We start from the raw sequence: 57,016 nt of genomic DNA, 5'->3' as shown, positions 1-57,016 counted from the left end.
CCAGCATGCGCAGGATGTTCCACTTGACCCCGTAGTCATAGGCCACCACGTGGTACTGCAGCTCGCTGGCCGGGATTTCCGGGTGGCTGTCATCCTGCAGATTCCATACGCTGGAGCGCCACTCGTAGGGCTCGCTGCAGCTGACCACCTTGGCCAGGTCCATGCCCTTGAGTCCGGGGAAACTGCGCGCCAGTTCCAGGGCTTGCGCTTCGGTGGCGTCGTCGCCCACCAGGATGCAGCCGTTCTGCGAACCCTTCTCACGGAGGATGCGGGTCAGGCGACGGGTATCGATGCCGGCGATGGCGACGGTACCGTTTTCTTTCAGGTACTCATCCAGTGGCTGCTTGCTGCGCCAGTTGCTGGCGATCAGTGGCAGATCGCGAATGATCAAACCGGCAGCCCAGACCCGATTGGACTCGGCGTCTTGCGGCGTGGTGCCAGTGTTGCCGATGTGCGGATAGGTCAGGGTAACGATTTGCTGGGCATAGGAAGGATCGGTGAGGATTTCCTGATAGCCGGTCATGGCGGTGTTGAAAACCACCTCTCCAATAGTTTGGCCATCGGCACCGATGGCCTCGCCGCGAAAAATGCTGCCATCAGCAAGGGCCAGGATGGCAGGTTTAAGGGCTGGCTTACTCAAGAAAACCTCCGTAGATCAAAGCTTGAAGCAAACGCAGATTGTAAAAAAGCGGGATGACGTACCGACCGTCACCCCGCTTTTTTATATGATTCATTCTGCGCAACTTTTAGTGGACACACTAAAGCGGGAAGCCTACAGGAAAGTGCCTTTTTGGTCCACCGCCAGATGCGATCAACTCCTAGCCAGCACACATGCTTCCGACGAACCGCCTCAGTTGAGGCCCAGTACATCCTGCATGTCGTACAGCGCAGGCACGCGTCCTTTCAGCCATGAGGCCGAACGCACCGCCCCCTTGGCGAAGGTCATACGGCTTGAGGCTTTATGGGTGATTTCCACGCGCTCGCCATCGGCAGCGAACAGCACGGTGTGATCGCCGACCACATCGCCCGCCCTTACCGTGGCAAAACCTATGGTTTCGCGGGCGCGGGCACCGGTCTGGCCTTCACGACCGTAAACCGCGACCTTTTGCAGGTCACGCCCCAGGGCATTGGCCACGACTTCCCCCATGCGCAAGGCAGTGCCTGATGGCGCATCGACCTTATGCCGGTGATGGGCTTCGATAATCTCGATGTCCACCTCGTCACCGAGCACCCGCGCCGCGGTATCCAGCAATTTCAGGCACAGGTTGACACCCACGCTGAAGTTGGCGGCAAACACGATGGGGATCTGCTGGCCAGCATCGGCCAATAGCTGCCTTTCCTCGACACTGAAGCCGGTGGTGCCAATCACCATGGCCTTGCCAGCCTGACGGCAAATTTCCAGGTTTTTCAGGGTCACCGACGGATGGGTGAAGTCGATCAGCACATCGAACCGATCCAGCACTTCACTCAGGCTGCCCGATAGCGTGACGCCGATCTTGCCCAACGCCGCCAACTCGCCAGCATCGGCACCCACCAGACTGCTGTCGGCACGATCGATCGCAGCAGTCAGACTGACGCCCTCAGCCTGCTGCACGGCCTCGATCAGGGTCTTGCCCATGCGCCCAGCGGCGCCCATCACTGCTATTCGTTGCATGCCACCCGCTCCAAGCTATAAGCCTCGAACCGCAAGCCGGAGCACAAGCCCTCTTGCAGCTTGTCGCCTACCGCCTGCGGTTGTTTATTCACACATCGCCGAAGAAGCGCTTCACACCCTCGAACCAGCCACTGGCCTTCGGCGAATGACGGGTATCGCCCTGCAGCGTCTTGCGAAACTCTTCGAGCAGTTCGCGCTGACGCCGATCCAGGCTGACCGGGGTTTCTACCGCCACCCGGCACATCAGGTCGCCGGCACCGCCGCCGCGCACCGGCGCCACGCCTTTACCGCGCAGGCGGAACAGCTTGCCGGTCTGCGTGCCTTCCGGAATTTTCAGCTTGACCCGGCCATCCAGGGTCGGCACTTCCAGCTCGCCGCCCAGCGCCGCATCGGCGAAGCTGATCGGCACCTCGCAGTACAGATGCTTGCCATCACGCTGAAAGATCGAGTGCTCGCGCACATTGACCACCACATAGAGGTCGCCCGCCGGACCACCCATCGCGCCCGCTTCACCTTCGCCGGACAGGCGAATGCGATCGCCGGTATCGACACCAGGCGGAACCTTCACCGACAGGGTCTTGTGCTCTTCCACCCGGCCATGACCATGGCAGGAACCGCACGGATCGGTAATCATCTTGCCGCTGCCATGGCAACGCGGACAGGTCTGCTGCACCGAGAAGAAGCCCTGCTGCATGCGCACCTGACCGATACCGCCGCAGGTGGTGCAGGTTACGGGCGAGGTGCCCTTCTTCGCGCCGGAGCCTTCGCAGACCTTGCAGTTGACCAGGGTCGGCACCCGGATGTTGACCGTAGTACCGCGCACGGCCTCTTCCAGGTCCAGCTCCAGGGTGTAGCGCAAATCGCTGCCGCGCTGAGCGCCGCCACGCTGGCCGCCACGACCGCCAGCACCACCGAAGAAGTCGCTGAACACATCGCCGAAGATATCGGAGAAATTCGCCCCGCCGAAGCCGGGGCCACCCGCGCCGCCCATGCTCGGATCCACGCCCGCATGCCCATACTGGTCATAGGCCGCGCGCTTGCCGGCATCGGACAATACTTCGTAGGCCTCGTTGGCATCCTTGAACATATCTTCCGACGCTTTATCGTCGGGATTGCGGTCCGGGTGATGCTTCATCGCCAGGCGCCGGTAGGCCTTTTTCAGCTCCGCTTCGCTGGCGCCGCGCTCGACACCCAGCACCTCGTAATAATCACGTTTAGCCATAAGTCCTTAACACCCTTAAATCATATCCTCCAGACGCGCCAACGCGGGAGCAAGCTCCCGCGCGACGGATCATGACGGCTGCAGCCTGGGCTGCAACTGCCTGGAGCGGCAGGCAGCGGTCGTGAGGCAACCGCTGCATTTCCCACATCCCTGTGGGTCACAAGCTTGCGCCTGTTTGTGCCTATTTGTTTTCCTTGACCTCTTCAAACTCCGCATCGACCACATCGTCGCCAGCGCCCTGAGCTTCATCAGCGCCCTGGGCAGCAGCACCCGGTTGCGGCTGCTCGGCATACATCTTCTGCGCCAGCGGGGTGGTGGCTTCGGACAGGGCATTGATCTTGGCTTCGATAGCCGCCTTGTCGTCACCCTTGATAGCCACTTCCAGCGCGCTCAGTGCGCTCTCGATGGCGGCCTTCTCGTCCGCGGTGGCCTTATCGCCCGCCTCGGTGAGCATCTTGCGGGTGGCGTGGACCAACTGATCGCCCTGATTACGGGCAGTGGCCAGCTCTTCGAACTTGCGATCTTCCTCGGCGTTGGCCTCGGCATCACGCACCATCTGCTGGATTTCCTCCTCGGTCAGGCCGGAGTTGGCCTTGATCACGATGGACTGCGTCTTACCCGTCGCCTTGTCCTTGGCGCCGACATGCAGAATGCCGTTGGCATCGATATCGAAGGTCACTTCGATCTGCGGTACGCCACGCGGTGCCGGCGGAATCTCGGCCAGATCGAACTTGCCCAGGGACTTGTTCTGCGACGCCTGCTTACGCTCGCCCTGCAGCACGTGAATGGTCACCGCGCCCTGGTTGTCGTCGGCGGTGGAGAACACCTGGGACTTCTTGGTCGGAATCGTGGTGTTCTTCTCGATCAGCGCGGTCATCACCCCGCCCATGGTTTCGATACCCAGGGTCAGCGGCGATACGTCGAGCAGCAGCACGTCCTTGACGTCACCGGCCAGCACTGCGCCCTGGATGGCAGCACCGATGGCCACGGCTTCATCTGGGTTGACGTCTTTGCGCGCTTCCTTGCCGAAGAAATCGGTTACCAGCTTCTGCACCAGTGGCATGCGGGTCTGACCACCGACCAGGATCACGTCATTGATCTTGGCCACGTCGATACCGGCGTCTTTCAAGGCGATGCGGCACGGCTCGATGGTGCGCTGCACCAGGTCTTCAACCAGCGACTCCAGCTTGGCGCGGGAAATCTTCACGTTGAGGTGCTTGGGACCGGTGGCATCCGCGGTGATGTACGGCAGATTGACGTCGGTCTGCTGGCTGGACGACAGCTCGATCTTGGCCTTCTCGGCGGCTTCCTTCAGGCGCTGCATGGCCAGCGGGTCACCCTTGAGGTTCATCCCGCTTTCTTTCTTGAATTCGTCGACCAGGTAATCGATCAGACGGATATCGAAGTCCTCACCGCCGAGGAAGGTGTCGCCGTTGGTGGCCAACACTTCGAACTGGTGCTCGCCATCGACTTCGGCGATCTCGATCACCGAGACGTCGAAGGTACCGCCGCCCAGGTCATAGACGATCACGGTGTGGTCGCCCTTGGCCTTGTCCATGCCGTAGGCCAGCGCCGCGGCGGTGGGCTCGTTGATGATGCGCTTGACGTCCAGACCGGCGATGCGACCGGCATCCTTGGTGGCCTGGCGCTGACTGTCGTTGAAATACGCAGGGACTGTGATCACCGCCTCGGTGACCGGCTCGCCGAGATAGTCTTCGGCGGTCTTCTTCATCTTCTTCAGAATTTCAGCCGAGATCTGCGGCGGCGCCATCTTCTGACCGTTCACTTCGACCCAGGCGTCGCCGTTGTCGGCCTTGACGATCTTGTACGGCACCATCTGGATGTCTTTCTGCACGACATCCTCTTCGAAACGGCGACCGATCAGACGCTTCACCGCGTACAGGGTGTTGTGCGGATTGGTCACAGCCTGACGCTTGGCCGACTGCCCGACGAGGATTTCACCGTCATTGGCATATGCAACGATCGATGGCGTGGTGCGAGTGCCCTCGGCGTTCTCGATGACCTTGACGTTGCCGTTTTCCAGAATGGCGACGCACGAGTTGGTGGTCCCCAGGTCGATACCGATAATTCTGCCCATCATCATTCTCCCGAAACTTTGATATTTCCGCCGCTGCGCTTGGTCAGCCGCGGTAGCACTAAAACGCTTGACTCATAAATGGGGGCTGATCGCCGAATTTCAAGCCTGCTCATCGATGGACGGCGGAGCTTCGGTCGGCGCCTTGCTGACCACCACCATCGCCGGACGCAACAGGCGACCGTTGAGCAGATAACCCTTCTGAAACACCTTGAGCACGCTGTTCGGCTCCAGATTGGCGCTGTCCTGCATGGCCATGGCCTGGTGATGCTCCGGATTGAAGGGCTCGCCCTGCGGGTCGATCGCCTCTAGCTGATAGCGCCTGAGGGTGTCCTGGAACAGCTTGAGGGTCAGCTCCAGCCCCTCGCGCACCGCCTTGATCGACACATCGTCCGGATTCGACAGCTCGAGACCGCGCTCCAGGCTGTCGACGACCGGCAGCAGGTCAGTGGCGAATTTTTCCAGGGCGAACTTGTGCGCCTTCTCAACATCCTGCTCGGCGCGACGACGCACGTTCTGCAGGTCAGCCGCCATGCGCAGCGCCTGATCCTGAGCGGCAGCCAGCTCTTCCTCCAGTACCTGGATGCGAGCGTCCAGCTGCTCGCTCGCTTCCATTTCGGCACCAGGAGCAACCTCTGGCAGCTGGTTGTCGCGGGTCTGTTCGTCAGCCATGCGTATCTCCTCTAAAAATTCGACGCAAGCCTAAACTCGCGCTCTGCCGCCTATATGGGGACAAATTCCGCAGCTTCAAGGGCCGCACAAGGATTGCCAGCCGAGAAATAAACACTGTATAAATATACACACCAAAGATCTGGAGACCTCACCATGCTGGTGCACCTGTCCGTACACAACTACGCCATCGTTGAACACCTCGACCTGGAGCTGGACAGCGGCATGAGCGTCATCAGCGGCGAAACCGGCGCCGGCAAATCGATCATGCTCGACGCCCTCGGCCTGTGCCTCGGCGATCGCGCCGACAGTGGCGTGGTCCGTCCCGGTGCCGACAAGGCGGACATCCTGGCCAGCTTCGACCTTGGCGACATCCCCGAAGCCCGCACCTGGCTGGCTGAACGCGACTTGGACCACGACGGCCCGTGCATCCTCCGTCGGGTGATCACCGCCGAAGGCCGCTCACGCGGCTATATCAATGGCTCGCCCTGCCCCCAGGGCGACCTCAAGGCCCTCGGCGAGCTGCTGATCGATATCCACAGTCAGCACGAACACCAGTCCCTGCTCAAGGCCGAAACCCACCGCCGCCTGCTCGACGAATACGCCGGCAGCCAGGAACTGGCGCGCCAGGTGCAACTGGCGGCACAACGCTGGAAACAGACCAGAAGCGAGCTGCAGCGCCTGTCCAGCCTCGGCGACGAGCAACGTTCCCGCCATCAGCTGCTCAGCTATCAGTTGGAAGAGCTGGACAGCCTGGCCCTGGGTGAAAACGAACTGGAACAACTGGAGCAGGAACACAAGAACCTGACCAATGCCGAAAGCCTGCTCAGCGCCTGCCGCCTGGTGATCGAGCAATGCAGCGAGAATGACGCCGGCAATGTGCTCTCGGCCCTGACCGGCAGCCTCAACCGCCTGGGCGCCTTCCAGGGTCAGCCGAGCGCCTTGAGCGAGGCGACCAACCTGCTGGCCAGCGCCCAGATCCAGGTGGAGGAAGCCGTCGGCGAACTCAATCGTTTTCTCGACCATTTCGACGCCGACCCCGAGCGCCTGCAGCAGATGGAAGAGCGCCTGGACGCTATCTATACCCTGGCACGCAAGCACCGGATTCAGCCCGGCGAGCTGATTGCCATGCAGCAGCAACTGTTCGAAGAGCTGGAAAGCCTCAACGCCGACGACCAGGCGGCCGAACGCCTGAACGATGAACTGGCCGCCTTTGAGCGTCACTACCAGGAAAAGGCCGGCGAGCTCAGCGCCATGCGCCACCGCGCAGCCAGCGAACTGGCCACAGCGGTAGAACTGGAAATGCAGAACCTGGGCATGCCGGGAGGGCGTTTCAGCATCACGCTGAGTGCTAACAACAGCAGCGAACCACAGCCAAACGGTCTCGAACAGCTGGAATTCCTGGTCAGCGCCAACCCCGGCCAACCGCTCAAGACCCTGGCCAAAGTCGCCTCCGGCGGCGAGTTGTCACGCATCAGCCTGGCGATCCAGGTGATCACCGCGCAAACCTCTCGGGTGCCGACCCTGGTGTTCGACGAAGTCGACGTCGGCATTGGCGGCCCTACCGCCGAAGTGGTCGGGCAACTGCTGCGCCGTCTCGGCGAACGCGGCCAGGTACTGACCGTCACTCACCTGCCACAAGTGGCCGCTCAGGGCCATCAGCACCTGTTCGTGCACAAGGTGCGCGGCAGCGATGCCACCCGCACAGCCGTGAGCAAGCTGGATAGCAACCAGCGGGTCGAGGAAATCGCCCGCATGCTGGGCGGCGTCGACCTGACCGAAGAGTCCCTGGCCCATGCCCGGCAGATGGTCGGCAGCGCCCAGGCCTGAGAGGGTGAGCCGCCTGCTGCGACCGCCCCAGGCGCCTTGCCACGAGCGTGCTCGATATTTTTACAACCGCTGACCGATGACTGAAACAACAAAGGCGACCCGAGGGTCGCCTTTGTGCATGACGCACTTGCGCGCTTACTTCTTTTTGCGCACGTAGAGCACCAGGTTGTGATCGACCATCTCGAAGCCGTGCTCGCGCACGATCTCTCTCTGCCGCTTCTCGATTTCAGGATCGTAGAACTCGATCACCTCACCCGAATCGACACAGACCATGTGGTCGTGATGACCGCCATCGGCCAACTCGAACACGGCATGACCACCATCGAAGTTATGCCGCACTACCAACCCCGCCGCCTCGAACTGGGTCAGCACGCGGTACACGGTAGCCAGACCGACGTCTTCGCCCGCCTCCATCAGGGCCTTGTAAACATCCTCTGCACTCATGTGACGCTGTTCGGCGGAATCGAGCATCTGCAGAATTTTGACCCGCGGCAGGGTCACTTTCAGGCCAGCTTTGCGTAGTTCGCTATTTTCAACCATGGTCTGCTTTCTCGCGGAAGCGGCTTCGCAGCTTCCTTTATTGCGGGTATGATCGGGGTTTACGTTGCCCAGCCAAGATAGTGGAAGTCACCCGCCGATGCAAAAAACCAAGTTCCTGCTGACCAGTCTCACCTTCGTGGGACTCCTCGCGCTCGCCGGTTGTTCGTTCCCCGGGGTTTATAAAATCGACGTTCAACAGGGCAATGTCGTTACACAAGACATGATAGATCAGTTGCGCCCCGGAATGACCCGCAGTCAAGTGCGGTTTATCATGGGCAACCCGCTGCTGACCGACACCTTCCATGCCAACCGCTGGGACTACCTGTACAGCATTCAGCCAGGTGGTGGTAAACGCCTGCAAGAACGCGTCAGCGTGATCTTCAATGGCAATGATCAATTGGCTGGCCTGTCGGGCGACTTCATGCCAGGCGTCAGCCGCGATGAGGCGATCCTTGGCCAGGATGGCGCCAGCGTGACGGCGCCGCCAACCACTGTGCAACCGCAAACCGAAGAGAAGCCAGCGCCAGGCTCCCTGCTCGAACAGATCCAGCACGAGGTGGACGATGTGCAGAGCGTGCCGGTACCGACGCCGGAACCGCTGGAGAGCTCGCCGCAGTAATCAGGCAGACACAAAAAGCCCGGAGATTTCCGGGCTTTTTTATGCGCGCCGACTTAACGTCAAACGCCTTCCTCGTCGGCCTTGGCTTTCGCCGCCTTGGCCGCACGCTGTTTGCGCACCTCCTTCGGATCGGCGATCAGCGGCCGATAGATCTCCACCCGCTCGCCATCCTCCAGCACCCGCTCCTGCGGCTTGGCAACCGCCTTGCCGAAGATCCCCAGCGGGCTATTCGCCAGATCCAGCCCGGGGAAATGCACCTGCATGCCTGACTGCTCGACCGCCTGGCGCATCGTAGTACCGTAAGGCAGGCTCAGGCGCAGCAGCTTCTGCTTATCCGCCAAGGCATAGACCACTTCGACCACGATCATCCGGTTATCCATATAGCTGCTTCGCCCTTTGACAGAATGCATCCACCAGCGTGTTGGCCGCCTGATTGAACAACGGCCCAAGCGTGACCCGCACCAGAGGGCCGGCATAGTCGAAGGTCAGATCCAGACTGATCTTGCAGGCCTTGTCGCCCAACGCCTTGAACACCCACCGGCCATGCAGCTGACTGAACGGCCCCTCCTCCAGGGTCAGCTCGATCGACTGCCCCCAGACCAGCGCATTACGGGTAATGAAGCGCTGGCTAACCCCGCCCTTGGCCACGGCCAGACTGGCCCGCATATGGGTTTGGCTGACATCCAGAACCTCACTGGCCGAACACCAGGGCAGGAACTCCGGGTAACGCGCCACGTCATTGACCAGTTCGAACAGGGCCGGGGCCGGGTATGGCAGCAACGCCGAGCGCTGAATATGGGTACTCATGAGCCTGCAACTTCATTCAATAGGGTGACTGTACTCATTTCGTCAACTCTGCAACAAACACGATCAATATGCCTAATGGCGCCACCACACGAATCAACCAGTAGACCAAGCCGAACAACAGCGGATTGTCGATCGCCAGCTCCTCGCGCACGGCTTCGCGCTTGAGCACCCAACCGGCGAACAGCACGAAGGCCAGACCTCCCGCCGGCAGGAGAATGCGACTGGTCAGGTAGTCGATGCTGTCGAAGAAATTTCGCCCACCTTCGGCGCCCCACTGGAACAGGTGAAACCCATCGGCAGCGAAGACGAAGAACTTGGCCTCGGCGCCGACATTGAACGACAACACCGTACCCATGCCCACCAGCCAGCACAACAGCACCAATACGCTGGTAACCAACGTCCTGCCGCGCTGGGTACGCTCGACCAGATAAGCGACTGCCGGCTCCAGCATCGAGATCGACGAGGTCCAGGCAGCGATCAGCACCAGGACGAAAAACAGCGTACCCATGAGCTGACCGAACGCAATGTTGCCGAAGGCCACCGGCAGGGTGACGAACATCAGCCCGGGCCCGGCGCCCGGCTGCATACCGGCGGCAAACACGATAGGAAACAGCGCCAGTCCGGCGGTCAGCGCCACCAGGGTGTCGAGAATGCCAACGGCCAACACAGTGCTGCCGATCGAGGCGCGCTTGGGCATATAGGCGCCATAGACCATGATCGAACCGACGCCGACGCTGAGGGTGAAGAAGGCATGCCCCATGGCCGCCAGCACGCCATCGAGCAACCTGTCGGGCTGGAAATCGAAAAGGAAGTGAAAGCCCTGCATAAAGTGCCCGGTGGTCATGCTGTAACCCAGCAACACCAGCAGCAGAATGAATAGCAGCGGCATCATGATGCGCAAACTGCGCTCCAGGCCTGCCACAACACCACGGGCGATGACGAAGCCGGTCAACAGCATGAACAGCGTGTGCCACAGGAGCAGACGCCAGGGATCGGCCGTCAGCGCACCGAACGCAGCGCCCGCCCCGTCGGCACTGATGCCTGCGAATTGGCCGCCGCCCATGGCGACTATGTAGTCCAGCGACCAGCCGGCGATGACACTGTAAAAGGACAGGATCAGCAGCGCGGCGACCATGCCCATCAGCGCGGCCCACGACCACCTTGGCGAGGCTCCAGACTCCAGCGCCAGCGCCCCCAGCGTATTCACCGGACTCTGCCGGCCGCGGCGTCCGATCAGGGTTTCGGCCAGCATGATCGGCAAGCCGACCAGGAAAATGCACACCAGGTACATGAGGACAAAGGCCCCGCCGCCATATATGCCGGCCATGTAGGGAAACTTCCAGATATTGCCCAGACCCACTGCGGAACCGGTTGCCGCCAGGATAAACACCCAGCGACTGGCCCAGGCGCCGTGGATCGAAACCTTGTCACTCACCATGAATACGCCCGAGATATGTGCAAAAGACGCGCATTGTCCGGGTTTAGCTCAGCTCTCTCAAGATCAGGTTGTCGCCAGCAGGCCAACGACTCCCTATAATGCGCGCCCTATGGCTAAACAAAAGAAACACCCTCAAGGCACCATCGCCCAGAACAAAAAGGCGATGCACGACTATTTCGTCGAATCCAGATTCGAGGCGGGCCTGGTCCTGGCCGGCTGGGAAGTGAAAAGCTTGCGCGCCGGCAAGGCCCAGTTGGTCGACAGCTATGTATTGCTGAAAGACGACGAGGCCTGGTTGATGGGCTGCCACATCACCCCACTGAAGACCGCCAGCACCCACGTGATTGCCGACCCGATCCGCACGCGCAAGCTGCTGCTGAACAAGCGCGAGCTGGAAAAGCTGTTCGGCGCCGTGCAGCAGAAAGGCTACACCTGCGTAGCCTTGTCGGTTTACTGGAAGGCGCATTTGATCAAATGCGAGATTGCCCTGGCCAAGGGCAAGAAGGACTTCGACAAGCGCCACACCGAAAAAGAGCGTGACGCCGACCGTGAAGTGCAACGCGCCATGCGCAGCAAGGGCAAGGACGATTAAAAGCAGCGGCAAGCTTTAAGCTGCAAGCACCAAGCAAGCGCTTTTGGTGCTTTGCCCGGCAACCTGAAACTTTGGCTTGCGGCTTATCAATGCCCCTGACGCCGCTGCGCCCGCGCCACGCGCTGAGCTTGCTGCTGCACTTCGGCGAGCACTTCCTGCACATAGTCGATATGCCGGTTGGACAACTGTCGCGCGTCTTCGGCGCGACCCTCGATGATCGCCTGATAAAGCGCCCTATGCTGATCGATCAGCATGTCGCGGGTCTCGTCGCGCTGGGCGTACATGCCGCCGATATTGGTCACCACGTTGCGCTTGAGCAGGTCGAACAACCCGCGAATGGTGTGCAGCAACACGGCGTTATGACTGGCTTCGGCAATGGCCAGGTGAAAGCTCGCATCGGCCGCCCCCTCTTCGGCGCGGGTCACTTTGCCGCTGCGGCTGTAACAGTCCTGCAGCGCGGCAAAGGCCTCACTCAGGCGCTGGCGATCCAGTTCGGTGGCGCGCTGCGCCGCATAGAACGCGCAAGAACCTTCCAGGGTGTGGCGAAACTCCAGCAGATCGCGCTGAGCTTCCGGGTTGCTCTCCAGCAGCTGCAACAACGGATCGCTGAAGGTGGAACCGAGCGATTCGGCAACATAGTTGCCGCCGCCCTGACGACTGACCAACAGGCCCTTGGCCGCCAGTTTCTGAATCGCCTCACGCAATGACGGGCGCGACACGCCGAAGCGTTCGGCCAGCGCACGTTCGGCCGGCAGCCGCTCACCCGCCCGCAACGTGCCTTCCAGGATCATGGTTTCCAGCTGAACGACGATATCGTCCGACAAACGGCGCTGGCGCACCTGCCCTACTTCCATAACCCGTACCTCACTGGTTTGACCACCTGCAACGCCCTTCTCAGGCACTTGTAGAGCAAGCCTATAGCGGCACTAAAGCCCTTACAAGCCAAGGCTATTCGACCAAAGTAGTAAGCCTGCTAATTGACAGTGGCAAGCATCCACTTTTACTCTGGCCGCGCCACATTGTAAATTGGTATTACCAATTTACCCGAATCTAAAACAATTCCAAGAAGCTCACGAGGTCTCCCATGCCGGTCATCGCCAAACCACTTGCCGCACCGCTGCATCCGCATCCCTCCATGCGCATTGCGCGCCGCTAAGGAGAGACCGACATGTCATCTGGTCTTCTTGCCCTGCTCGCTTTTTCCCCGATCCTGTTGGCGGCCATTCTGCTGGTCGGCCTGCGCTGGCCGGCCAAGCACGCCATGCCGCTGGTCTACCTGGTAACCGCCGCCATCGGCCTGTTCGCCTGGGAGATGAGCTTCAACCGCGTACTCGCCTCGACCCTGCAAGGCCTGCTGATTACCCTGGGGCTGCTGTGGATCATCTTCGGCGCCATCCTGCTGCTCAACACCCTCAAGCACTCCGGCGGCATCACCGCGATTCGCGCCGGCTTCGCCACCATCAGCCCTGACCGGCGAATTCAGGCGATCATCATTGCCTGGCTGTTCGGCTGCTTTATCGAAGGCGCCTCGGGCTTCGGCACGCCGGCGGCGATTGCCGCACCCTTGCTGGTGGCCATCGGTTTCCCCGCCATGGCCGCGGTCATGCTGGGCATGCTGGTGCAGAGCACGCCGGTGTCCTTCGGCGCGGTGGGCACCCCGATCATCGTCGGGGTCAACACCGGCCTGGACTCGGCCACCATCGGCGCCCAGCTCATCGAGCAGGGCTCATCCTGGGCGCAGTTCCTGCAGTTGATCACCAGTGAAGTGGCGATCATTCACGCCACTGTCGGCACCGTGATGCCGCTGATCATGGTGCTGATGCTGACGCGCTTCTTCGGTACCGAAAAAAGCTGGAAAGCCGGCTTCGAAGTCCTGCCGTTCGCGATTTTCGCCGGCCTGGCCTTCACCATCCCCTACGCCCTCACCGGGGTGTTCCTCGGCCCGGAATTTCCGTCGCTGGCCGGCGGCCTGATCGGTCTGGCGATTGTCACCAGCGCAGCGCGCCTGGGCTTTCTCCTGCCGAAAACTACCTGGGACTTCGCCCCGGCGGACAAATGGCCGAGCGAATGGCTGGGCACCATCGAAATGAAGCTGGACCAACTGACCGCCAAGCCCATGAGCTCCCTGCGCGCCTGGCTGCCCTACGTACTGGTCGGTGCCCTGCTGGTGATCAGCCGGGTCGTACCGGAAGTCGGCGCCGCCCTGAAAGCGGTGGTGGTGAACTTCCCCGACCTGCTCGGTGAAACCGGGGTCAGCGCCAACTTCCAGCCGCTGTATTTGCCGGGCGGGATTCTGGTGACGGTGGTCATCGCCACCTTCTTCTTCCACAAGATGAAGCTGCGCGACCTCGGTCTGGCAGTCAAGGAGTCCTCCGGGGTGCTGCTCAGCGCCGGTTTCGTCCTGCTGTTCACCGTGCCGATGGTGCGCATCCTGATCAACTCGGGGGTCAACGGCGCCGACCTGGCGAGCATGCCGATCCTGATGGCGCGCTGGGTAGCCGACAGCGTCGGCGGTATCTATCCGCTGCTGGCACCGAGCATTGGCGCCCTGGGCGCCTTTATCGCCGGCTCCAACACCGTCAGCAACATGATGTTCAGCCAGTTCCAGTTCGGCGTGGCCACTAACCTGGGCATTTCCAGCGCTCTGATCGTTGCGGTACAGGCAATTGGCGCCGCCGCCGGCAATATGGTCGCCATCCACAACGTGGTGGCCGCCTCTGCCACGGTTGGCCTGCTCGGTCGCGAGGGCAGCATCCTGCGCAAAACCATCTGGCCTACGCTGTACTACGTGCTCTTTACCGGCTCGATCGCCCTGATCGCGATCTACCTATTGGGCATTAGCGATCCGCTGCTCGCTGGCTGAGCGACGCTAGCCTAGCCATTCACGACTCCCGTATACCCGGACAGACCGGCCCCGCAGTACTCATGGGGCCGGTTTCTGGGCGAGAACAGCCTGTTCCTGGCAAAGGATGAACCCGATGATCATTTCCGCCTCTACCGACTACCGCGCAGCCGCCCAACGCAAGTTGCCGCCGTTCCTGTTCCACTACCTCGACGGCGGCGCCTACGCCGAACACACCCTGCGGCGCAACGTCGAGGACCTGGCCGACATCGCCCTGCGTCAGCGGGTTCTGCGCAACATGTCCGAGCTGAGTCTGGAAACCCGCCTGTTCAACGAAACCCTATCGATGCCCGTGGCGCTCGCACCGGTCGGTCTGACCGGCATGTACGCGCGCCGCGGCGAAGTGCAGGCGGCCAAGGCAGCTGCAGCCAAGGGCATCCCCTTCACCCTGTCGACGGTGTCGGTGTGCCCGATCGAAGAGGTGGCGCCGGCCATCGACCGGCCGATGTGGTTCCAGCTCTACGTCCTCAAGGATCGCGGCTTCATGAAGAACGCGCTGGAGCGCGCCAAGGCTGCCGGCGTGACCACCCTGGTGTTCACCGTGGACATGCCGGTACCGGGCGCCCGCTACCGCGACGCCCACTCCGGCATGAGCGGGCCGAACGCACCGCTGCGGCGCATGCTGCAGGCCATGACTCACCCGAGCTGGGCCTGGGACGTGGGCCTGCTGGGCAAGCCCCATGACCTGGGCAATATCTCCGCCTACCGCGGCAGCCGCACCGGCCTGGCCGACTACATCGGCTGGCTCGGCGCCAACTTCGACCCGTCGATCTCATGGAAGGATCTGGAGTGGATCCGCGAGTTCTGGGACGGCCCGATGGTGATCAAGGGCATCCTCGATCCGCAGGACGCCAAAGACGCCGTGAGCTTTGGCGCCGACGGCATCGTCGTCTCCAACCACGGCGGCCGCCAGCTCGATGGCGTGCTGTCGAGTGCGCGGGCGCTGCCGGCCATCGCCGACGCGGTCAAGGGCGACCTGGCGATTCTCGCCGACTCGGGCATTCGCACCGGCCTGGATGTGGTGCGCATGATCGCCCTGGGGGCCGACACGGTGCTGCTCGGACGCGCCTTCATCTATGCCCTGGCGGTCGCCGGCGGCGCGGGCGTGAGCAACCTGCTCGACCTGATCGACAAAGAGATGCGCGTGGCCATGGTCCTGACCGGCGCCAAGTCGATCAGCGAAATCAGCGCCGACTCGCTGGTGCGTGAGCTGGGCCGCTAACAGACTGTCAAGCCTGCAAAACATCTGTGTAGGAGCCAGCTTGCTGGCGATGCTTTTAACCTACAAAGATCGCCAGCAAGCTGGCTCCTACAAGTAAAAGATAACCGACAATTTCCGGAGCCTGCATGAGCCTGCCCGTCACCTTCCTCGCCGCCGTCGAGCGCCTGATCCCCCGCGAGCGCCGTTTCGACGACCCGCTGTCGACCCTGGCCTTCGGCACCGATGCCAGCTTCTACCGGCTGATTCCGCAACTGGTGATCCGCGTCGAGTCCGAGCTGGAAGTGGTCGAACTGCTCAAGCTGGCAGGTACTCATCAAGTGCCGGTGACCTTCCGCGCCGCCGGCACCAGCCTGTCCGGCCAGGCGATCAGCGACTCGGTATTGCTGGTGCTGGGCGAAAACTGGAACGGCCGGGAAATCCGTGACCAGGGCCAGCAAATCCGCCTGCAACCGGGGGTGATCGGCGCCCAGGCAAATGCCGTGCTGGCGCCCTTCCAGCGCAAGATCGGCCCCGACCCGGCCTCGATCAATGCCTGCAAGATCGGCGGCATAGTCGCCAACAATGCCAGCGGCATGTGCTGCGGCACCGCGCACAATACCTATCACACCCTGGCCGGCATACGCCTGGTGCTGGCCGGCGGCACGGTGCTGGATAGCGAAGACCCGCTGAGCGTGGCGGCATTCGAAACCAGCCACGTCGAACTGCTCGGGCAACTGGCCGAACTGGGCCGGCAGACCCGCGCCAATAGCGCGCTGGCCGCCAGGATCCGGCATAAATACCGGCTGAAGAACACCACCGGCCTGTCACTCAACGCCCTGGTCGATTTCGACCAGCCGCTGGATATCCTCAGCCACCTGATGGTCGGCTCGGAAGGCACCCTGGGCTTCATCAGTGCGGTGACCTACGACACCGTGCCCGACCACCCGCACAAGGCCAGCGCCCTGCTGGTGTTCCCCGACGTGGAAAACTGCTGCCGCGCGGTCACCGTGCTCAAACAACAGCCGGTGTCCGCCGTCGAACTGCTGGATCGGCGCAGCCTGCGTTCGGTAGAGAACAAGCCGGGCATGCCGGACTGGGTAAAGGGCCTGTCCGCCAGCGCCTGCGCGCTGCTGATCGAGTCGCGCGCCGCCAGTCAGAGTCTGTTGCATGAGCAACTAGCGCTGATCATGGCGTCAATCGCCGAGTTTGCACTGGAAAAACAGGTCGACTTCAGCGAAGACCCGACGGTGTACAACCTGCTGTGGAAGATCCGCAAGGACACCTTCCCCGCCGTCGGCGCGGTGCGCCAGACCGGCACCACGGTGATCATCGAGGACGTCACCTTCCCCATCGAACAGCTCGCCGAAGGGGTCAATCGCCTGCTCGCGCTGTTCGACAAGCATCACTACGACGAGGCGATCATTTTCGGCCATGCCCTGGAAGGCAACCTGCACTTCGTCTTCACCCAGGGCTTCGACGACCCGCTGCAAGTCGCCCGCTACTCGGCCTTCATGGATGACGTGACGCAACTGGTGGCGGTCGAGTTCGGCGGCTCGCTCAAGGCCGAACACGGCACCGGACGCAATATGGCGCCCTTCGTCGAATTGGAGTGGGGCGCGGACGCCTACCAGCTGATGTGGCAGCTCAAGCGCCTGCTCGACCCGCACGGCATCCTCAACCCGGATGTGGTGCTCAGCGCAGACCCCGATATCCACCTGAAAAACCTCAAGCCGTTGCCCGCCGCCGACGAGATCGTCGACAAGTGCATCGAATGTGGCTTCTGCGAGCCGGTCTGCCCGTCCAAGGGGCTGACCCTGAGTCCGCGCCAGCGCATCGTCATCTGGCGCGATATCCAGGCGAAACAGCGCGCCGGTATCGATACCACCGCACTGGAGCGCGACTATCGCTATCAGGGCATCGACACCTGCGCCGCCACCGGCCTGTGCGCCCAGCGCTGCCCGGTAGGAATCAACACCGGCGATCTGGTGCGCAAACTGCGTGCCCGCGATGCCCATAATCAACGCAGCGCCGACTGGCTAGCCAATAACTTCCGGCGTGCCATGCAAGGCACCCGGGTCCTGCTGCACGTGGCCAACGGTGCCCGCCTGCTCATGGGCGCCCCGCTGCTCAGCCGCACCTCTGCCGCCCTGAGCAAGGCCAGCCGGGGTCGCGTGCCGCAGTGGACGCCGGCGATGCCGCAACCGCTGCACCGACTGCAACTGCCCGTAAGCACTGGCGATCAGCGCCCGCGGGTGGTTTACCTCGCCGCCTGCGTATCCCGCGCCATGGGCCCGGCCGCAAGCGATGCCGAGCAGATGCCGCTGCTCGACAAGACCCGCGCGCTCCTGGAGAAAGGCGGCTTCCAGGTGGTGTTCCCGGACAACCTGGACAACCTCTGCTGCGGCCAGCCATTCGCCTCCAAGGGCTATCCCGCGCAAGCCGACAGCAAGCGCCAGGAACTCATAGTCGCGCTGCTCAAGGCCAGCCGCGGCGGCCTCGACCCGATCTACTGCGACACCAGCCCCTGCACCCTGCGCCTGCTGCAGGACGGCCTCGACCCGCGCCTGAAACTGCATGACCCGGTGAAATTCATCCGCGAGCACCTGGTCGATCGCCTGCAATTCCATCCCCAGGACAAACCGGTGGCGGTGCATGTCACCTGCAGCACCCAGCACCTGGGCGAGTCCCAGGGACTGATCGATATCGTGCGGCGCTGCACCCGCGAGGTGGTGGTCCCGGAAGGCATTCACTGCTGCGGCTTCGCCGGCGACAAGGGCTTCACCACCCCGGAACTCAACGCCCATTCGCTGCGCAGCCTGAAGGACGCGGTGCAGATCTGCGAGGAAGGCATCAGCACCAGCCGCACCTGCGAGATCGGCCTGAGCCAGCACGGCGGTATCGATTACCACGGGCTGGTCTATCTGGTGGACCGGGTCACGCGGGCCAGGGCGACCTGAGCACTTGTGGAAAAACGCTCGCCTACTGCGCTCGATTTTTTCACAAGCCCTGAGCACAGCGCGTAACCAGCATGAGCCCCGTCCAGCACAGGCCGCTCGGCGGCGTGGCCCTGAAAAGCCTGAACTCGGGCCCGCCACGAGGGTCATCTGATTGTGAGCCCAGTGAATGGGCTCGCGGTGAGCCGTTCCGAGAACTAACCGATGAGCGGAGGACACTCCGATGAATAGGTTTTCCCTGTTTGGCATTGTCATCGCCGCCGCCCTGGCCTCCCCGGCCTTCGCCGAAGACATCTGCACCATCAATCTGCAGAAACTCGCGGACAACTCGGCGACTCTCACGACCCTGGCCTCTCCCGCCAAGGAACAAGTCGAAGAACACAAGAAAGCCGCCGAAGAGGCACAACGCGCCGGTGACGTGGAAACCTGCGGCGCTCATGCAGAAAAAGCGTTGCAGCTGTTGCAAGGACCTGGCGGGGATGGTGGCGCCGAGACGAATTGAATCGGGACTGGAAAAGAGACTGACAGCGCCGATCGCCAAGCGTGTGTGTCACCGGCGACCCGCCATTCATCGCTTTTCTGCGCTTTTGCGCCACGCCCTCTAGAGTTAAGACTCAATCCCAGAAAGGAGATAGTCATGTATCGTTTAGCTGCTTTCCTGGCCGCCGCCCTGCTCAGCGTACCGCTGTGGGCCGCGCAATGCCCGGCAGACATGGCGAAAATCGACGCCATGCTGCAGAGCAACCCACCTAGTGACCCTGCCGTACTGGCACAAGTGCAAGAACTCCGCGCCAAAGGCGAAGAACTGCACAACGCCGGCGACCACGACCAGTCCGTGCAAGTGCTCGGCGAAGCCCTGCAGTTGCTCGAGGCCAGCGAATAGGCCGCCAGTCAGTCACTGGCCCTGACCCAGCAGGGTCAGGGCCAGCCGGCGCACCTGAGCCAGATCGATAGGTTTGGCCAGACAGGCTTGTGCGCCGCGCTGGCGCGCCTCGCTAAACACGGCTTCATCGGCTGTCGCACTGATGACCAGCACCGGCACCGCGCGCAGACGTGAATCGCGGCGCATGGCATCCAGCACTTGCAGCCCGTCGCCATCGGGCAAATCCAGATCGAGCAACAGCAAGGTCGGCGTGCAGCTCTCCAGTTCGCTCAGTGCCCGTTGCACCGAGCCGACCCCACGCACGTCGGCGAACTCGCGCAGCGCTTCCTGCACCACCCTCACACAGGCCGGGTGATCCTCGACGCACAGCACTTCGGCCTTAGGTTTCGGCGCTAGCGCTTCGACCAGCGGCGTAGCAGCGGCGGCTGTCTCGGGTGCCGCGGCGCCGGGCAAGTCGATCCAGAAACGGCTACCACTGCCGAGGGTGCTGCGAAAACCCATATCGCCACCCATCAAGCCGGCCAGCTCGCGACACAACACCAGGCCGATACCGGTACCGGGAATGCTCGAATTTTCACGCCCCAGCCGCTGAAATGGTTGAAACAGCTGGGCCTGCTGTTCGGGAGTCAAGCCCGCCCCGCTGTCCTCGACCCACAAGCGTACGCAGTCCGGGCGCACCTCATAGCCCAGGCTGATCAGCCCCTGCGGGCTGTTGTACTTGATCGCGTTGGACAGCAGATTGAGTATCACCTGACGCAGGCGGCGCATATCGGCCTGCACATACAAGCCTGCATCGATCTCCGCCAGCACCTGCAACTGCAGGCGCCGCTGCTGGACCTCCGGGAGGACCAGTTCGGCGCAGCCATTGAGCAACGCACCGACTTCCACCGCCTGCAATTGCAGCTGCTGACGGCGACTCTCGATACTCGACAGATCGAGAATGTCATCGACCAACGCCGTCAGGTGGCGACTGGCGTTAACGATTTCGCGGGCATAATCCGCTTCCTGCTGAGCCTCCGGCTTGCCTTGCGTCTCCAGCTCGATCAACTGGCCAAAGCCATAAATGGCGTTCAGCGGCGTGCGCAGCTCATGGCTCATGCTCGACAGAAAACGGCTCTTGGCCTGACTGGCAGACTGGGCTTGCAGGCTGGCTCGGCGCAACTCCTCCTGCACCTGCTTGAGCCGGGTAATGTCGACATGCGTACCGGCGATGCGCAAGGCACCGCCGTTGCTGTCGCGCTCGAGGACCTTGCCGCGGCTGAGCAGCCAAATATATTCGCCGCTGGCATCGGCATAGCGGTACTCCGCCTCGAACTGATCCTCGCCACTGACCGCGAATAACTGACGCAGATGGCGGATGCGCTCCAGGTCATCCGGGTGCACACGCAAGTTGAATTCACTGAAGCTCATGCTCTCGGCTCGCAGGCCAAAACGCTTGACGAAGTGGTCACTGACCTTGATCGCCAGGCTCGGCGCATCCACCTCCCACAGACTCTCCGTGGTGCTTTCCAGCACCAGCTGCAGAATCCGCTGCGCCTCATGCCGCTCGATGTCGCTGGCCTGCAACTGCTCACCGGTCTGCTGCACGGCCTGGGCCATGCTAACCAACTCGGCAATCTGGCTGGACGGTGCGCTGGGATGGTAATCACCCTGGCCGAGCCGGCGCATCATGCCGACGATACCGGCAATCGGCTGAGCCAGCTGATCGCTCAAGCGCCGCGAACGCAGCCACATCCAGGCAAAAAACAGCAGATAGAACAGTGCCAGGCCAACGATCAACAAATAGCCGATCTGCAAGTAACGCTCGGCCAGGCTGTTGGTCTCCCTGAAAATATTCTCTTCATCGACCACCAGCAGCAGGCGCCAACCGGTTTGCGGAATCTCGCTCCAGGCCACCAGCTGCTGGCGCCCACCGAGCATGACCTCCTGCACGCGGCCCTGACCGGACGCCATGGCCTGCAACAGCGGCTGCATGCCTGCATGCGAGCCAAGGTTGAAGTCCGCAGGCTTGAGTACCTCACGGCGCACCGCCTCGGCGTAGGAGTACTCGGTGAGCTCGCGCAGCGCAAAATCCTCCTCACCGGCCTGCGGCAGCGCCATGATGTTGTTGTCACGGCTGACCAACATGGCATAACCCTGCCAAGGCACATCCAACTCGCCGATCTCGCTGAGCATCTGGCCCACGGTGATATCCAGGCCAACCACCCCCTCGAGGAAGTCGCCGCGATACACCGGCGCCACCGCCGACATCATCCAGCCCTGCCCGGCCGGATCGAGATAGACATCGGTCCACACCACTTCGCGCTCGGGATTGTGGCGGGCGTCGGCCAGATAATAGAAGTTGTAATCGGGTATCACCATGTCATGGGGATACTGCTCAGGCGTCATGAAGAACGGATAAATCCGGTTATAGCTGTCCCAGCTATTGAAATAGAGCGCGCTGACCAACGGATTGGCGTCGCGGATCGAACGCATCAGCGGATCGATTTGTGACAAGCGCAAGGCCTTGACGTGATCCTGCTGTGCCGGCGGCGTGCTGTTGGCGTAGAACGACGCGGCACGGCCGTCGTCGCTACGGCTGTAAAACACCCCATTGCTGGTCGAAACATGTCGCTTGAGTTCCAGCGCATCGGGCTGGAAGCCGGTATTTTGTAGCGCATGACTCGCCGCATCGCGAAAAATCCGCACCTGCGCCTCGACCGCGCGCAACCGACCGTCGATCACATGGCCCTCGCGCGTTACCGCCGTGGACAAGTCCTCCAGGGCACTCTGCTGCAAATGACCGATTTGCGCATCGCGAATGGCCGCATTGCTCAGCAAATACACGGTGATCAACACCGTCTCCACCAGGATCAGCGGAATCAAGGCACTCTGCACAAAGGCGCGCCAAATCCACTGGCGCACGGGGTAACGCGATTCTCGCGGCATAATTCAGGTCTCTTCCCAAAGACATTGCACCCACCTCAAGCCGCAATCATAGCTGCACATGACCTGTAGCGTGCGCCGGAAGATTGCCCGGTCGACGCTACGGAACCTTTGCCGTACACTAAGCGTCCAACTGTTCAAGCAACACAGTTTTGGGGCCGATTAGGATTCGACGCCGGTAGCAAAACTTGAGGGGCATGCCGAGTTGGTAACAGAACTCGTAAATAAACTGTTGCAAACCTCCATAATTGCCAATGATGACAATTACGGTGCTCAACTAGCTGCGTAAGCAGCCTAGTCGCACTTCTGGTAGCTTCGGCTCCAGCAATCATTAGGGGATGTCTGTAAACCCGAAATGATTGTCATATAGAACAGAATCGCCGCGTAGTACGTTGTGGACGAAGTGGCTAAAAATTACACAACTCGCCCAAAGCACCCTGCCCGTCGGGCGGCCAAGGGTTAACTCAGTAGACACGGCTAAGCATGTAGAACCAATAGCGGAGAACTGGCGGACGGGGGTTCAAATCCCCCCGGCTCCACCATTTGAAACACACTTAAACCCTTGATTTTCCTAGGAATTTCAGGGGTTTTTGCTTTCTGCTAGCAGTGAATGTCCCAAAAGTGTCACTCTTCCCAAAATATGACGATGAGCATGTAGAGGGGGTGAAATGTTCAATTTGCTAGTAAAAGCAGGTGGGTGGGAGGGACGCCATGACAGCATGCCTAAAGGGAGGATGCTCACCTGGACGGATGAAGCGATTGTCCAGATGTTTAGCCAAGGTCACGCTCCAGATCTACAACGGTTAATAAAGCTACCCGCTCTGTTTGCAGACGAAACAAATCATCACCGAGCCCCGCAGTTCGCACGAGTTGGGTGGATTTCTACTGCGGGTGTCCGAGGCTCCGATATTCAGATCGAATATACGTTTGATCCAGACATCCCTGCGATCCCTCAGGAAATGCTGACTCAAATGGGCCCGCAGCTCCATATCGATCTAAGAAGCCGCGGAATCACTGAGCTTGAACAAACTCACTGGGCTGTTAAAGAGGTAGACCTATTCAAGGTTCTGCTGACCAATCTGAGACCCACAAGACCTTCTCCGACGGCATTCACCTTACCTGACCCACACCGAGTAGATCCGCTTCAGGTATCTGCAATGATGCCGTTCAGCCCACTTTTCACCCGGGTCTATGACGCAATCCAACTGGCTGCTGAAGCGGCAGGAAAAAGGTGCACCAGGGTCGACGTCATCTGGGAAAACCATGCAGTAATCCAAGACGTAATCAGCTTGATTGATCGCTCAGCGTTCGTTGTATGCGACTGCACGGGACAAAATCCAAACGTTTTTTACGAAATTGGCATCGCGCACACTCTCGGGAAAGAGGTCATCCTCATCACCCAAAATCCAGATGACGTTCCCTTCGACCTAAGGCACATCAGGTATCTGACGTACCTAAACAATGGGGAAGGATTAGCAGTCCTTCAGACGAGTCTGGCCGCTCGACTCCGCAACTCAATCCTGCGGTAAACGAATAGTCAGGTCTATTCCCGCCAAAGGACTAAGCCTAACCGCCTCCGCCAGATGCTCAGGGGCCAAATGCGAATAGCGCATGGTCATCGCCAAGCTGGAGTGACCCAGGATCTTTTGCAGGGTCAGGATGTTGCCGCCCTTCTGTATGAAGTGACTGGCGAAGGTGTGCCGTAGAGCATGGCTAGCCTGTCCTTTAGGTAGCTGAATACCGGATCGAACCAGGGCACGTCGAAACGAGCTGATCGATCCAGTAAAAGGCCCGTACCGCTTCCAGTGATCCCTGATGAAACTCTCCAGGGCATCCCCTATTGGCACCGTACGAACCCGGCTTGATTTCGTCTTGCTGTACGTCACCGCCCCATTACGCAGCCTAGCCGGGGTTAAGCCCTCGGCCTCAGACCATCGAGCCCCGGTAGCCAAGCAAAGCATCGTGATCGGCTCAACGTGCGGATTGTCGGAGTGTTTGCGGATAGCTTCCAGCAGGATCGAAATTTGATCGTCTGTCAGCCAGGACAACTCACGCTCTTCAATGCGGAACGGCTTCACCAGCTCTAACGGGTTCTGATAGTCGATCTGGCCCAAGCCCCGCAACTCATTGAACACGGCCCGCAGATAGCCCAATTCATTGTTGAGCGTCTTTGGACTGGTGCCGTTTTCAGAGCGAACGCGCCGGTCATGGGCGTAGACCGAAGCATCGAGCTTGGCAGCCAACGGGTCACGCAGCCGAAGGCAAAGAGCATCTAGCTTGGCCTTTCGACGAGTACCATCTTTAAGCATATGGCCGTGCAAGTCATACCAGAGGGTTACCAGCTCGGAGAGCTTGCGACGGTCAGACGATTTCGGATTCCAGGCCGGATCAACGGCCTTATTGGCGATGATGAACGTCTCATAGCGCAGAGCTTCGGCTTTGGTATCGAAGATCTTGCGGAAGCGCTGGCCACGGATGGGCTGAACGTCAGCAATCCAACGACCATCGGGTTTGCGTTTGACACTCATACCGCCCGACCCCATCTAACATGCCGCTCTTGCAGTAGGTTCTTGATATGGGTGTAGAGGTCGCGCTCGCTCATGTCCTTGGCGGCGTAGTGGTCGCGGATGACCGACCAGCATTCCCACTCCTTGAGCCGGTCAAACGCCTTTTTTGCACCCACCCGCTCCCTTGCCAACAAGCTGACGAAGTTGCCCAGGAATAGTTCGACGTTCTTGCCAGAGAAGCCACGCGAGGTCTTGTAGTAGCGTTTGTATTCGGTGTCATCCAGCAGCGAATCAACCGGCAGATCGACCCGCACGTCATCGCGGATCAGCGTCCAGATCGGTTCAAAGTAGCCCGGACGCGCCAGCAACTTGAATTGACCCAGGCCATAGCGCCACAAGCCGTCCAGATGGGCCGAGAAAGCGGCAAAGGATCGGGTATCAATGGCTTCGCCTGTCTTGAGGTCTATCGAGCCACTGGCGAACTGCTGGATAACCGAATGGTGATAACGCAGCTCTACCCGCCACACGTCCGCCTCGGGGTCGTAGTTGTCCGGGTCGCTTTCGTCGAAGCTGTCGCGGCGTTTCCACACACTTTCCCAATAGTCGAGCTTGTCGGTGGCGCGGGCCTGTTCGGTCTTGTTGTAGATAGCCAGTTGGACGCCACCGGCAGAGCCGAACATCGAGGTTTCACCCCGTCCGTAGACGCTGGATTTAGTCGCCCAGTTGATTTCATTGATGCCGGAAATATCCCGATGGGTGCGCGCCTTGCAGTGCATGCGGGCCACCAGATCGGTAGGAGGTGTCCAGCCCTGGAGGTCAAGCGCCAGATGGACAGCGCATTGGTTGAGTTCGCGGTGTGTCAGGACAGCGGCTGCGTAGTAGTCCATGCGCTCTTGAAGGCGTTCAGGTGACAGCGCGTCGATTGCATGGGGCGATACTTCGATTTTCAGGTGAGGCCCGATGTTGTCGAGCTTGGCGTTGAAGTTTTTCACCAACAGGATGATGCCGAGGTCGGCGTTTTGCAGCTTGTATTGATAGCCGGAGTCTTTGCCGACACGGCCCGAATGCCAGATCTCGCCGGCAAATTCGACCATAGCCCCCGGCGTTTCAAACAGGGCCATGATTTCAGGACGGATCAAGCCCCGATACAACTGGCGCACCGTGTCGACGCCACAGCGAAGCAGGCGAACTGCCGACAGGTCTGTAAAAGAGTAATTGCCCGGATCGACAAACAAACGCCCTTGCTTGTCTTCCACAGCGGTCAAAACGTCCAAGCGTTTATGGTCGATTACCTTTGCCATTTCTTCACCTATTGCCGATTAATGCGGAAACTCATTTCTTGTTTACTGACGTGTTACAGGGACGTCAGCGCGCCGAGGCGCGGCCCGTGAGGCGCGCAGCGGCACCGGCTGCGCCGATACCGCTGCTCACCTCGTCGACCGCTTGAGGGACTAACCCACGCACTGGATCAGGCACCGCTATCCCATCTGCTACCCCGTGGATCGAGGCAGTGAGCAAAACCACCAAATTGGTCGCGCGGAGCCTGGTCGAGGTTGAGCGGAACAGGTGCCCCACCACCGGGACGGCAGATAGATAGGGGACGCGGGTTTGTGACTTGTCGACCTGCTCGGAACGCAGGCCACCGAGCAGCACACCCCCGCCATCGGGCAACTGCACGCGGGTCGAAATCCGTCGGGTATTGGTGATGATGTCGGCGGCGCTGGTGTCATCCGAGACGCTGGAGGCGGACTGATTGACCTGCAGTTCGATGGCCCCCGAGGGCGTGATAAACGGGGTGACGTCGAGGGACACGCCTACATCCTGGCGCACGATGGTTTGAAACGGATCGGAAGCCGGGGTCGCGCCGCTGGTGGTCTGGCCGGTGATGAAGGGCACGTTCTGGCCGACGACGATGGAAGCTGACTCGCGGTTGAGGGTGAGCAGTTGCGGGGTCGAGAGGATACGGTTGTTGCCAGTGACTTTGACCGCCTGCAGGAAGGCCGAGAGCGTAGGCCCGGAGAAAGTCAGGGAGAAACCGAGGTTGGATCGGTCGGAACTGCGCAGGGTGGCGCCGGTGACGTTGACGTGTTCGCTGTCGAGGCTGACGTTAAGGCCGAGGTCTTCGAAGTCGGAATCGGCCAGCTCGACGACCACGGCGGTAATGACCACTTGGCGACGGGGTTTGTCGATTTCGGCGAGGACACTTTGAATCACCTCGAGCTGCTTATCGGTGGCGGTGACGATCACCGCGTTGGAGGTCGGCGACGGCGTGGCCATGGCGGCGCTGGAAGCCTGCTCGGTCTGGTCGGTGCGCGATTGCAGGACGTCGCGAATCGATTGATAGGCAAAGTCCGATTGCAGGTGCTGCAATTGAAAAACGCGCGTGCGCAGCTCGGGTGACTCGGGGATCGGCTGTGAGCTGATCAGGATGCTTCCACCGTTGGCCGCGAAGTGAAAGCCGGCGCTGGTCACGGCGTTGTTAAGCAGGCGCTCCAGATCGGCTTTGTCGGTGTAGGAGGCAAACACGCTGATCGGTGCCGAGCGAATATCGGAGCCGACCACCACCGGTTTGTCGAGGATCTTGGCCGACCACTCGACAAAATCCTGCAAGGTGGCGTCGTAGAGTTCGACCCGTTCGGCAGCCGGTGCCGGGGGTGCCAGCAGGAGGAAGGCGCCGAGCCAGACCATGACATAGAGGCACAACCAATTTTGTTGTCGTGGGGTCATGGGATCACCTGTAGATCGAGAGAAAGTCATCACCGCGAACCAGCAGGGCTTCACGGGGGCCACGGTCTTTCACGTGCACATCGCGGACGCTGAGGTCTGCGCTGCTGAGGCGGGAGCCGTCGGCCTGGAGGAACACATAGAAGGTGTTGCCGGACAGACGGCCATAGCTGGCTATACGCAGCTCGCGGAACTCGTCGGCAAGCTTGTCGGTGGCTGGGCGTTCCACTTGCTGGACGGCGGCGGCAGTCGTTGGCCGGTTGACCAGGGCAATGCCGGCGAACACCGGGACGCTGACAACCAACGCGCAGAAGGCGCCGAGAAAGAAGCCGTTGATCACGCCGAAGCGCTTGAAGAAGATTTTGGTGGTGCGCATGTAGAAGTCTCCATCGCGCGTGGCGGTCGGCAAGGGACGACGCCAGTAACCCGGTGGCAGCATCGAATAGGCGCCCTTGTCGTAGTCCTTGTTGTATTCCTGGGTGGTGTCGTAGAAGTCGTAGAACTCTTCCCCGCGGTAGAACCAGTCTTCGACCTTGGGCGAATTGAACTTGGCGCCATACTTCACAATGGCTTGGTGCATCTTTGGCAGGCGGCCCCTGAAAAAGCCGAGGGTCAGCACGGTCAGCAGGAAGCCGAACGGAAACGGCAGCTTCATCCGATCCCAGCGATTGATGTAAACGACGTGCTCGGCAATCGACTCGCGGATCTGTTTGTCGATGACGTTGACGTTTTGCACGCACAGCCACAGATCCCAGCGGCGTTTACGCAAGAACAGGAAGAACTTGAGCAGGTCGGTACGACCGCCGCTGTTCCAGTCGCGGGAGTTGAGCCAAACCCCGGCTTCGTCGAGAAAGATGCCGCCGAAGTGTTCTTCGTCGTAGGTGTCGTGGCCCATGCCCAGGCCGATCAGGTCTTCGGCTGAGGGCAGGTCAGGGAGCCGAACCAGACGCGAGTAGCGGTTATCGCGCTGGCAGAGCTTGTCCATTTTGACGTCGATGTTTACCGCCACCCGACGACGTTGCTTGAGGTAGGCGAGGATGCGCATAACCACGAGCAGGGTTTTGCCGGCACCCAGCTTGCCGGTGACGATGTACACGGCCATGGCGGATGCTCAGGTATGGATGAACTGTTCGGAGAGCCGGTGTATCCAGTAGAAAACCAGCGATTTGATCTTGGCGATGACCAGCAGGGAGACGCAGTAGCTCAGGTTGGAAGGCAGGAACATGCGGCCGACTTCGAAGTACTGGACAACGCCATGCCCGAGCACTTCACCGAGCAGCCCGACAATGGCTTCTACCAGCACGTTGACGGCAAAGTGAATGGCGGCAACGATCATGAAGAAGATCGCCACCTTCTTGAAAAACTGGGCGATGAAGGCCAGTACCGGGGTGATGATCGGGCCGATGAAGCCGACCAGAAACTTGCCCAGGCGGCCAAACAGGTTGGGGAAGAACTTCTTGAGAAAACCGATGATCCAGCCCATCTAGAAGCCTCCCTTATTGGCTTTGGCATCTTCCAGGCGCAGGCCCGAGTAAAGGATTTTCCAGAAGCCGATGATGGTGATCATCCACACCAGATATTCCAGCAGCGGCTTGAGGCGGGTCAGTTCGCAAACCGGTAGCTTGAGCGTGCTGTGGTACTGGCCGAGGTCGAAGGCGATTTCGTAGTCGCTGCAGCCATAGGCAGACGGCAGCACGTCATTGAGGAAATCCAGGGACGCGACCACCGGGCCGTCTGGATCGAAGATGCCGTTTGTACCGGACACCAGCTTGGGAATGTCATCTTCCAGGGCAATTTTGGCGTCCGCGTCACGCTCTCCGATGATCTGTTCGGTCTGCTCGCCGATCAGGTCGCCGAGTTGTTGGCCGAGACCTTGGGCTTCGCCTTCGATGGCTTCACCGTCGCCATCGCCGGAGCCGTCGTAGTCTTCGCCGAACAGACCATCGAGCAGTTCGCCGAGCTGGTCGCCAATGCCGCCGAGCAGTTCGCCGATACCGCCAAGCAAGGAGTTGGTCTTGTCGATCTTGGCGCCGAGTTCGTCGCCCAGTTGGTCGAGGCCTTCATTGGTAGCACCCTGATCGCCGTCCTGGGCACCGGTGTTGCCGGTAGCGCCCGGGGCTTTGGGGTCGTTGTTTTCGTTGCCGTCAGCATTGCCGCCGTTGACGGGATGATCCGGCGAGGTGGTGGGTATTTGCTGGGTTGGGTTGTTGGGATCGAAGCAAACCTGTTCGCCGTTGGCGTAGCCACAGTTGCGGGTGTCTTTATCGGTTGAGTAGCAACCCCAGGTGCCGTTGAAGGTGCCGCAACCGCTTTCATCCTCGAAGCAGCCTTGTTTACCGTTGAAGGTGCCACAGCCGGATTCCTGATCCTCGAAGCAGTAGGTGGAATCGCCACCGGTCACGCAATTTTCCGGGGCTTCGCCTGGATCGGAAGGCAAAGGTGCGCAGGTGGTGTCGGTGCATTCAGGAGTGCCTGCTGCCGCTTCATCGCCATTAGGCGAGTAGCGGTTTACGCAGATCGAAGTGGATATATCGCAGTTGGATTGCCCATTGGGCGACGAGACGTAGGCACAGCCGTTGCTGTTGACGGTATCCGGGCAGGAGAACAGCTTGAGCGATTCGGTATAGGTGCACTCCTGCGCACTGTAGATATCAGGAGCGGTCGAGCAATCTGGAGGCGGAACCTCACAGCCACCCGTTTCAGTGTTGTAAATTTTACCGCCAGAACAACCGTCGCCTTGGCGCACCATGTGCGTCTGGCCTACCGGACTGCCACTTGAATTTAAACATTGAGCTGAAGTTTTGTTAGTGGTCGTGAATACAAATGCGCCACCGCCAGAAGATTGGATAGATATGCAGAGCGCAGACGGCGACGAAGCGGAACGCTCATAGAAATATGACCACCACGTATAGTCAGCCGCAAAAACAAACTGCCCCCACCCCATAAGGGTGAGGGCAAGTAACAGGCGGATAGTCGTACGCATCTACCCGCCTCCCCGTTACGCGCCAGCAGCCGAGAACACGCGGCCAGCCAGTTTGAACAGAGCCAGAGCGCCACGGATGACGCCGAACAGGATGGCGCCGGCCGCGACCAGTGTGCCGAAGGCGGTGGCCAGATCGACGAACACGTCGAGCATTTCCTGGGGAACGGTGATGGCGGCTTGCGCAGCGCCAGTGGTGGCCATGAGAGCGCCGGTTGCAGTGATAGCAGCGATGTTGCCGCCCCGTGCTTTACCGACACGGGTGTCGTTGCTGCCGTTGGCTTGGCCGATGGACACGGCCAGTTGAGTCTTTTGCATGGTGAGTTTCCTCAGTTGGTTGAAGCATCGATAATTTCTTTCCAGCCAAGCCGGAAAGTGCCCCAGGCGATGCCCAGTCCCAGGGCGCCCACAAACAAACCAGCGATGACGAGGTATTGCTCCCAGGTGAAAGCCATAGCCCGTTACCTCTGGTGGCCGTGGATCAGGCCCAGGGCGGCCAGATAGACCAGACCCTGGATGAACTGCAGGGCCCATAGGTCGCCAAGCGTGACGTTGGCCAAGTAGCTATCAAGCGAGCCCATGGTCGGTTCCCCTTATTCGCTGTCCTGATCTGCCTCGCACAGCACCGGTTGGCTGGCCTCGTAGCAGTCAGGGCAGATGGCGTAATGGGGCGGCGTGCTGATTTCGTTGGCCCAGTCGCAGAACTCGGCGGTCTGGTTGTGCAGTTGGCCCATGGGGGCCAAGCACAGGTCACAGAGGACGCGGTCGTGGATCAGCACGGCTCAGCCCTCCCGGTTAGGACTTGGCCGCGTCAGACGCGGGGCGTGGTGGGGTTTGCGGTTGTTGGCGGTTGGCAGGTTTCTCGCCGACCGCTTCCAGATGCAGGGCGAGATTTTTGCCCTTGTTCTGGCCGCCGCGAGCGACGTCGAAGGTGATGCGCACCTTTTGCAGCGGGTCGAAGTGGGCGCCGGCTGCAAAGATTTCTTCGGCGGCGTCATCGTCCGCCGCCATGCCGATGATGGACAGGCCGTGTTCGGTCTTGCCGTCCGGCTCGTCGCCGTAGAAGACCTTGATGTATTTCTGGCCGTTTTCGCCGTCGAAGCGTTGAGTGCCCAGGAATGCTACTTCCATGATTGAACGTGCCATTGGTATTTCCTCGCTTGGGGTGCGCGTTAGTGCGCGGTTTTGCCTTTCAGCAGGCCGAACGATCCCGAGCAGGTGAACTTTTAAGGTTCGAATCTGCCGGTGTGTTTCGACTTGCCGGGTTTAAAGCCGGGACTTGCGTTGAATGCTTAGTGGGTGAACACCAAGGGCCATGCCCTTGTCATCCCGTTTCGCCACCTGCGCCCGCGTCTGGTAAACCAGACCCGGACACAGGCGGCGATCGCCTGTCGGGTGGTTCAGGTGGAATGGCGCAGGCTTCGGCCACTCGGCTGATGGAGGCGTCCAAGGCGTTGTCGAGCAGGGCAACGCCCTCCTGTACACCCTGGAGAGCCAACACGGACGCAAACACCCCGCCGAGGACGAACGGAATCGACCAATGCCAGAGCAGGGCCAATAAATAGCGACCAACGCGGAAAGAGACGGTCATTGGCTCACCCCGCCAGCTCGAACAGATCCCAGCGCGGGACGTAGGGCGTGGGCTTGCCGGTGTCCTGCACAACGCTCCAATATTTCGGCGGTCGGTCGGGTTGCATGTGTTTCGCGCAGGTAAAGGCCGGTGTGATTTGCCACTGGGAAAGCAACGGCATCCAGACACCAGCGACGAGGCCCATTTTTAGGGTGCGCACGGGTCGGGCAGATGCGCGGCGGCATTGGTCGCAGGGTGTGGACGGGCAAGGCGCGGGCTTGGCCATTTCGGCTTTGGACCAGCAGACAGAGCAGGAGCAATCCGGGGCATGGGGTTGGCGGAGGTACTTGTCCATCGTCAGTTATCACCATGCGGCGCTTGCCGAGCTTTACGGTGGGAATCGTCCCGAGCGCAGCCCAGCGATGAGCGTCGTGGTGCGTGACGCCGTGACGGTCTGCCCAGGCTGGAATGGACTCAAGAGCCATGCCGCACCTCCTGCTTTGTCGCTTCCTGGGCGAAGCTCGCTTCCAGGCGAATGACGATTTCGGCATTCAGAGAGCGGCGGGCATCTTTGGCGGCGTGCTCGACCTGAGCGCGGAGAGCGGCAGGCATGCGCAGCTTGAATTGCTGGTCTGCCCGACTCATAGCGTCCACTCCTGTTCAACGAGCTGGCGTGTCAGGAGTGCGACATTAACCATCACGCGCTTACCTACCTTGAGGCTTGGCAGGTAGCCACGTTCAAGCCATGTACGGACGACAATAGGTTCCTCACCCATGCCGATCCAGTCGGCGAACGCCTGCCAAGGCATTAAAGGTGGGCAACCGATTAGCTTTTGAGGGTCCAGTCCTTCCGTATCCATCTGCTTTAATCCACTATGCTCAGCACTACTGGGCTACGCCTCAACCGTTTGCAGCAAGGCTTAACGTAATCTACATCTGTAATATACGTCAGATGTGGTTCTTTTTGTATATTACGAATGTAAATTACTAGACGATTATGGAATCAATAGACGACCGCGTTAGATCGCTTATCGATAAGACCGGGCTAGATGAGCTGGTGAAGAAGACGGAGATCGGGGGAACCCGGTGGAGGACCGTTCGATATGACAAGCGGACTCGGATCAGTACCCAAGAGGTCGAAGCGCTGACCCTGATCTATCCGCAATATGCCCTATGGCTCGCAAGCGGCCAGATTGCACCGGAGTGCGGCCAGACCAGCCCTGAATACGAAGAAGCCAACCGAAACTTGAGCCAACCCAACGCGGGATAGCGATCACCCAGATAGTAGCTAGGCGCTGGTATGCCCGAGCACATGGAGCCAAGTGCGGTTAGAAAAGACACCGAGTGAAACTCGGTTTCGAGAAAACGAGATCAAGTAAAGGACAATTTATGAAAGACAAATTTCCTGGGCATTTCTCTAAACCAGCGGATAACGCAGCGCTCTGGACCAATTGTATTTTTATTTTTGACACCAACATTCTACTGAATTTATATAGGTATTCCGACGAAACAAGATCCTTGTTTGTAAATACACTTGAAACATTAATAGACAAGATATGGATACCTCATCGAGTAGCTGCAGAGTATCTAGAAAACAGACTCGGCGTCATACACGAACAACAAGAGGAATATGAGAAAACAATTACAGAAATAAGCAAGCTTAAAAGTAAGCTAGAGAACTCTAGGCAGCACCCGTTTGTTTCAGAAAAAACAATGAAGAGTGTTGCGCTCAGCCTGGACAAGGTAAAAACCGAACTTACCGAAAACAAAGAAACCCATACCGCCAGAATAAGTGCCGATGAAATACAGGAATCCATTGCAAGAATATTTGACGGAAGAGTTGGCGACGAATCGACAAACTCCAAGCTAGAAGAAATAATAAAAGACGGCATTGAGCGATATAAGCAAAAAATACCTCCAGGCTATTCAGACATAAAAAAGCAAAGCGATGAAGACACCATAACCTCAAGATGCAGACCATATGGCGACTTGATAATTTGGAAAGACATACTTCAAAAGGCAAAAAAAGAGAGTGCCTCAGTTGTATTCATCACGGATGACGGGAAGGAAGACTGGTGGCTACGCTTCAAGGGTAAGACGATCGGCCCACGACCAGAGCTAATCAAGGAATTCAAAAATGAGGTAGGAACTGATTTCCACATGTATCTCCCTGAGCGGTTCTTATCGCTGGCGAGCAAAAGCGTTAAGGAAAAACCATCCAAAGAAATACTTGATGAAATCAGGGATATTAGACAAAAGGATAGGGATCTAGAGCAAGAACTGCAAATAAGAAACACCAAATTTGATACAGATAATTTTAATCGCTCAGCACATAATAAGTTCGTATCCAAAAGATACTTGCAACTACACTCAAACTCAAGGCGAGACAATGTTGAGGAAAAATGGGGGTATGCTAACATCGGCCATCTTGAGAGAGAGCTAACAAATGTAGACAACGTCTTAAATGACCTCACACTTAAAAAAGAGCACTTGCGGCATTTGGCAAATAGAATAAATTCCGATGCCATTTCGACCCCTAATAAAAAAGAAAACATCCAAGAAATTGCAATGGAATTAAACGAAGTAGAGCGCAAAATTACGATAGCTACGATGAAGCAGGAAGAGATTTTTAACACATTACAAGTAATATACAAAAACAGAATTGGCGACAATGATACAGAATAAAACAAACAACCCAACCTAAGACTGGTCATCATAAGAAGACAAAGCGTTAGGCGTGATCTTGAAAAGGGGACTGAAAAGGGGACAGATTTATTATCTAACAAGCTCCTAATCAGACAAGCGACAGACGTGCTCTAGTCTACTAGCCAGAAGCTGAAACCAAGGAGGGTCACAATGTCACTAATACTCAGCCGCCATTCTGGCGAAAGCATTTTCCTACACCTGGCCCCTGGCGCCGATGTCGAGAAGCTGTTGAAGCAGCTCGCCACTACCGGCATAGAAATCAGGCTAGGCGAGATCACGGGATCACGGGCCAAAATCCACATCGATGCACCCGGCGACATTTCCATAGCCCGGGAAGAGGTGCTGTGGGAATAGTATCGAAAAAATTTCGCAAACACTGCGACAAATAGCCGGGGTTAGGCACTGGTACGCCCGCAATGGAAGGCGAATTTGATAGAGGGGCTTAAGCTTTCTTAAGAGCAGGCCCAAGCTTGCTCTCAATAAATTGATTTGGCTTCCAACCTTTAAGTAGTTTATCCAAGAAGAGCCCATCAAACGCCCCTATTGCAAGGCCTGCAGTCGTAGCAACACCCGCTGTAGCGAATGAATCAAGAACGACCCCTAAGCCAGTAAAAATAGCGAAACGAGTTGTTTTCCCTGGCAGCCGGTCAACGATCGTTTCCTTAGTTACTTCCTTGTGGTATTCAGCCAATAAATCCGCATCAAACGGCCTGCCATGTAACCATTTTTTAAACTTACATGACGATTCAATAACAGGCAGCAACTCCAGAACCGAAACCTTCCCAGAGTTAACTGCTTCACGAACAGATTTAGCACCAGGAAATAAAGCCGACTGAAATCTGTTCAACTCCAATTGACTTCTCATGCGATGCTGCACAACAAAATTAATACGAGCCGAAATCAGCCTTGAATTCAACAACGACGTATGAAGCTCAGAAGAGCTTACTGAAGCAAAGTACAAATCGCACTCAACGTTAAATATATTACTCAAGATATACGCCGGATTAATTGCCGAGTGCTTGGGCGAGACAAATTGATGATACTGACGATTCACAGCCAGCCAATCCAAGTCACTTTCAACAACGAACCGATCACCAACCTTACGTGCAAAAAAACTAGCAGCAGAAAAGTCAACCCCCGGAACCAAGTTACCTAGCACTGATCTAGCTGCCACAGACATATACTGGTCATTTAAAAAAACGTCTCGAACTCCATCAGCAATCACTTGATCATGCTGATGAACATGAAAAACCTTCTCCAATCGGCTTGCTGCACGACGCCCGCGCCCGGATTTTCCATGAACCTCAATACAAGACGTTCTCAAAACATCAGGAAACTGATGATTTGAAGAAGTAAAAAATACTGGAGAATGTAAAGGCGGACCACTTCCGGGAGAGTCCGTCATTATTCCATTCCATGACTCAACATACGTAACTTTTAGATAACCACCACTAATTAATTCAAATAAAACCTCATCCCCGAACTTCACAAGCAATTCTAGCAGTGAAGATCGATCAACCATTACATGGGTAGAGCCGTAGAAAAGCAGTGCTTCGATGATTGCACCCACATCAACTGCAGTCTGGCCAGGGTGGGTTGAGTTACGCCGAAAAAGAATGGACTCAAACATGACTATACCCCCATGTAAAATATTAGAGCTTCTAGGGTTTGAATTGAGGAACCCGCAGAATTAGTAGCAATTTGCCATAGCAATTCACCTGTAGCTAGACTCAGTGCCTCAAAACTGTCACAGACACAGCAAGGCAAAGTCGACCAATGCGAGAGCGTGCAAATCATAACAGGCTGATTTACTTACAAAAGCAGACGATAGCGGTGCAATACGGAACCAGCGACACGGGTTCAAATCCCCCCGGCTCCACCAATTACGAGGTTAAGTCTTTGATTTTGAAGACTTAATTTGAAAGGGGTTCAAACCGAGTCTGGAAATTTCTCAGGAAATTCCACTGACGACGAGGTTGAACCCCATGCAACACCTAGCCCACTACCTATATCGCGACAAAAACAACCAGCTGACCTTTAGGCTGATCCTGCCCAGCCTGCTCCAGCAGCGCTTTCCTTACGCGTCTCGTGAAATTCGCTGGTCACTCGACGGCATTGCAGTTGATGAAGCCCGCGACCTCGCCCTCGATCTAGCTGAACGCATCCGCCGACTACGCTTTCGCCTGGGCGAAATCAAGACCACTGAAGGCCTCCAGCAAGAACTGGCGCGCATCCGCGACTCGATTGCCCCCCTAAGCAAAAAGCCCGAAGTCCAACTCGCGCCTGCACCTGCACCTGCACCTGCACCTGCACCTGCACCTGCACCTGCACCTGCACCTGCACCTGCACCTGCACCTAAAAGCTCGCAGATCGTCTGCCCCGTTCAAGACCTGAGTCTGGCTATTGGGCGCATGCGCTATGAGCAGTTGCGTCAGACGCCTACGTTCCTCCTGCGCGAACAGCACCAGTTCACCCTGCAAGTGCCCCTCCCTGACCTACTAGGCGCCGCCTATCCCCTGTTGCTGAAAACCCAAGTGTTCGAGCTGCACACGCTGAATCCGGAGGAAGCCCAGCAACGCGCCGTGTTCGTACTGCAAGGCCTGGCAGAATTGACCCAGTTGCTGGAGCAGCACCTACAGCGCAGCGAATGGCTCCCTCTGTACCAAGCCAGCTTTCATCTGGAGGCTCTGCGACGCTATCTGCTCCCCGAGCACGGTTTGCATTTCCGGCACAACCCGCGCTGGCTGGCTCTACGCCCACTCGATCTGCGTGAGCGGGACCATGAGTTTCTGCGCAAACTCGACAATCCTGCAGGGACCAGTAACGCCCCTCACAGCTTGCATCCGGCAACCGGAACACCCCACCTGTTCAGCGTGGACATGCCCGCGCTGCTGCGCAGTCAGTATCCTCAACTGCCTGACCGCCTGGCGTTCGAGTTGCATACGCATGATCTGCACGAATCCATCCTGAAATCTGGCTTCGTCTTGGAGCGTTTCGACTGGCTATGCGGGCTCATTCTTCAAGGCCAGCAGTTCGGTAGCGGTATACCAAGCCTTAACGAGTTGCGGATTCACGTCGAAGCCATAAGAGCGCGCCTACGCCCGGACGGAGACGTACCGCTTCCGCCAGGCCAAACGCCACCAACGACTCCCACGCCTGGCAGTGATGACGGCTGGACGCTGCCGACCACCAACCAGGATGCAAGTCCGGCTAATCCATTGGGTGCTTTGTTCTCCGGAGGTCAGCAGCCGCGTAGCGAGCAATCACCGGAAGCACGCATGACGATTCAGCAGCTTCTGGAGCGTTACAGACGCGACCAGGAGCTGACGGGGCAATGGTCACACCAAGGAACGCGGTTCCTGAATTGTGCTCGCCTCGAAGTCGTCTGTGAGTTGCTGGGGCCATTGCGCCCCCTTCACTCCGTAACGACCGAAGACTTTCGGAATTTGCGAACGGTTCTGATGATGTATCCACGCAACCGGCGGCAACTCAGTGAACTCAATAGCACCCCGATCCACGTCCTAATTGAGCAAGGCGGCTACGAGGCCATCCACGCTAAGACAGCGAAGAAGTATTTCGACCTGGCGAAGTCGATGTTTCGCTTTGCTTTTGAGAACGAGTGGATCGCCCGCGATATAGCTGGGCCAGTACGTTTAAAGGAAAAGGCCCGCAAGCGCAGTACCCGCGTGCGACGCGCCTATACGCAGAGCGAGCTCAAGCAGATGCTCAACGGCCCGGTGTACACCACCGAAAAAGTGCCGCGCTGGCGGATGGACAACTTCAAATTCTGGTTGCCATTACTCGGCCTGTTCACCGGCTCCAGGCTGAACGAGCTGTGCCAACTGACCCTCGAAGATATCTATCAAACACCGGAAGGTGCCTGGGTAATCAGTCATAACCTGAACCATCCCCACAAATTGCTGAAAAACAGCAGCAGTGTTCGCGATATTCCGCTGCATTCTGTGTTGTTGGAGAAGGGGTTTCTCGCGTTTGTTGCGCAACGCCGAGCGGTTGCGGCATCCAGCAAAGAGCTGCTATTTCCGGAGATGCGTGCTGATATCCGACGCGCCCACAGCCACATCGCTTCACGCTGGTTTTGCGGTGACCCGCAGCGAGCAGGTTACTTGCAGCAGTGCGGTTTTCCTCGGCTGAACGGCCTGAGTTTTCACTCATTGCGGCATACGTTTATCAACCAGCTGCGTCAGACCGGCGTGGATCAACCCCGTATCCAGGCTCTCACCGGGCACAGCAACGAATCCACGACAGCGGAGTACGGCAATGACTACAGCATTGAGCTGAAACAACAAACCATGGAAATGCTGCGCTTCAATATCGATCTCAGTCACATTGATTTTGAGCGTTTTCAGCAGCTGCAGAAGAAAGGGCATCGCCCAGGACGGCCGAGCCGCGCTGCAGAGCCAAGTCGCGCTCTTCGCACATCGATCGCGACTGAAGCGAACGATACCGGGACACTAATCGAGTGGCTCAAGCATCAACAGTCAGAGCTTCCGCTGACCTAGCGCTCCCTTTCGATAACTGTGTCGACGACCTCACAGGCAAATCGAAACTTCGAGTTCCCCGTGAGAAGAACAAGACCTAGTACGGCCTCAAACAAAAAAACAACAAACACTTGACTTCCCTACAACTTACAGGGACCGGGGTTTATAGGGAAGTCAATATATACAACTAAAAATAAAATTTAACAATATTCTTGACAGAACGAAAACCAGCAATATATTCGAGCACAAGTTTAGATTAACTAGGCCCGCCCATTAAACGCGTCTCCCAGGGGCTTGACTGCGGAGAACTTTGGAATATTAATGCAATGCACAAATACCCTAACACTTAACCTGCCGCAGTACTTCGGAGTTAACCCGACCCTTGTAGCAAAAGCGCTACAAAATTTGCTCAACTGTCCGACACAATTGAATACCGTACTCGGCAATTCAACTGTCTATCCTGATAATCCCACCACTCGTTCACTCACGCTTCAACAAGCAGCTGAAAGAATGGTCCGTGATTTTTCGGCCAAAGGCACCTGGTCCCACGGAACCGCATACAAAAACCAATCCCAGCTCACTCAGATCATTTCTTTTCTAGGAACGGATCGCCCCGTTGACTCGCTCAACATAGCTGACCTCACCGCACTCCAAGAGTCGCTTAACTACAAGAAGAAAAACACACAGACACTAGTCTCGCTGGACGAAATTCACCTTCAGCCAATAGAGCTGGATGAGCTTGTCTGTGGAGAAACAGCTCATCGTTATTTCAATCTATTTAAGCGATTCATTAACTATTGCGTGAAGTCTAAATTCATAGCGAGCTTGCCACTTCATGAAGTTACGCTACCACGCCAATCAGCCATGCAGTCTAGCTACAAGACACTCTCCCCACTCGAGCTCGAGGGCGTCTTCCACAGCCGCGTTTACACCACTGAGGGCACGGCAAAATTTAGATGGACACCGTTTAGTTACTGCTTCTGGCTCCCTCTGCTAGCCGTATTTACGGGTGCCCGCCCAGGAGAGCTTTGCCAGCTCTACGCCGGAGACATATATAGAAACGCCGACATTCCGGTCATGCGCATTACAAATGAAGGACCAGAGCAACGACTTAAGACACCGTTTAGTGGCCGAGAAATTCCGATTCACCCAAAACTGATTGAGATCGGGTTCCTTGATTTTGTAGCGATGCGGCTAAAAGAAGGCGGGCGATATCGTCCACTTTTCCCGGAACTGCCTTACGATAAAAAACATGGATTTGCACGCACTGCATCCCGCTGGTTCAGTGGTCAAGGTGCTAACGATCATGGCTATCTACCAGAGTGCGGCTTTTACAAAGGTGAAGGCGCTTGCCTGTATAGCTTTCGCCATACGTTCGTCGACATGCTGCGCAACAAGCTTGGCGTACAAGAAATGATGATCAAGAAATTGGTTGGTCACGGTACACGGCATGACACGACCATAAACTACGGCACAGGATTCTCGTTGGCACAACGGCAAGAAATAATTGAACAGGTAAATATCGATGTCGATATATCCCACATTGCTTGGGAAAACTATCAACGCCTGCAGCAGCGTAAGCCGCATTGTCATAAAGAAAAACGCAAAGCACTTACCTTGCGAACTCGCTAATCGGCTCGCCTCGTTCAGTACCTACTTGGACGAGGCGGCTTGCGCTAATCCTGCCACACTATTGATAGCATTTCCTCGCCACCCAGTCAGTGGATGATGTGGGTTTCCATAAGCACTTGATTGAGAAATACCTATTACTTCCCTCCCCCGTCAATCAACACCCACGGGCCTTTAATAGGCTCGTCATCATGGTTTCCCAAATAGCCTTTTTCTGGCTCTGCGCCTGGAGAGATGGAGATGAGCAAGGGGGCCAGAATGCGCCTGATTGTTTCCATTTTATCTTTGGGAATCAGCACCAACTCTGCATCCAGACTGAATTGCCCCAGATTTCCTAGAGATATTGAATCGTCAAAAGAAGGTGAGTTCAGGCAAGGTTCGATCAGTCCGTTTCTGGCCTGGAGTCGCCAGTAGCATCGGGCTGGAGTCGGCCAATAGTAGACTGTGGCCAACGTGTGCTTCCTGCTCGTTCGCAGCTGTCCCCAAGCGGCGATATGGGCATTCGGCGAATAATGACTTAGGTTGACCTACACTAGGGGCGTACAGACTGCCTTGTTGGTCAAGTAGGGCAAAATGCCAGTAATAGCCTAGACGTAGGAAGGCGATTGCCATAAATTCCAAGGCCAAAGCTGCCATGGACGTCGAGATGGAACCTAATGACTCTGGCGGAGTCGCTGCCAAGCACGGCTTCATCTTCCAGGATTGTGTTGCTGCCTATTACGTCACTCAGATGCTGCGTGACAAAAAAATTAAAAGTATCCGATGTGAAGTCACAGACGACATTGATGTTGTCTGTGACGACTTCGTCGAATTCGTGCAGGTGAAAACGACCACGAAGGTCCACTGGGCAAGAAACGATCTTTTAGTCCTCAGCAAAGGTGCCGACAAAAAGAAGATTCCAGGCAGTTCGATCATGCATAAATCCATGCAGAGCGAACCGTCACTTACCGTGCAGAGAAGATTCCGGATCGTCACAGAGCATCCGGTCAACGTCACTCTTGAGTACCTGCACATCAACCATGACGAGCGCGCCGGAAAACCTGGGCGCGAAGATCTGATCGACTACCTAAACGGTAGAACCAGCAACTATATTGCCCCCAGTGGAGTGAACGTAGCGACCTGGGTAGATGCTACTCACTGGGAAGTGTTCCGAACCATGCGCGAGATCGAACTGCTGGGCATCAGCAACATTCGAAGGGCGGCGTATGATCTTCACGGTGTGATATTGAGTACCGAGTCCTCGGCAGAAGATATTTGGCGAGGGATTCTGGATACCGTTACCCGAAAAGGGGCCATGTCCCGCAGAATCCACTCCGTCGACAGCAAATCCTACCTTCGCGCAGATTTGAATATGTGGTTCGAAGGTCTGGTCGAGGAGGATCAGAAGCGGGCAGGTCGTAAGGTCTACGTCAAACGCCAGCTACCTCACATTCTGGTTCCGTTTCGCAATCCACTGGCCACCTCGTGCACCAAGCGCAATGGCCGTGTCCTGCACCAGCAGTACAGCCTCACGCGCTACCGCTACAAACACATCGTCGACAACGTGTGCAAATGGCTGGATGAGGTCTTCCTTCGCCCCAGTGAACTCGCAGACATCCACAAGTTGTCGCTTGTCGAGCAAGGCCAGCGCTTGAAGAAAACTGTGTTCGCATCCTTGGCAGACGTTCGTTCATTCTTAGGGCGAGTGCTTCTTCATGCCACGATACGGCAGATGCATGCTAGCCAGCCCATTCCGTGCTTGCTTTACCTCGAAGGCCAGGACGAAGCAAAGATCCTTGAGAACGTCCATATCGTTCGTCGAGACCCGGAAGGGGATCAGCTATGGGTTGGCTTCAGTGAGCTCGTGACTGCTGCCAATATCACCACGCGCCTGCCTGAGATCCGCGAGGAACTCTACGAGGAGATCCTCGAGTGTTTCAGTAACGCACGGGGGAAAATTCTCGATATCAAGGATGACAGCTACCTGCTAAGTCATGACATCGACGTCATACTCGACGAAAGCAACCCATTCGATGCACACCTGGATCGATTCAGATTTGTGGTGTTCGTCGGATACGACTCTTCGCTGCTGACCGATCCTGAAACTCCTGGGCATGAAGATCATCTGGAGCGGGAAACCACGGCTCTGTTCGAAACATTTGCCGACGATCTGAAACACAATCCGACGTTCGCAGAGCTCATGATCGATGTGTTCATCTATCCCGCGCCAAGTCTGGAGATTTTGACCCAGTTAGTGGATGCGCAGGTCAGGAAGGCCGTATGAAAGACATTTACGAAGTAGCCAAGGGGAGCTTGGATGGTGATGGGTTCTCAGCGTTCCGATATCTGTCAGCGGTCAATTCCCTCTTGTCCAACCCAGTATCTTCCTCCCTTGGCAGAGACCTTACGATTAGGGCGCTTGATGCCCGTGAAAAGTTTATCGACCATGCCGTCATTTTGCGCAACATGGTCAGGAAGGCTGGGCTATTCCCTTACCTGAAGAAAGAGTTTTCTGATCTCTCCCAGGGGGATTGGATCGCTCTGGATGTGTACCGAACGCCGTTCTCTGAAGACTACGTCTTCCACTCAATGCAGTTTCGAATTTTTGACTTACTCAAGGCTGGCCGCAACGTCGTGCTTAGTGCTCCAACCAGCATGGGTAAGAGCGCTATCGTCGACTCGCTGTTGGGGCTCGGACACTTCAAACGTGTTGTTCTAGTGGTACCTACCGTTGCGTTAGCTGACGAGACGCGCAGGCGTCTTCAAGCACGCTTTGGTGAGGTCTACCAGATTATCCACCACAGCTCGCAAGAGTGCCGTAGTGAGCGGGTCGTGTATGTCCTGACCCAAGAGCGGGTCAACGAGCGAGACGACATCAAGGCCATCGATCTTTTTGTTATCGACGAGTTTTACAAGCTGGCTTTTCAGCAGCTCAAAAATGGCACCACGGACTTCAAGGACGAGCGGGTCATTGAGCTGAATATTGCCCTTAGCAAGCTGCTGAAGGTGTCCAAACAGTTCTATCTCACCGGACCCTTCGTAAACAGCATTCGGGGCTTGACGGAGCTAGGGCATGACCACACGTTCATCTCCGCTGATTTCAACACCGTGGCCGTCGATGTACAGACGTTCGGTGTAAATCCCGATGACGATGAGGGCAAGCTGGAAATGTTGGCGACTATCGCACCGCAGTGCAAAGGAGCCACAATCGTCTACTGCAAGTCATCTAGGATAGCTGGGAAGGTTGCCCGCGAACTCGTCCGGCTTGGGTACGGCCAACCATTCCAGAGTGAGCACATTGATTGGGTTGCCGAGGAATTTGACCCTGAATGGGATTACACCTATGCCCTCAGGAATGGTATTGGTCTGCATTTCGGCGGCCTCCCTCGTGCTCTCCAGCAGTACACCGCTGATCGGTTCAATGCCGGCGACCTGCGCTTTCTACTGTGCACTTCCACCATTATCGAGGGGGTGAACACGATTGCGAAAAATGTCGTCATCTACGACAACCGAAACGGAACACGCGCAATCGACAAGTTCACTCATGGCAATATCAAAGGCCGTGCAGGCCGGATGGGCATCCATTTCGTAGGCAAGGTGTTTTGCCTTGAAGATGTTCCGCAAGACAACCTGAATCAGGAAGTCGATGTGCCTCTGGGGCTTCAGGGTGTGGATACTCCTCTGAACCTGCTCGCAAGCGCGCAGCCCGATCACTTGACTGAATATTCCCAGGGAAGGTTCGAAGCCGCATTTTCCCAGGATCGGTTTTCTATCGATTTGGTCAAGAAGCACTCATACTTCCGGATGGAGCAGTTCGAGCAGTTGTACAGCATGGTCGAGATGCTCAGTGCGGACGAGTTCGAGTCGCTCGTGTTTCACTGGTCGCCAGCAACTGGCTTTCTGAAAACCTTGGCCAGTATCAGCAGCCAACTCGTGCCCAAAGCGTTTAACGCAAATGGGCTGCAGACAAAATACCCAGATACTATCCTGGCCAAGCTGACGAGCTATCAAAAAGCAGAGAGTTACTCGGCGTATCTGAAGAGCCAGATGGATTATACAAAGCAGCGGATTGAGGGCGGTGAGAAACTGAACCTTTCTACCGCGCTCAACAATGATCTGAAGCTGGTGAGCAATACCTTCGGTTACACCATCCCCAAGGTGCTGGGGCTGCTGGAAGACGTAGTTCGTTTGCATACCATCAAAAGGAGCGTGCGCGGTACGATTGACTACAGCCACGTCAGAATGACTTTTGAGAACCTCCATCTTCCAGCAGGGGTGAACGCGCTTGAGGAGATAGGTATCCCCATCCAGACGCTGCACCGAATGTCGTCGCTGCTGGACTTCCCAGAAGGGGCTGGGGTAGATGAGCTGACTGACTATCTTCGGCAGAACGAGCGGGCCTGGGAGTTTATGGGGGACGTCGACCAGAGCTTCGTCAGGCGAGCGCTGGGAACGGTGTGACGGCAGCCGCATTCCTCGCTTAAGCTACCGCTACAGTAACCGTCCGCTTTTGGCCGAAACTCGTCTTGGTACAGATCAGTGATCAAGCTCTGTGCTCCGAGCTACTCGGCGAGGTCCGACGCTAGACCGATGACCTAGACATGCACGTTATTCAATCTACGTAATCAGTACCTATATTGAGCAGTCGCTGGTCGACGCGCCTCTTTCAGTACTCACCAGGACGCGGCGGCTCAATCTGACCCTGCCGCTCTATTAATGGCCTTTCATCGCCACTCAATAAAATGTCCGTACTTAGTATTGGCGGAACACCCAAAACTCTAGATCGCCCCACGTCGCCCTTCAGAGTTTTCAACTGACTCGACAGTTGTGTCCCAATTGACTGGCTGTCTAAGCTGATACCGCAACACGATTGCAACTGCTCATCAACCCAGCAGTCGAATCCCGGTAGCGGACACGACACACTGCCAAAATGTGCCCGAACAGTAGCGTCGAGCCCTGACTGGATTTGTTCAGCCAAGTGCTGCATGACCTGATTGCTCTCAATGCCATAATTCACATGCACGAACATCTCCATCACCCCGCCGCGGGTGAAGCGAATTGCGGGCGTGATCTCCTGCTCCTGCAACCACTTAAGGTCACGCTCGGTCACTCCGACCAGGTGAAGCCAACTATCAGTCGATGTGAGCGACAATTCCACATTACAGCCTTGGCTATTCAGCACCTGCAGGTTTGGCCAGCTGGGCAGGATTTGATCGCGACGAGTTAACTCTCCCAACGGAGGCTGTCCAGGTATGCCGAAAGTAACCTTCCACCGGGTAAATCCACGACTCAGTCCCGACAACATGTCCATCAGCAGATGCCAGTTTTCATTTTCTCGCACCGAATGCACACTATGACGCAGTGATGCTGCATCCCCCAAGCGAGAGGCACGCTTCAAGTACGGGGTGGGTATTAATTCCGAACCCTGTCCTCCAGCTACGACCTTGATAGCGCCGCTATGGACCTGAGCTCCGCCATCACTGCGAGCATCTCGCTCCTCTCCTCCTTCATCTGCTGAATTTCGTTGCCCATCAGCAAACGCATTTCTTGGAGCAACACTTGGTTTTCCAACGCCAATGAGGTCATTGCTTGAAGGAGGGGATACATCGCCTGCGCCAATTCCTCGCTCGTTGACACTTTTGCTTGGCGCATCGCGTCTAGCTTCACTGACAGCGCCAATGCCAGCGTCTCCGTCCGACTCTCCAGCGCCTGCTGAGCAATCTGCTCGGCCTGCTTTAATTTGCTCATTTTTCCACCACTCCAGTCCCTGTTGTTCTTTTTCTGTTGGCTGATATCCGGCCACCGCGATCTCACGTAGCGACAGCTCGAACCACATTCTTTTTCGGAAATCATTAGAGCCCGTTACAGCCATGTTTTTTATCCCGCGCTGCTTAGCGCGCTCCGCAATCGCTTCGTGAACAAGCTGATGGCCCGAGCAGGCGAGATAAACCTTCGGCCGCTCTACAAAAGCAATACGCCTCGGCTTGTTGCGCCAAACCCAGTTAGTGCGCTGCTCATCGACTGGTTTAGCAATAAACTTCGCCAGCACAGGTTTTCCGGTCGCAGGGGTTGTTATTGGCAGAGCCTCTTCACCAGAATCAGCGTGTAATTCACCACCCACAGATTCTCGAGCCTGCGCGAAAGGCTTCACCAGGTGAAGGTGCTGCGAAGCCGCAAAGTTGAGTTGCTTCGCGAGCGCTGGCCACGAATACCCTTTTCCCAGATCGCTGCCTTTCATTGGCAAACCCTGCTCATATTGAAATGAGATACCGGACACGCGCCCCGTGGTCGCAATACTGGGAATGGGAGTAACCCCAGCATCAAGCAATCGATGCCAGAAGGTAGGGAACGATGGCTTACCAGAAAGCGCGGCAGCGACCAACTCTTGCAACAGCATGCGCTCGGAGGGCGTCCCCGTCCGGATAGTCATATTCAGCTCATTGCCGGTTGGCGACTTCTTCAATACCGGCTCACCTCCAGGCCGACCAATAGTTACCTGGTACAAACCGTACTTCACTTCAAGTCGAGCCGCCGCGGACTCCCATAGACGGAAGTCGTGGCGGGGATTCCAGATCCGGCCACCTCGTTCGACGACAGAAAACGTGATGTGTACGTGCAGGTGCGCTTTATCACCGTGCGCGACATAAAGAACCTGTCGCTCACCTGGTGCGACTTCGGACATGGCTTCTTTGGCCAAGGCGATGGCTTGCTCTGCTGTGAGCTGATCAGCTGCATGCTCGGCATTACCCGGGAAAAAGCTCATCACCGAATGAACGAAATAGTCCTCCGGCGGCTTTTTTCCACGGCGCTCTTGAGTAGTGAAACTCCAAAGCGCTGCGGCCCACTGCTTCGCATAGCTCGCAGGGCTATCACCCGGCAACATCGGCAAAGCATTCAGGGATTCGTGCTGCAGCACTCGCTCACTGGAATTGCCTTTTCGGGAAAGGAGATACCTAACCAAGTTGCGCAAATGCCGCTTTGAGCGATGCTTTCGAACTTTAAAAATCATCTGTCACAGCTCGTAGCGCACGCAATTCAGCTGCGATTTCACGCAACGCAGTGTCATCCACCCACATTCCAGTGTTCGCCCAGTACGTAAGCTGATTGAGATTGTTACCGATACGGGACAACTGACTGATCGACTCAGCATCCCACGTCGATCGGGGCGGGATAATTTCGCGATCCAGCGCAGCTCGAATGAGCCAATCAGCAACACTGAGCTGAAGATCATTCGCTTTAGCGAAGATGAATTTCTTATCGTCGGGGGTTATTCGGAGGCATAGCCTCGCTGTTTTTCTATCCATGATGAGCACCTTTTTATTATTTTTATGTCAATGCTATTGACGCTTTAAACACGCCTTTCTTTTTCAAACGCAGTGCCGAAAAAGCGAGTCGCGTTGGGAGGAACGGAGTGACGTACAACGCCTTTGCTCGCAAATTCGCCCTTCGATAGAAAGTATCCCACAGGAAAATCCGACAAAAACGTCGCCGAGGAAACTCGGTCGTTATGGATGGAAAGTCGGTATTACCAGTGGTTTTTGCCGACGAACGGTCAATTACTCATAACGAGAGTCCCGCCCAATTCGGCCTTTTCTTTCCAAATTTGGATCACTAGATTCCGTTTGTGGCCTCGCGTTTCCGATTTCGGATCAGCGAAGCCGAACTGCGCTCGCCTAGCCGAAATGGGCTCTTGCGTACCGCAATCGGAAAGTAGATTCCTGTTTGGGCGGCGGCTCTCCGACACTAGAAGTCGAGACCGCTACCCCGTTAGAGACACTTGGGACTGAAAAATCATGGATCAAATCTTTGAGAATCACTTCTGCACTCACTACCCCGAAATTTTTCCATCCAGTGGAAATGAGACCGCACCCTATTTTGGCCTCGAGTGCAGAAACGGCTGGTTCGAGTTGCTCGATGCAACTTGCACGCTCATTCAGAAGCACCAGCAGGACCAACACTGCGCTCCGTTAGTAGCAGCGCAGGTCAAAGAAAAATTCGGTACGCTCCGTTTTTACTACAGAGGTGGTGATGACTACATCGGCCGCCTGATTGACCTGGCAGAATACCTATCGGAATCCATCTGCGATGTATGTGGAAAGCCTGGGCGGACGCTAGAGCGAAATAAATGGTTGCGTACACGGTGCCCTTCCCATGCAGTAGAGCCTGGCCATCCAACGGCAACAGTATCTGCCCCCACAGAATCGCCATCACAATTCGCTGACGTTATTGCGGCAGCACTGCATCTATTTGATCTTGATGCAGCCGCAGCTGCTCGATGGCTTACAAACGCCAACAGCGCGCTATCTCAATCGCCACTCGCCGAAGCTATTTCGGCAGGCAACTACCAGCAAGTCGTCACGTTGATTGGGCAAATTGAGCATGGCGTAGGTCGATAGCCTCACCCTTACCCCAACAGCTCAAGGTCATGGGTTCATCTGCGAAGAATAGGACGGGGGAGGTATAGGAAGAGCACAGCAAAGTGGAAACATTGGCCGTGTCACACCGGGCTATAGCTCTAACCCCTGAGCCAAGAAATCCACCAGAGCTAGCGGGCTTTTGCTCTCAACAACCAGATGAAGCAGGTCGCGCTTACTGCGTGGCAGAAGTTTCGCACAGCGCTTTGCCGTTGCCCTAACAGCTGCGTCGGTTCTGTGTATCCGAGCGGCAAGGAGCAGTGCGATGGTAGCGTCGGTAAGAGTCATGTGCGGGCCCAGATGATGGCATAGCAGTTTACAGGCACATTGCAAAACTGGCAGCGCCAAGCTCACGGGGATATGCCTGCATTTGAGCCATCGAACAAATAGAACCGTTCTCAACGAAACAGTTGTCGTGGACGAGGACTTCAAAAATCAGCCGTCGTCGGGTTCGCGTTCACTGGTGAAAAATGAGGCTATGTCCGAATGGCACTTACTTAAGCTTTGTAGGATGCCCCTATGCCAAGGGTGCCAGCGGCAATGTCGCCAGCGAAGACGTGCTCTATCTACTCGATGGCCTGGGCATCGAAACCGGTATCGATATGCACAAGTTGGTTACCGCCGGCCAGCGCATCAGCGCCGTACTGGGCCGGGAAACCGGCTCGCGCGTTGCGCGAGCGCTGAGCAGCGCTGCAGGCCAACAAGCTATACCGACCGATCACGGTACGCTCCCGACCAAATAACTCAGCCATCTGCTCCTGCCTCAACCAGACCGCCCCCTTGGAGGCGCACTGACGTCGCCCCATCGTTGTGACGGCTGATGGACGCATGCCAGGGCTTGCTCGGTTCTTCATCGGCCCCCTGAGAGCAATCGCCGGGCTGGCAGGACTGCCCCTCTGGTCTTACGGTCAAGAGTCCAGCCGAGTGGATAGACCGCCCTGCCCCCTGCGAGGTAAGAGCAAGGAGCACTCACTTACACCTCAGGGCACCACTCCAAAAATTAACATAACAACTGTTGCGCAAATTAAAACCCACTGCTAGGCTCCGAGTCACATCGGTGAATAGTCCCGGGAGAAAGCACCATGCACGACTCTCTGCGCAAAGCGTTCCAAGAAGATGGAGCAGTCCTGATCAAAGGTCTTCTGAATGAAGAGCAACTGGGCCGATGTCGAGCGGCCTACGACTGGTCGGTGGAGAACCATGGCCCTCATGCCACCCGCATGTTCGATGGGACGATGCAGCAATCGCACGTCGACAACGCCAATCCGCTTGCGAAGGAACGCCTGGAGGAGCTGGTTGCCTCCCTGCCCTTCGGCCAGCTGTTCGCCGAGCTATGGGGCTCGAAACAAGTCTGGTACTTCGCCGAGGAAGTGTTTCTCAAGGCCGGCGGTCACGGGGCTCGCACACTCTGGCACCAAGACACCTCCTACCTGCCCTGGGCCGGCCAGCACTGGGGTAACGCCTGGATCAGCTTCGAATCCGTGCCCAAGCAAAACGCGCTGGAGATCATTCGTGGCTCGCACCGCGGCCCTCGCTTTGACGGGACCACCTTTCGCGATCCGAACGACCCGACCCAGCCCCTGCATGGCGGCGGTGCCCTGCCCCGACTGCCCGATATCGAGGCCGAGCGCAAGCTGAGCCCCGACGCCTACGACATCCTGTCCTGGGCCACCGAACCCGGCGATGTGGTAGTGCTCCATCCCGGCTCGCTGCATGGCGGTGCCCCTGTCGACCAGAGCTTCCCGGATCGCCACACCTTTGTATTCCGCTTCTTCGGCGATGACGCCACCTTCCATCCGCTGCCGGAGCACAGCGACTCGGGCTATCCGAGGGAAGGCGTTCTGTTTACCGAGGCGCTATCGAACCTGAAACCGGGCGTTCCCTTCCGCCACCCCACCTTCCGCCAACTCGTGTGACTGGAGATCCGACGATGAATGCCCAAACCCCGAAGCGACAGCTGATCAATCCGCCCCACACCCAGGTGTTCTACGACAATTTCCACTTTTCCCAGGCGACACGCGTAGGGGACATGATCTGGGTGTCCGGTCAGGTCGGAATCGACGCCAGCATGACCCCGGGCAAAGATATCGAGGAGCAGGCGCACCTCGCGTTCCAGGCCCTGAAAACCATCCTCGAAGCGGCTGGCGCGAGCCTGGCCGACGTCGTCGAGCTGATGACCTTCCATACCGAACTTCAAGCCGACATGCAGGCCTTCGCACGGGTCAAGGACCAGTATTTTCCCGACCGCTACCCATCCTGGACCGCAGTGGGTACCACAGAATTGGCCCTGCCTGGCTTGCGCGTAGAAATTCGTGCAGTCGCGGTCGCAGGTTGCGGCGCAGCCTGATACACCTTAAGCCACAGCGCCTCATGCGCCCCGATACATCACCAGCAAGGAACCACCCATGGCCACCCTGATCGTGAGCTACCCCCTGGCCGAAGGCTCGACCTTCGACCGGGAATACTATCTGTCCACCCACATCCCGCTTGCCCAGGCCGCCTGGGGTGAGTTCGGGCTGCAATCAGCCGAAATCCTCTTTCCAGCTGCGGGTCTGCAGCCCCTCGCTGGCCTGGTCATTCTGCGTTTCAAGGATCAGGCCAGTATCGATGCAGCGCTCAACTCACCTGCGACCGCCAAGGTCATCGGCGACGTGGCGAACTTCACCAACATCGCTCCGCAGATCTTCCGCGCCAGCGACTGACCAATCGCGCGGCTGCCGCAGAAGCGTTGCGACGCCCAGGCCCGCCCCGATCAGGGCGGGCTCGATGCCTCGCCAGCCGAGACGTCATCCACCGCGAAGCGGCGAGGATGCTTTCCTCAGACAATTTCCCTATGCTGGCGACGGTGGCAGCGCCTGCCTGCCACGTATCAACGACTCAACTCGGCCCCTATCTGCCTATGTCCGACTCACAACTCCACGCCTCCCCGACCAGTAACCGTAAAGCGCGAAAGAGCGAGGCGGAACCCGCGGCGCGCCGTGGACGTCCGGTGGGGGATCACAATGCGAAGCGGGCCGAGCTGCTCTCTGCCGCCATCACGGTGATCGCGCACGAGGGATATGCCGGTGCCTCGATGCGCAAGGTGGCACAACAGGCCGGCTGCACCACAGGTGCCGTGACCTACTACTTTGCCAACAAAGAGGAAATGGTCACTGCCGTAGCCCAAAGCCTGTTCGATGAGATAGACACCCTGCTGGAGATCAACCAGGAGCGGATCGACATCAAAGCAATCGTTGGCCAGTGGCTTGACTCCATGGGCGGCGATGAGCCGCACGGCTGGCTCGCCTGGCTGCAATTGCTGGCCCACGCACGCCATGAGCCCGCCTTCGCCAGCGTCATCAAGCAGCGCTATGCACGCTTCCGCCAGGTGTTCACCTCGGTGCTGGAAAAAGGACAAAGCCAGGGCCTGATTCGAACCGATATCGCCGCAGACCTGCTCGCCGACCAGGTCAGCGCCATCAGCGATGGCTGGATGATGATGATGCCGATCGAGCCTGAGCGATTCAGCGCCGAACGCGGTCAGGCCCTGCTCAACGCCCTTATCACCATGATCGCGCCACCCAAACCTGCACCCGCACGAAAGCCATCCGCCACGAAGGCCTCGGCCAAGTAACACACAACCGGCGCTACCCACCCAAGAGACCAGGGAGAGCCCCGGTCTCTTGCTGTGAACCCTGCACAGCCCCCCCCTAAAAACCACAACGCCCCCGCCCCATGAGCCGACGACTCGTGAAGATCGCGCACGAACCCCGATCGGATCTACGGCAGATTCAGGCCCGTCCCACCGCGCTGAAGCAATGGACAGATAACGCTTTGCATGATTGGGAGGAGTGCTGTATTTTGCATAACAGATGAAATAATAAATAAAGCATCTGTCGGAGGCCGAGGTGGGAGCAGAAAGCAAAACGCAGTCGCCGTCCCTGAACATCAAGACACTGCTGGCTCTTGCGCTGGCAGTCATTTCGGCCCAGGCGGTCGCTCAGGAAGTCGTGCGGGTGCATAACTGGGCCGACTACATCGACCCGGCCGTCGTGCAGGACTTCGAGCGCGAGACCGGTATTCAGGTCGACTACTCCACCTATACGACCGCTGCCCAGCTGGAGGCCGATCTGGACTCGGGCGAACGCTTCGACGTGATTGTCCCCTCCGATCTTCAGCTCGATCGCTTGATCAAAGAAAACCGACTTGCCCCGCTCGATTTCCGCGAGCTGCCGAATCGCAAAGAGGTCAGTCGCGAACTGCTGCTCAGACTCAATTCCAGAATCAATGCGGACCTATACGCCATCCCGTACATGTGGGGCACGGTCGGCCTGGTCGTCCATGAGCGAGAGGCATCACATGCACTGCAGGCCCCTGTACCCAATAGCTGGAGCGTGTTGTTCGACCCGTCCAATGTCGACAAGCTGAGGTCCTGCGGTGTGATGCTGCAGAACGAGCCGGAACACAGCCTGTTCCTGTATTTGACCTACAAAGGCAAGAGCCTGAAAACCAGCAGTGCTCGCAGCATCAACAAGGCCGTTCAAGAGATCCGCAGCCTGAAGCTGGCGGACAGCCCCCAGCCATTCACCGCCTTCGTCTCGCAGCTTTCCAACGGCAAGGTATGTGCCGCAATGGCCTGGAACGGGCTCGCTTCGTTGGCCAATGAGAGCGGCGAGCTGCGCTTTACCATTCCGCAAGAGGGCAGCCTGCAGTTCATCGACAGCCTGGCCATTCCCGGCAATGCCGGCAACGTACCGGCGGCGTACCGCTTCATCGATTACCTGTTGAGGCCGGAAAACGCAGTGCGTAATGCCAGGGCAAGCCACTTCCTGCCCAGCCTGGACCTGGTTCGGGAGAGCAATCGACGCCTGCTGCCGGAGCTGGCCGTGCCAACCCAGAATGAGCGGCGACGCCTGTACCTTGGGCAGCCGCTGTCCAATGACGAGCGGCGAACCATCGAAGCGGCGTGGGCCGAGCCGGACGCCGACAGCCAAGACTGAGCCGCGGGCCGAGACTGGCGGTGATCCTGGCATCGCGTCCAGGGCTGTAGCTGCCAGCGCCGCCTATGCAGTTTCCCCAGGCCGAGCAAGCCCGGCGGAGGCCGCTTCCTCAGGTTCGGGGTGAGCGCTGCCATCGGCTCAGAAGCATGCCGGCACCTTCACCCTACTGCCGCCCATCGCGCCGCCTGGAGCCTAACCCCGTCTGCGCTAACTGCCCGCATCGACGCGCAGCAACCTGAGTACTCGAGCCCTGCCCTTGCCCCTCACGAACGCCGCTCGTTTTCTCTTGGCGGCGGTTCGATTTCGATGTATTTTCGTAACGAACGTTTTGTTAATTACAAAAACCAGCATGACAGAGGCGAAGATGATTTCAGACAACGATGAATTGTCGCCCCCCGAGCGCCAGCGGCGCTTGCTGCTGCAAGCCATCGGTGGCGCGACCTTGATCGGTGGCCTGGCGCTCAGCGGGCGGGCTATCGGGCAGACGGCGACACGCCCCGACGCTGATGTGCTGGACGTCGCGATCATCGGTGCCGGCCTGGCCGGCCTGACCGCGGCGCGGGACCTGCAACGCGCCGGCTGCGAGGATTTCGTCGTGCTGGAGGCGCGGGATCGAGTCGGTGGGCGCACCTATAATCACGACCTGGGCAAGGGTGTCGTATCGGAAGCCGGCGGCCAGTGGATCGGCCCCGGGCAGACTGCCATCTTCGACCTGGCACGCGAACTCGGGGTCGACACCTTCCCGACCTATTACCAAGGCAAGAACGTCTACCTGGCAGGCACAGCCAAATACGCAGAGGACGTGACTCAAGCCGCCCACAGCCCACTCATCGAGAAGCTGAATAAACTCTCCCGTGGCGTACCCAGCAAGGCACCATGGACTGCAACGGATGCCGCGACGCTCGACAAGCTCTCAGTCGGCCAGTGGCTGGCGCAACAGGGCATTAGCAACGAAGAAAAACTCAGCTTCGATACGTCCATAGGGCTGACCACCGGCACCCCACCCTCGAATCTGGGGCTGCTGCACTACTTGTCGCTGATCAACTCCTCCGACTGCGACATGGTGAAGCTCGAGGGCTTCAAGGGCGGGGCCCAGGAGACCCGTTTTATCGGCGGTGCCCAGGCACTCAGTCTCAAGATGGCTGAGGCCTTGGGCGACAAGGTCAAGCTGGCGTGTCCCGTGCGCAAGATCGTCGGCTGGGACCGGGATGTCGTCGAACTGCATACCGATCAGGGCATCATCCACGCCCGCCAGGTCATCGCCGCCCTGCACCCGGCCCTGTGCAACCAGATCAGCTTCGAGCCGCCGCTACCCGAAGGTCGTACGCAGTTGCAACGACTCTGGCCGTCCCACGCCCCCATGCGCAAGACGGTGCACGTCTATGAGCGTCCGTTCTGGCGCGACCATGGCCTGAACGGCCAGGTCACCCAAGCCAGCGGTCCGTTGATCCTGTCCTACGACAACTCACCTCCGGATGGCAGCGTCGGCGTCCTCAGCGCCTTCGTCCGAGCCAGTCAACTGCCCCAGGATGCCAAGCGCGCAGAGACCATCCTCACAAAGATCTATGCCCAAGCGCTAGGCGACGAGGCACTTCATCCCAGCCAGTTTCACGACCATGACTGGGGCAAGGTCGATCCCTGGACGCTGACCTGCGTCGCATCCATACCGCCCGGCTTCCTGACCCAATGGGGTCAGCACCTGAAACCTTCGGTTGGCCGGCTGATCTGGTCTGGCACCGAAACAGCCGAAATCTGGGCCAGCTCAATGGACGGCGCGGTTCGCTCCGGCCACAGGGCGGCACTGGAAGCCCTCCAGGCGTTGCTGCAACGTCGGAGGAGCGCCTGATGAAACGAGCATGGGTAATAGGTGCGGTCGTGACGACGGCCACCCTGGCGGTATCAAGCGCGATATATGGCCCGGAGATAGTGGCGGGATACCGCTTCATGGAAGCCCTCGACCAGCATTATGCGGACTACCAGGCCGATGGCGGTGCCTGGCCGCAACTGCAGGACAGCTGCGCCCTCTGCCATGGCGAAAGAGGCCAGTCCAACAACGCTCAGTATGCATCCCTGGCCGGCCTGCCCGCTGCGTACATCGAGGCCCAGCTGCACGCCTTCGCCGATGGTCGCCGACAAAGTCCGCAGATGAGTCCGCTCGCCGCGAGCCTGACCGACCAGCAGATCCAGTCCCTGGCGGCCTACTTCGCCCGCCAGACGGCGCAAAGGACCGAGGTGCCCGCCCGCGACGCCGCCCTCACGCAAAGCGGGCAAGCCACAGTCGCCGCCAAGGGCTGTACCACCTGCCATGGCGAAGGCTTGGCCGGCGGCCCCCTCGGCCCACGCCTCGCCGGCCAGGGCGAAGGCTATCTGATAGATCAGCTCAACGCCTTCAAGCATGGCCAGCGCAGGGACCCGACCCAGGCCATGAACGCCATAGCCAGCACGCTATCGGCGGAGGAAATCAGGGCCACGGCACACTTCCTGGCCGGCCAAGCGCCAGCTTCCCCACAGGCCAACCAGTAGCCTGCTGTCATGAGGTGGGCATGGACGCCCACTCTGCATCCCCGCTTTGCAGCTAAGGAAACTCTGAAGAAGACTTCCTGATTTTGGCAAAATACCCGGATTCCACCCGCTGAGTTTTCCGATGAAGCAGATGACCTTCGCCGACGCCGAGTACGCAGGCAAGCGCAAGCAGACC

At 58.1% G+C, this 57,016-nt stretch carries 53 protein-coding genes, 1 other RNA gene and 1 pseudogene (1 of these 55 cut by a window edge); 26 read left to right on the top strand and 29 right to left on the bottom strand.

What is annotated here, in order from left to right; all coding sequences use genetic code 11:
• The 5 genes from carA to grpE all read right to left on the bottom strand — a co-directional run.
• Positions 1-640, bottom strand: partial view of a glutamine-hydrolyzing carbamoyl-phosphate synthase small subunit gene (gene carA / locus G9C89_RS20600; RefSeq protein WP_172151682.1) — the 5' portion only. The gene continues 509 nt to the left of window position 1, outside the view; only the first 640 of its 1,149 coding nucleotides appear in the window; it begins with the start codon at positions 638-640; the stop codon falls past the left edge of the window.
• Between the two features lie 210 nt (positions 641-850).
• Complete coding sequence (gene dapB / locus G9C89_RS20595; protein ID WP_172151672.1) at positions 851-1,654, bottom strand: 4-hydroxy-tetrahydrodipicolinate reductase; 804 nt, start codon at positions 1,652-1,654, stop codon at positions 851-853.
• An 88-nt stretch (positions 1,655-1,742) separates the two neighbouring features.
• A complete protein-coding gene (gene dnaJ / locus G9C89_RS20590; protein ID WP_172151670.1) occupies positions 1,743-2,876 on the bottom strand; it encodes a molecular chaperone DnaJ in 1,134 nt (377 codons plus the stop codon).
• A gap of 181 nt (positions 2,877-3,057) precedes the next feature.
• On the bottom strand, positions 3,058-4,974 hold the full coding sequence (dnaK, locus tag G9C89_RS20585) for a molecular chaperone DnaK (RefSeq protein WP_172151667.1): 1,917 nt from the start codon (positions 4,972-4,974) through the stop codon (positions 3,058-3,060).
• Between the two features lie 99 nt (positions 4,975-5,073).
• Complete coding sequence (gene grpE / locus G9C89_RS20580) at positions 5,074-5,643, bottom strand: nucleotide exchange factor GrpE (protein WP_172151665.1); 570 nt, start codon at positions 5,641-5,643, stop codon at positions 5,074-5,076.
• A 153-nt stretch (positions 5,644-5,796) separates the two neighbouring features.
• On the opposite strand from grpE, the gene recN reads away from it, so the two are divergent.
• A complete protein-coding gene (gene recN, locus G9C89_RS20575) occupies positions 5,797-7,470 on the top strand; it encodes a DNA repair protein RecN (RefSeq protein ID WP_172151663.1) in 1,674 nt (557 codons plus the stop codon).
• Between the two features lie 135 nt (positions 7,471-7,605).
• Here recN and fur read toward each other — a convergent pair whose 3' ends face one another.
• Positions 7,606-8,010, bottom strand: a complete 405-nt coding sequence (fur, locus tag G9C89_RS20570) for a ferric iron uptake transcriptional regulator (protein WP_172151661.1) — start codon at positions 8,008-8,010, stop codon at positions 7,606-7,608.
• Positions 8,011-8,107: 97 nt separating this feature from the next.
• Between fur and G9C89_RS20565 the strand changes: the two genes are divergently transcribed.
• Entirely contained in the window at positions 8,108-8,629 is a 522-nt protein-coding gene (locus G9C89_RS20565) for an outer membrane protein assembly factor BamE (protein WP_172151659.1), read from the top strand.
• 59 nt (positions 8,630-8,688) lie between these two features.
• Here G9C89_RS20565 and G9C89_RS20560 read toward each other — a convergent pair whose 3' ends face one another.
• From G9C89_RS20560 to G9C89_RS20550, 3 genes are read right to left on the bottom strand one after another with little or no spacing between them, the layout of a single operon-like run.
• Positions 8,689-9,009, bottom strand: a complete 321-nt coding sequence (locus tag G9C89_RS20560) for an RnfH family protein (RefSeq protein ID WP_172151657.1) — start codon at positions 9,007-9,009, stop codon at positions 8,689-8,691.
• Positions 9,002-9,436: a type II toxin-antitoxin system RatA family toxin gene (locus G9C89_RS20555; RefSeq protein WP_172151655.1), complete on the bottom strand. Its 435-nt coding sequence runs from the start codon at positions 9,434-9,436 to the stop codon at positions 9,002-9,004. The genes G9C89_RS20560 and G9C89_RS20555 overlap by 8 nt, the downstream gene beginning before the upstream one ends.
• Positions 9,437-9,470: 34 nt before the next feature.
• Positions 9,471-10,874, bottom strand: a complete 1,404-nt coding sequence (locus G9C89_RS20550; protein ID WP_172151653.1) for a sodium-dependent transporter — start codon at positions 10,872-10,874, stop codon at positions 9,471-9,473.
• Positions 10,875-10,983: 109 nt separating this feature from the next.
• Here G9C89_RS20550 and smpB point away from each other — a divergent pair, with 109 nt between their 5' ends.
• Complete coding sequence (gene smpB / locus G9C89_RS20545; RefSeq protein WP_172151651.1) at positions 10,984-11,466, top strand: SsrA-binding protein SmpB; 483 nt, start codon at positions 10,984-10,986, stop codon at positions 11,464-11,466.
• Positions 11,467-11,552: 86 nt separating this feature from the next.
• Here the strand turns inward: smpB and G9C89_RS20540 are convergent, their stop codons facing one another.
• Complete coding sequence (locus tag G9C89_RS20540; RefSeq protein WP_172151641.1) at positions 11,553-12,320, bottom strand: FCD domain-containing protein; 768 nt, start codon at positions 12,318-12,320, stop codon at positions 11,553-11,555.
• 314 nt (positions 12,321-12,634) lie between these two features.
• Here G9C89_RS20540 and G9C89_RS20535 point away from each other — a divergent pair, with 314 nt between their 5' ends.
• From G9C89_RS20535 to G9C89_RS20515, 5 genes are all read left to right on the top strand, one after another.
• Positions 12,635-14,329: an L-lactate permease gene (locus G9C89_RS20535; RefSeq protein ID WP_172151639.1), complete on the top strand. Its 1,695-nt coding sequence runs from the start codon at positions 12,635-12,637 to the stop codon at positions 14,327-14,329.
• 115 nt (positions 14,330-14,444) lie between these two features.
• Entirely contained in the window at positions 14,445-15,590 is a 1,146-nt protein-coding gene (gene lldD / locus G9C89_RS20530; RefSeq protein ID WP_172151637.1) for an FMN-dependent L-lactate dehydrogenase LldD, read from the top strand.
• Positions 15,591-15,715: 125 nt separating this feature from the next.
• Positions 15,716-18,526, top strand: coding sequence for an FAD-binding and (Fe-S)-binding domain-containing protein (locus tag G9C89_RS20525; protein ID WP_172151626.1), 2,811 nt, complete (start codon positions 15,716-15,718; stop codon positions 18,524-18,526).
• 220 nt (positions 18,527-18,746) lie between these two features.
• Entirely contained in the window at positions 18,747-19,025 is a 279-nt protein-coding gene (locus tag G9C89_RS20520; RefSeq protein ID WP_172151624.1) for a hypothetical protein, read from the top strand.
• A 135-nt stretch (positions 19,026-19,160) separates the two neighbouring features.
• Positions 19,161-19,406 (top strand): hypothetical protein, encoded by a 246-nt coding sequence (locus G9C89_RS20515; RefSeq protein WP_172151622.1) that lies wholly within the window; start codon positions 19,161-19,163, stop codon positions 19,404-19,406.
• A gap of 12 nt (positions 19,407-19,418) precedes the next feature.
• On the opposite strand, the gene G9C89_RS20510 is transcribed toward G9C89_RS20515, so the two are convergent.
• Positions 19,419-22,334: an ATP-binding protein gene (locus G9C89_RS20510; RefSeq protein ID WP_172151620.1), complete on the bottom strand. Its 2,916-nt coding sequence runs from the start codon at positions 22,332-22,334 to the stop codon at positions 19,419-19,421.
• 151 nt (positions 22,335-22,485) lie between these two features.
• Between G9C89_RS20510 and ssrA the strand changes: the two genes are divergently transcribed.
• Positions 22,486-22,873, top strand: a transfer-messenger RNA (tmRNA) gene (gene ssrA, locus G9C89_RS20505).
• Positions 22,874-22,999: 126 nt separating this feature from the next.
• Positions 23,000-23,860: a hypothetical protein gene (locus G9C89_RS20500; RefSeq protein ID WP_172151618.1), complete on the top strand. Its 861-nt coding sequence runs from the start codon at positions 23,000-23,002 to the stop codon at positions 23,858-23,860.
• Here G9C89_RS20500 and G9C89_RS20495 read toward each other — a convergent pair.
• The 13 genes from G9C89_RS20495 to G9C89_RS20440 all read right to left on the bottom strand — a co-directional run bounded on the left by G9C89_RS20495 (position 23,846) and on the right by G9C89_RS20440 (position 32,972).
• Positions 23,846-24,859 carry a phage integrase gene (locus tag G9C89_RS20495; protein ID WP_172151616.1) on the bottom strand — a complete coding sequence of 338 codons (1,014 nt, stop codon included), beginning with the start codon at positions 24,857-24,859 and terminating at the stop codon, positions 23,846-23,848. The genes G9C89_RS20500 and G9C89_RS20495 overlap by 15 nt on opposite strands.
• A complete protein-coding gene (locus G9C89_RS20490; protein ID WP_172151614.1) occupies positions 24,856-26,139 on the bottom strand; it encodes a hypothetical protein in 1,284 nt (427 codons plus the stop codon). Before G9C89_RS20490 ends, G9C89_RS20495 begins: the two co-directional genes overlap by 4 nt.
• A 64-nt stretch (positions 26,140-26,203) precedes the next feature.
• Positions 26,204-27,565 (bottom strand): secretin N-terminal domain-containing protein, encoded by a 1,362-nt coding sequence (locus G9C89_RS20485; RefSeq protein ID WP_256674345.1) that lies wholly within the window; start codon positions 27,563-27,565, stop codon positions 26,204-26,206.
• A gap of 4 nt (positions 27,566-27,569) precedes the next feature.
• Positions 27,570-28,664, bottom strand: coding sequence for a zonular occludens toxin domain-containing protein (locus tag G9C89_RS20480; protein WP_172151612.1), 1,095 nt, complete (start codon positions 28,662-28,664; stop codon positions 27,570-27,572).
• A gap of 9 nt (positions 28,665-28,673) precedes the next feature.
• A complete protein-coding gene (locus G9C89_RS20475) occupies positions 28,674-29,045 on the bottom strand; it encodes a hypothetical protein (RefSeq protein WP_172151610.1) in 372 nt (123 codons plus the stop codon).
• Entirely contained in the window at positions 29,046-30,545 is a 1,500-nt protein-coding gene (locus tag G9C89_RS20470) for a hypothetical protein (protein ID WP_172151608.1), read from the bottom strand.
• A 15-nt stretch (positions 30,546-30,560) separates the two neighbouring features.
• Positions 30,561-30,860, bottom strand: a complete 300-nt coding sequence (locus tag G9C89_RS20465) for a hypothetical protein (protein ID WP_172151606.1) — start codon at positions 30,858-30,860, stop codon at positions 30,561-30,563.
• Between the two features lie 11 nt (positions 30,861-30,871).
• A complete protein-coding gene (locus G9C89_RS25305; protein WP_256674344.1) occupies positions 30,872-30,997 on the bottom strand; it encodes a hypothetical protein in 126 nt (41 codons plus the stop codon).
• A 138-nt stretch (positions 30,998-31,135) separates the two neighbouring features.
• Entirely contained in the window at positions 31,136-31,321 is a 186-nt protein-coding gene (locus G9C89_RS20460) for a hypothetical protein (protein WP_172151604.1), read from the bottom strand.
• 16 nt (positions 31,322-31,337) lie between these two features.
• The gene (locus G9C89_RS20455; RefSeq protein WP_172151602.1) at positions 31,338-31,688 is read right to left on the bottom strand and encodes a hypothetical protein; all 351 of its coding nucleotides are present in this window, start codon (positions 31,686-31,688) and stop codon (positions 31,338-31,340) included.
• A 449-nt stretch (positions 31,689-32,137) separates the two neighbouring features.
• On the bottom strand, positions 32,138-32,467 hold the full coding sequence (gene pflM, locus G9C89_RS20450) for a lysogeny maintenance protein PflM (protein WP_172151600.1): 330 nt from the start codon (positions 32,465-32,467) through the stop codon (positions 32,138-32,140).
• 119 nt (positions 32,468-32,586) lie between these two features.
• Positions 32,587-32,757: an Arc family DNA-binding protein gene (locus G9C89_RS20445; RefSeq protein ID WP_172151598.1), complete on the bottom strand. Its 171-nt coding sequence runs from the start codon at positions 32,755-32,757 to the stop codon at positions 32,587-32,589.
• Positions 32,754-32,972, bottom strand: a complete 219-nt coding sequence (locus G9C89_RS20440; RefSeq protein ID WP_172151596.1) for a DNA-binding protein — start codon at positions 32,970-32,972, stop codon at positions 32,754-32,756. The genes G9C89_RS20445 and G9C89_RS20440 overlap by 4 nt, the downstream gene beginning before the upstream one ends.
• Before the next feature lie 137 nt (positions 32,973-33,109).
• Between G9C89_RS20440 and G9C89_RS25295 the strand changes: the two genes are divergently transcribed.
• The 3 genes from G9C89_RS25295 (at position 33,110) to G9C89_RS20430 (ending at position 35,172) form a co-directional block, all read left to right on the top strand.
• Positions 33,110-33,382 (top strand): hypothetical protein, encoded by a 273-nt coding sequence (locus G9C89_RS25295; protein WP_256674343.1) that lies wholly within the window; start codon positions 33,110-33,112, stop codon positions 33,380-33,382.
• Between the two features lie 119 nt (positions 33,383-33,501).
• Positions 33,502-34,797, top strand: a complete 1,296-nt coding sequence (locus tag G9C89_RS20435) for a PIN domain-containing protein (protein WP_172151594.1) — start codon at positions 33,502-33,504, stop codon at positions 34,795-34,797.
• 171 nt (positions 34,798-34,968) lie between these two features.
• Positions 34,969-35,172, top strand: coding sequence for a carbon storage regulator (locus G9C89_RS20430; RefSeq protein ID WP_172151592.1), 204 nt, complete (start codon positions 34,969-34,971; stop codon positions 35,170-35,172).
• An 88-nt stretch (positions 35,173-35,260) separates the two neighbouring features.
• Here G9C89_RS20430 and G9C89_RS20425 read toward each other — a convergent pair whose 3' ends face one another.
• Positions 35,261-36,448 carry a hypothetical protein gene (locus tag G9C89_RS20425; RefSeq protein ID WP_172151590.1) on the bottom strand — a complete coding sequence of 396 codons (1,188 nt, stop codon included), beginning with the start codon at positions 36,446-36,448 and terminating at the stop codon, positions 35,261-35,263.
• A gap of 355 nt (positions 36,449-36,803) precedes the next feature.
• On the opposite strand from G9C89_RS20425, the gene G9C89_RS20420 reads away from it, so the two are divergent.
• Together G9C89_RS20420 and G9C89_RS20415 are read left to right on the top strand one after the other, a co-directional pair.
• Positions 36,804-39,338, top strand: a complete 2,535-nt coding sequence (locus G9C89_RS20420) for a site-specific integrase (protein ID WP_172151588.1) — start codon at positions 36,804-36,806, stop codon at positions 39,336-39,338.
• Positions 39,339-39,638: 300 nt separating this feature from the next.
• On the top strand, positions 39,639-40,949 hold the full coding sequence (locus G9C89_RS20415) for a site-specific integrase (protein ID WP_172151586.1): 1,311 nt from the start codon (positions 39,639-39,641) through the stop codon (positions 40,947-40,949).
• 134 nt (positions 40,950-41,083) lie between these two features.
• On the opposite strand, the gene G9C89_RS20410 is transcribed toward G9C89_RS20415, so the two are convergent.
• Positions 41,084-41,398 (bottom strand): hypothetical protein, encoded by a 315-nt coding sequence (locus tag G9C89_RS20410; RefSeq protein ID WP_172151584.1) that lies wholly within the window; start codon positions 41,396-41,398, stop codon positions 41,084-41,086.
• A gap of 182 nt (positions 41,399-41,580) precedes the next feature.
• Here G9C89_RS20410 and G9C89_RS20405 point away from each other — a divergent pair, with 182 nt between their 5' ends.
• The gene (locus tag G9C89_RS20405) at positions 41,581-43,209 is read left to right on the top strand and encodes a HamA C-terminal domain-containing protein (protein ID WP_315852835.1); all 1,629 of its coding nucleotides are present in this window, start codon (positions 41,581-41,583) and stop codon (positions 43,207-43,209) included.
• A complete protein-coding gene (locus G9C89_RS20400; RefSeq protein ID WP_172151582.1) occupies positions 43,206-45,386 on the top strand; it encodes a DEAD/DEAH box helicase in 2,181 nt (726 codons plus the stop codon). Before G9C89_RS20405 ends, G9C89_RS20400 begins: the two co-directional genes overlap by 4 nt.
• A gap of 205 nt (positions 45,387-45,591) precedes the next feature.
• Here the strand turns inward: G9C89_RS20400 and G9C89_RS20395 are convergent, their stop codons facing one another.
• Both G9C89_RS20395 and G9C89_RS20390 read right to left on the bottom strand, forming a co-directional pair.
• Entirely contained in the window at positions 45,592-47,934 is a 2,343-nt protein-coding gene (locus tag G9C89_RS20395; RefSeq protein ID WP_172151580.1) for a relaxase/mobilization nuclease domain-containing protein, read from the bottom strand.
• Positions 47,924-48,229, bottom strand: a complete 306-nt coding sequence (locus G9C89_RS20390; protein WP_172151578.1) for a plasmid mobilization protein — start codon at positions 48,227-48,229, stop codon at positions 47,924-47,926. Before G9C89_RS20390 ends, G9C89_RS20395 begins: the two co-directional genes overlap by 11 nt.
• A gap of 489 nt (positions 48,230-48,718) precedes the next feature.
• Between G9C89_RS20390 and G9C89_RS20385 the strand changes: the two genes are divergently transcribed.
• Positions 48,719-49,321: an antitoxin Xre/MbcA/ParS toxin-binding domain-containing protein gene (locus tag G9C89_RS20385; RefSeq protein ID WP_172151576.1), complete on the top strand. Its 603-nt coding sequence runs from the start codon at positions 48,719-48,721 to the stop codon at positions 49,319-49,321.
• 111 nt (positions 49,322-49,432) lie between these two features.
• On the opposite strand, the gene G9C89_RS25290 is transcribed toward G9C89_RS20385, so the two are convergent.
• Positions 49,433-49,627, bottom strand: a complete 195-nt coding sequence (locus G9C89_RS25290; protein WP_256674342.1) for a DUF7740 domain-containing protein — start codon at positions 49,625-49,627, stop codon at positions 49,433-49,435.
• Between the two features lie 221 nt (positions 49,628-49,848).
• Between G9C89_RS25290 and G9C89_RS25045 the strand changes: the two are divergent.
• From G9C89_RS25045 to G9C89_RS20345, 8 genes and pseudogenes are all read left to right on the top strand, one after another.
• Positions 49,849-50,082: pseudogene (locus G9C89_RS25045) on the top strand (hypothetical protein); the annotation flags it as partial.
• Between the two features lie 339 nt (positions 50,083-50,421).
• Positions 50,422-51,255, top strand: coding sequence for a phytanoyl-CoA dioxygenase family protein (locus G9C89_RS20375; RefSeq protein ID WP_172151574.1), 834 nt, complete (start codon positions 50,422-50,424; stop codon positions 51,253-51,255).
• 14 nt (positions 51,256-51,269) lie between these two features.
• A complete protein-coding gene (locus G9C89_RS20370) occupies positions 51,270-51,686 on the top strand; it encodes a RidA family protein (RefSeq protein ID WP_172151572.1) in 417 nt (138 codons plus the stop codon).
• A 58-nt stretch (positions 51,687-51,744) separates the two neighbouring features.
• Positions 51,745-52,041, top strand: a complete 297-nt coding sequence (locus tag G9C89_RS20365) for an EthD family reductase (protein WP_172151570.1) — start codon at positions 51,745-51,747, stop codon at positions 52,039-52,041.
• A gap of 197 nt (positions 52,042-52,238) precedes the next feature.
• A complete protein-coding gene (locus G9C89_RS20360; protein ID WP_172151568.1) occupies positions 52,239-52,952 on the top strand; it encodes a TetR/AcrR family transcriptional regulator in 714 nt (237 codons plus the stop codon).
• A 274-nt stretch (positions 52,953-53,226) separates the two neighbouring features.
• A complete protein-coding gene (locus G9C89_RS20355; RefSeq protein ID WP_172151566.1) occupies positions 53,227-54,318 on the top strand; it encodes an extracellular solute-binding protein in 1,092 nt (363 codons plus the stop codon).
• A 364-nt stretch (positions 54,319-54,682) separates the two neighbouring features.
• On the top strand, positions 54,683-56,164 hold the full coding sequence (locus G9C89_RS20350) for a flavin monoamine oxidase family protein (RefSeq protein ID WP_172151564.1): 1,482 nt from the start codon (positions 54,683-54,685) through the stop codon (positions 56,162-56,164).
• Complete coding sequence (locus tag G9C89_RS20345; protein ID WP_172151562.1) at positions 56,164-56,841, top strand: c-type cytochrome; 678 nt, start codon at positions 56,164-56,166, stop codon at positions 56,839-56,841. Before G9C89_RS20350 ends, G9C89_RS20345 begins: the two co-directional genes overlap by 1 nt.
• Positions 56,842-57,016 lie beyond the last annotated feature (175 nt).

Origin of the sequence: Pseudomonas tumuqii (genome assembly GCF_013184545.1) — a bacterium.
Taxonomy (GTDB): Bacteria; Pseudomonadota; Gammaproteobacteria; order Pseudomonadales; family Pseudomonadaceae; genus Aquipseudomonas; species Aquipseudomonas tumuqii.
Note: the sequence above shows the minus strand (reverse complement) of the source record. Positions and strands in the feature narration are given on the sequence as shown.

What these genes read in the sequence shown, in the direction of transcription:
- dapB (WP_172151672.1), bottom strand. Translation starts at nt 1,654, where the DNA reads ATGCAACGAATAGCAGTGATGGGCGCCGCTGGGCGCATGGGCAAGACC.
- dnaJ (WP_172151670.1), bottom strand. Translation starts at nt 2,876, where the DNA reads ATGGCTAAACGTGATTATTACGAGGTGCTGGGTGTCGAGCGCGGCGCC.
- dnaK (WP_172151667.1), bottom strand. Translation starts at nt 4,974, where the DNA reads ATGGGCAGAATTATCGGTATCGACCTGGGGACCACCAACTCGTGCGTC.
- grpE (WP_172151665.1), bottom strand. Translation starts at nt 5,643, where the DNA reads ATGGCTGACGAACAGACCCGCGACAACCAGCTGCCAGAGGTTGCTCCT.
- recN (WP_172151663.1), top strand. Translation starts at nt 5,797, where the DNA reads ATGCTGGTGCACCTGTCCGTACACAACTACGCCATCGTTGAACACCTC.
- fur (WP_172151661.1), bottom strand. Translation starts at nt 8,010, where the DNA reads ATGGTTGAAAATAGCGAACTACGCAAAGCTGGCCTGAAAGTGACCCTG.
- G9C89_RS20565 (WP_172151659.1), top strand. Translation starts at nt 8,108, where the DNA reads ATGCAAAAAACCAAGTTCCTGCTGACCAGTCTCACCTTCGTGGGACTC.
- G9C89_RS20560 (WP_172151657.1), bottom strand. Translation starts at nt 9,009, where the DNA reads ATGGATAACCGGATGATCGTGGTCGAAGTGGTCTATGCCTTGGCGGAT.
- G9C89_RS20555 (WP_172151655.1), bottom strand. Translation starts at nt 9,436, where the DNA reads ATGAGTACCCATATTCAGCGCTCGGCGTTGCTGCCATACCCGGCCCCG.
- G9C89_RS20550 (WP_172151653.1), bottom strand. Translation starts at nt 10,874, where the DNA reads ATGGTGAGTGACAAGGTTTCGATCCACGGCGCCTGGGCCAGTCGCTGG.
- smpB (WP_172151651.1), top strand. Translation starts at nt 10,984, where the DNA reads ATGGCTAAACAAAAGAAACACCCTCAAGGCACCATCGCCCAGAACAAA.
- G9C89_RS20540 (WP_172151641.1), bottom strand. Translation starts at nt 12,320, where the DNA reads ATGGAAGTAGGGCAGGTGCGCCAGCGCCGTTTGTCGGACGATATCGTC.
- G9C89_RS20535 (WP_172151639.1), top strand. Translation starts at nt 12,635, where the DNA reads ATGTCATCTGGTCTTCTTGCCCTGCTCGCTTTTTCCCCGATCCTGTTG.
- lldD (WP_172151637.1), top strand. Translation starts at nt 14,445, where the DNA reads ATGATCATTTCCGCCTCTACCGACTACCGCGCAGCCGCCCAACGCAAG.
- G9C89_RS20525 (WP_172151626.1), top strand. Translation starts at nt 15,716, where the DNA reads ATGAGCCTGCCCGTCACCTTCCTCGCCGCCGTCGAGCGCCTGATCCCC.
- G9C89_RS20520 (WP_172151624.1), top strand. Translation starts at nt 18,747, where the DNA reads ATGAATAGGTTTTCCCTGTTTGGCATTGTCATCGCCGCCGCCCTGGCC.
- G9C89_RS20515 (WP_172151622.1), top strand. Translation starts at nt 19,161, where the DNA reads ATGTATCGTTTAGCTGCTTTCCTGGCCGCCGCCCTGCTCAGCGTACCG.
- G9C89_RS20510 (WP_172151620.1), bottom strand. Translation starts at nt 22,334, where the DNA reads ATGCCGCGAGAATCGCGTTACCCCGTGCGCCAGTGGATTTGGCGCGCC.
- G9C89_RS20500 (WP_172151618.1), top strand. Translation starts at nt 23,000, where the DNA reads ATGTTCAATTTGCTAGTAAAAGCAGGTGGGTGGGAGGGACGCCATGAC.
- G9C89_RS20495 (WP_172151616.1), bottom strand. Translation starts at nt 24,859, where the DNA reads ATGAGTGTCAAACGCAAACCCGATGGTCGTTGGATTGCTGACGTTCAG.
- G9C89_RS20490 (WP_172151614.1), bottom strand. Translation starts at nt 26,139, where the DNA reads ATGGCAAAGGTAATCGACCATAAACGCTTGGACGTTTTGACCGCTGTG.
- G9C89_RS20485 (WP_256674345.1), bottom strand. Translation starts at nt 27,565, where the DNA reads ATGACCCCACGACAACAAAATTGGTTGTGCCTCTATGTCATGGTCTGG.
- G9C89_RS20480 (WP_172151612.1), bottom strand. Translation starts at nt 28,664, where the DNA reads ATGGCCGTGTACATCGTCACCGGCAAGCTGGGTGCCGGCAAAACCCTG.
- G9C89_RS20475 (WP_172151610.1), bottom strand. Translation starts at nt 29,045, where the DNA reads ATGGGCTGGATCATCGGTTTTCTCAAGAAGTTCTTCCCCAACCTGTTT.
- G9C89_RS20470 (WP_172151608.1), bottom strand. Translation starts at nt 30,545, where the DNA reads ATGCGTACGACTATCCGCCTGTTACTTGCCCTCACCCTTATGGGGTGG.
- G9C89_RS20465 (WP_172151606.1), bottom strand. Translation starts at nt 30,860, where the DNA reads ATGCAAAAGACTCAACTGGCCGTGTCCATCGGCCAAGCCAACGGCAGC.
- G9C89_RS25305 (WP_256674344.1), bottom strand. Translation starts at nt 30,997, where the DNA reads ATGGCTTTCACCTGGGAGCAATACCTCGTCATCGCTGGTTTGTTTGTG.
- G9C89_RS20455 (WP_172151602.1), bottom strand. Translation starts at nt 31,688, where the DNA reads ATGGCACGTTCAATCATGGAAGTAGCATTCCTGGGCACTCAACGCTTC.
- pflM (WP_172151600.1), bottom strand. Translation starts at nt 32,467, where the DNA reads ATGGACAAGTACCTCCGCCAACCCCATGCCCCGGATTGCTCCTGCTCT.
- G9C89_RS20445 (WP_172151598.1), bottom strand. Translation starts at nt 32,757, where the DNA reads ATGAGTCGGGCAGACCAGCAATTCAAGCTGCGCATGCCTGCCGCTCTC.
- G9C89_RS20440 (WP_172151596.1), bottom strand. Translation starts at nt 32,972, where the DNA reads ATGGATACGGAAGGACTGGACCCTCAAAAGCTAATCGGTTGCCCACCT.
- G9C89_RS25295 (WP_256674343.1), top strand. Translation starts at nt 33,110, where the DNA reads ATGGAATCAATAGACGACCGCGTTAGATCGCTTATCGATAAGACCGGG.
- G9C89_RS20435 (WP_172151594.1), top strand. Translation starts at nt 33,502, where the DNA reads ATGAAAGACAAATTTCCTGGGCATTTCTCTAAACCAGCGGATAACGCA.
- G9C89_RS20430 (WP_172151592.1), top strand. Translation starts at nt 34,969, where the DNA reads ATGTCACTAATACTCAGCCGCCATTCTGGCGAAAGCATTTTCCTACAC.
- G9C89_RS20425 (WP_172151590.1), bottom strand. Translation starts at nt 36,448, where the DNA reads ATGTTTGAGTCCATTCTTTTTCGGCGTAACTCAACCCACCCTGGCCAG.
- G9C89_RS20420 (WP_172151588.1), top strand. Translation starts at nt 36,804, where the DNA reads ATGCAACACCTAGCCCACTACCTATATCGCGACAAAAACAACCAGCTG.
- G9C89_RS20415 (WP_172151586.1), top strand. Translation starts at nt 39,639, where the DNA reads ATGCAATGCACAAATACCCTAACACTTAACCTGCCGCAGTACTTCGGA.
- G9C89_RS20405 (WP_315852835.1), top strand. Translation starts at nt 41,581, where the DNA reads ATGGACGTCGAGATGGAACCTAATGACTCTGGCGGAGTCGCTGCCAAG.
- G9C89_RS20400 (WP_172151582.1), top strand. Translation starts at nt 43,206, where the DNA reads ATGAAAGACATTTACGAAGTAGCCAAGGGGAGCTTGGATGGTGATGGG.
- G9C89_RS20395 (WP_172151580.1), bottom strand. Translation starts at nt 47,934, where the DNA reads ATGATTTTTAAAGTTCGAAAGCATCGCTCAAAGCGGCATTTGCGCAAC.
- G9C89_RS20390 (WP_172151578.1), bottom strand. Translation starts at nt 48,229, where the DNA reads ATGGATAGAAAAACAGCGAGGCTATGCCTCCGAATAACCCCCGACGAT.
- G9C89_RS20385 (WP_172151576.1), top strand. Translation starts at nt 48,719, where the DNA reads ATGGATCAAATCTTTGAGAATCACTTCTGCACTCACTACCCCGAAATT.
- G9C89_RS25290 (WP_256674342.1), bottom strand. Translation starts at nt 49,627, where the DNA reads ATGACTCTTACCGACGCTACCATCGCACTGCTCCTTGCCGCTCGGATA.
- G9C89_RS20375 (WP_172151574.1), top strand. Translation starts at nt 50,422, where the DNA reads ATGCACGACTCTCTGCGCAAAGCGTTCCAAGAAGATGGAGCAGTCCTG.
- G9C89_RS20370 (WP_172151572.1), top strand. Translation starts at nt 51,270, where the DNA reads ATGAATGCCCAAACCCCGAAGCGACAGCTGATCAATCCGCCCCACACC.
- G9C89_RS20365 (WP_172151570.1), top strand. Translation starts at nt 51,745, where the DNA reads ATGGCCACCCTGATCGTGAGCTACCCCCTGGCCGAAGGCTCGACCTTC.
- G9C89_RS20360 (WP_172151568.1), top strand. Translation starts at nt 52,239, where the DNA reads ATGTCCGACTCACAACTCCACGCCTCCCCGACCAGTAACCGTAAAGCG.
- G9C89_RS20350 (WP_172151564.1), top strand. Translation starts at nt 54,683, where the DNA reads ATGATTTCAGACAACGATGAATTGTCGCCCCCCGAGCGCCAGCGGCGC.
- G9C89_RS20345 (WP_172151562.1), top strand. Translation starts at nt 56,164, where the DNA reads ATGAAACGAGCATGGGTAATAGGTGCGGTCGTGACGACGGCCACCCTG.